Here is a 56,545-nt window from a genome sequence, read left to right as displayed (position 1 = left end):
AAGAATTTGCTTGGCGACCATAGCGTTGCGGACCCACCTGACTCCATGCCGAACTCAGAAGTGAAACGCAATAGCGCCGATGGTAGTGTGGGGCTTCCCCATGTGAGAGTAGGACATCGCCAGGCTTGATAAATGTTTTCAGATTTTATTTTCTTCAAGAAAATCATCTGAAAATAACACTGAAATATAGCATTTTTAATATAAGACTAAATTTCGGTAACAATTTGTGGAGAGATGGCTGAGTGGTCGAAAGCACCGGTCTTGAAAACCGGCAACCGTTAATAGCGGTTCTAGGGTTCAAATCCCTATCTCTCCGCCATTTTTCTTACGCATTAAGCCCTTGATTTTCAAGGGTTTTTTCGTATCTACAGTACTGCAAATCACTTTCATGACAATGAGGTGAGACAATGTACTTACAAAAAGCGCCTAATGGCGTATATCAAACCCGCATTTGCATCCCTAAACAACTACGTGAGTTTGGTTATCCTTTCGATATCAAAGTTAGTCTTTTAACTAAAGAGCGCTCAGAAGCAATAGAGCGCAATTTTAAAATGGCTTCCTGCATTAAGATTGCTATTAGCCAAATTGATTTAACCAATCCCGTATTATTCCCAAAATTTAAGGTTGTCCTTCACCAACAGATGGAGACGCTGCGTAAATCTTTCTGTTCGCCAACAGCCTATAAACTAACCCCTGAAACCGTTGCGTATTTTGAAGATGACATTGTTTCAGACATTCCAAGTAATATCGATCTAACTAACCTTGAAGAGACTGAACCGAGCGTAAAGAGCATCTCTGCCGAAGTAGTACCTTTTACTCAGTTGCTTGAGCGATTTCTAGAAAGTAAGAAGAAGCGTAATGTTCGACAGCTTACGATCCATCAACTTGAGCAACGCATAAGTCACTGCATCAATTTCCTTGAAAAGGAGGGCATAAATCGGAATACAGTCAGTAGCTCTGACCTAGATAGTTATATAGATCTGCTCTACTCTGAAGGACGTTCTACCAAAACGAACAAGGACTATTTCTCAGCAAGTAAGCAGTTCTTCAAATGGCTAAAATCAAAGAAATATATTCCTAATAACCCTGCTCAAGACTTAAATCCCCAGTTCAAAAGTAAAAAGCATGTCTCTGAACAACGTGAGCGTTGGACAACTGATGAACTGACATTACTAATTAAAAGTCCAGCGTTTACTCTGCAATCTCTGGACTTTCAGTGGATCACTAAACTACAGCTCTTTCATGGGTTACGCACTGGCGAAGCTTGTCAGCCATATATCCAAGATATTGTTGTAGATGATGAGATCCCATATTTTCGAGTCACCGACCAATCCAAAGATCAGCACTTGAAAAACGAGCATGCAGTTCGAAATGTCCCTCTTCACCCTGCGATTCGTGATGATTTCGTCATATTTTGCGAAAGCCGCCGTCATAAAGGCAATGCCCCTCTATTCGATTACTCACCGCTCGGACCAGATAAAGATTGGACTAAAACGTATCGAACGCAATTCGGGAAGCTACAAACCAAGTTGGGTATGCTTGCTGGCAAGCGTCCTACCGCTTATGGACTACGCCACACATTCATTGATGTTCTTAAAGAGCAGGATGTTCCAGAACATAGTGTAGCCGAGGTGGTTGGTCATAATAATCCGAACATGACCTTCGGACGATATGGGAAGAAACATAAATTAGAGAAATTGCTTGAAATCGTTAGCACGTTCCAAATGGATCTAGAGGGGTAATTATGCAAAAACTCAGTCAATCGCTACGAAAAGCTATTGTTCTAGCACTCGAAGAGGGAGCTTCATACCGCGATCAACTCGATCTATCTCGCTTTCTAGCAATGGGGGTTGCGATGGAGCAGATTCACCTTATTGATACAGCGATATCTCTGCTACAGATCCATCCTTATTTGAACCAACACGACTTTGAATCAAAGTACGGTGTACAAAAGGTTCAGCTTACGATTGGCAGCGTGAGTAGCTTTAAGAACCTTCTCAGTCTAGAGGAATATACTTATCGCGACTGGTTAAAAATCAATAAGCTGACTGAAAATGAACCTCTTTGCTTACCATATTTGGTGTATCAATATTTCTCAGACGAAATTCGTCGCGATTTTATGAACGGTGCTTATCTTGTGGATAATCTACAAATCCAACTCGGCTCCAAGCAGTTAAATAGCTTCAAGTTTAAGTGTGGAACTACTGTTGGTATCCCGACAGATGTATTTGACATCATGATCTTTATTTTGATTTCGCGTTTTGGTAGGTACACAGGCTTTAAAATGAACTTAACTGACTCGGTACTGCATCTTTTCTCGCATACAGATAGCGTTGATATAGAAGTCCGTACCTATGCAACCGAGTTTTCGTATCGTACACAACATTCTGTATGCCTTATAGATGATCTCAACGAATCCAGTCCAATGCGCAAAGTGCGAAAGATTATCAAACTGGAGGAGTTTTCCATTTTTCACAAATGTAACTCAAATCGTGAGTTACTAGACTTGTTAGATTTTAGCTGAGGGGAAAAATGATGACTAACCAAGACGGTTCGCCAAAACTTACTTTAGATATAATGCAGCAAACTCTTCAACAAAAGTGTGTCGCCTCGGTGCTGATGGGTGAAAATGGTCCGTTACTTATGCAGTATGGCGACCACGTTAAAGTCTATGAAAATGATACATCAGCGTTTAATGCAGCGAAGCTATTAAGGCTAGTATCTTCAGCACTGTAACCCTAATATTTATTCTTCTATGAACCCCACAAGACGTAGTGTAGTTATTTGCACTACGTCATTTTTCGTGACCTGTGTCACATTAATTAAATTTAATGGTAAACGTTGTAATCTCGCAAGGGAAGAAAATACGATAAGTTAGTTAGCACTTACACTTATAAATATCAATAAGTTACGCTATGAAAAATATTCCAGATATGTATATTTTTCTTTATTATACATAGGCTTACATTAAAGTTAATTATGCGTAACTATTGTGTAAAAAGAAACGTTGTGGTTTGATAATAAGCAAATAAACCAGACCATTATACATAATAAGGCTCCGCCAGAAGAGCCGCCCTTAATGGCCTATCACTCTATAGGTCTAGAAATGAACCCTACGAAGAAAAATGAAAAATCCCCTCGCCTGAAGTCTCGAATTAAAAAAACTCGGAAAGGCACTCGCAAGTCTGACATTTCATTAAACAAAGATGATTACCCGCTAAGCTCAGTCGCCCAAGCTGTTTGTCATGAGCTAAATACTAAAGCGCTTGTTGTTGCTGAATCAACACTGAACGGAATGAAGACTCACGGTCGACATATCATCCTAAACTTAGGTGATAAACCACTATCTGAACTTACAATCGAAGATATTGATGAACTCAAAATCACACTTCTCACACAAGGCAAAAAAGGCAAGGTCATTAACGGTTGTTACACTATCTTACGAGCCGTCTGCGCTAAAGCTTGTTCCTCCGAACAGCAGAAAAACGACCTAATGGAAAAAATCAAAAACCTGAAAGTTGTCAATGATGATCCATTCCCATTCACTGAAGATGAAGTACGTCAATTACTGTTGACTGATACCGACAATGAGATGGCAAAAGACATGGCTTCTTTTGCCATTCTAACGGCATTACGTATCAGCGAACTCATTTGTACTTGCTGGGAAAATATCGAGTTTTACACAGAGGACGGGATTGAAAAGTGTCGACTATACGTTGATTTAGCTAAACCATTAAACAAATACAAAGTAACTAAAACAGAAGAGTCTGAACGAACAATTGAGTTATCAGCAGAAGCCGCTCAATTACTCCGCAAACTCGAACGACTAACGGGTGATAAAGCTCCAATAACTATTGACGTTGTACAACGAGATAACATCACAGTTAAACGAGAAAAACGCAGGTTTGTTTTTTTTAATGAGCAAACTGGTCACCCGTGGTTAAACCCCAAGCAATTCGCAAAACAGTTTTTTACTGGGTTTCTCAAAGAAGCAGGCGTAGCACATCGAGGCCCAAATCAATTGCGACATACGGGAGCGTCGATACCTTTTAATCGTGGAGTCAGTGTAGCTTGGATAGCGGAATTACTCGGGCATCGAGACGTCAGCATTGTAGAAAAGCATTATGCGAAACGTAATAAGGTGAGTTTGAAGAAAGAGCAAGTCAAAGCAGATAGGACAATAGCAGAGCTATTTAAAACGGGTGATTCAAACAGCATTGTCGTACCCAATGGCATTGTTGAAACTAAGCAAGCAGCGCAGTCCATTGCCAGTGATGACAAAGCATTTATACAAAACTTACTCGAATTGGCACGTGCTGCAAAGAATGATGAACACAGAGAGCAAATCTACAAAATTATCGACGATACGCTGAAAGGTGGACAGTAATTATGAATACTACTTTGTCTTCCTCTCTTCCTGCCTTACTCAGTCAGGAAGAAAGTCTTGTATTGCTCCGTGAAAGATTCAGCTCTGAACTAGAAAAAAATGGGTACTCGACCGAAAAAGGTAAAACCATTGATGAGTATGCCTCAGCATTTAGCGATTCAAACACAGCACCCACTTCAGCAAAAGCGCTTCAAAAGCGTGTTGGTGGTGATTTTAGGCGAGTAGCGATCGCTTTCAAAATACTAAGGAAAGCGACAAAACCAACTACTATCGTTCGTAATAAAGCGCTGTGGTTTGTTGACTCTGAGCAGCGACTGATTTCTGCGCTTCAAGCCGAAATGTCCATCGTCTGGCAGGCGTTTGATAGTGAAGTGCAGCAGCTCGTTAGCGCCCATACCCAAGAATCTCTTAAGCAAATTGATGAATTAGAAAAAGAAAACAAAGAGCTTGTTGAGTTCATTGACGAATTGCAAAAGCAGATACGGCAAACTGATTCACAGAGTCAAAAGTGCAATGAGTTAGAAAATAAACTTGCTCAATCAGAGCAAGTTGCTTCTGACTATCGGTCTCGAATTGACCACCAACAGCAAAAGCTCGACACGTTACTGTTGGTAAACCACGAGCTTGTGGTTGAACGCACTCGCGCGAAAATGTTAGATGAGCATATCGCTTCATTAACTCGCGATAAAGAACGCCTACAAGAACACAACACAAAACTTATCGAAAGTCTCACGACCACTCATCCTGATTGGTATTTCGGCGATTTGAGTGAGGCAGATCCCAGCTTATCTGAAGAATTCCATGTCGACGACGGTGTGGAAAATTGATGTAAAAGCTAAAAGAGCAAGGTTACCCCAACCCCGTATGAAAAATTTCATCGGGTTGGGAGTCTAAGCTGCTGCTTAGGAACGCTTGGGCTGCGCCCAAACCCCTTAATTAACTACCCCAAACAATAATCAGACCTAAAAAATTAGGCACCAAAATATGACTAGAAAATACAAGAAAAAGCAGATAGCAGAGTACTATCTTAACGATCCAAAGCTTACCGAATTGTTCGAAAAATCACTTGATAACTGTGTTGAGCACAACATTAAAATCAGCAAAAACCGCTTGAAGAAAGAAACTGGTTTAAAGTCCGCTGAAGTAGATGCGCTTTACCATCATTATTGTGAAGCAAAGAGTACTCGTATAGAAATGAACTGTACGCTCTTAGATAAAAAGATCTGGAAATACAAAGCTGAGCAAGCAGGAAAAACGGTGTCTCAGATTGCTTCTGAATCACTACATAAAACTCAAATCATAATACCTTTTGCAGAGCAGACTAGAAAGGAGATGTTAGGCGTAATCCATGAACGTGTACGTTTCAATTCTCTGCTTAATCAGACCGTCAAGTGGTGTAACACTCATAAATCTGGAGTGGAAGCCATTCAAATCTTGCTAGAGCTTAACCAGCTAAACAAAGCATTTGAGCAGCACGATCTGCGAGTAATGAATATTCTAGCCAATCCACAGGTTGACCATAAATACCGAGTCGCAAAAGTAGATCCATTATCGGTGGAATTATGGCAGTAATATCATTTTTCCAAACCAGTGGAAAAGACCAGACTAACCCACAAGCTGCAACAAACTATCTCTATGGTCCTCTGTGCAGCCTCAGTGACGAGCAAAAAAGAATTTACAGCGATGCTTATCAAATGCGTAAATCTGCCAGAGAAACGAACGACACACAGACAGAGTGGGAATGCGACTACATTCTCCAGCAGCAAAAAGGAAAACGTAGAGAACCGCCACCAGAAGCAATTAATGGTAATCGCAAAGCGGTCGAATATGTGATTGCACATACGCCTCACCAACATAAATATGTTTCTGGTGTGATTGCTCACGCGTTGGAAGATACAGATAAGTTGCAAGCTAATCCAGAAATTGAAGCGGAATGGCGAGAGTTATTCGAAGACTTGTGCTTTGCTGGTTTCCCTGAAGATGAGCGATTAATCGACTGGGTGCGTCACACGCACCAAGGCAATATTGAAAACCACTTCTTGATACCGAGAATTCACCTTGCAACAGGATTGTCCTTCAACCCTGCGCCACCTGGGCATGAACAAGACTTCAATCTACTGCGGGATTACTTAAATCTTAAGCATGATTTAGTGAGTCCTCTCGATTCTCTTCATAAACGACTTACTCAAGACGGTAGCGGCCTTGACAAGCGGCACAAGCTAAAGAAAGCAATCAATGTCTGGATTAAAGACATGATTGCTAATAATCGAGTAAACAGCCGCAATGACATTATACAAGCACTAAGTAGTGATAAGTTTAAAGAAAAGATCGGGGTTACCCATATTAGTCAGTCAGATAATTTTATACGCTTGCATTTTCAGGACAAAAAGAACGTTCGCCTGAAGGGCTTTGTCTTCACTTCCCAATTCACTTCGAAAGAATCACTGACGCAATCCTGTGAAAGCATACAAAGCAAGGAAGAAAGACTACATGAACTAAAAAGTAAGCTGGATAAGGTCATTGCAAAACGAGCTGACTACAACAAAAGTCGCTACCGACTTGCACGTATTCAACCTGAAAAAAGCATAACGAAAGCGTATTACTTACCACCCAATTCAAGATGGACAGCAACGCCACCTTGTTACATATCGCAACCTCAGCCTATTTTTGCACACATGCCTGAGTTCAACCCATCCCTCAAAGGTTTTGAGATGGTTAAGCAAATTGAAGAAAGAAAAGCATTAGCTGAACGAAATGCAAAGTTAGCGCTAGAGCAGTATCACGAGCGACAAAAGAGGTTTATCCAAGAATGGATGAGTTTTCTACTCGAAGGGAAAATAGAATATGAGCCATATCGAGAAGCAATTAGCTTCACAAATTACGTCATTGACGAAGAATCAGCAGATTTCAAACGAGCATTTGCTCGCTATGATCGAGACACAGAACGAGTTTTACCTAAACACAATAAGACAAATTCAGGAACAGTATCAACACGAACGCAAAACAATCCTGAAGGACATTATTCAAAACAATCAGCTCATGATGCAGGAATACCAAGCATCTGTCGAAGCGTTACAGGGGCTATCGAAAGCCTCAAACGAAATATCCGCATCCACGAGACAGCAAATAGCGAGATTGGAACATCGATTGAACATGCTGGAAAGCTGGCAGAAAGACAGCGGGACAGCTATCTCGAACTTAGTCGAGCTTTTGAAGTTATAGCTTCTGAACCGAAATTGAGGGATGAACTGAAATCGCGCTCGATTAGAAATGAAACACGTAAAATACCACGCATGAAGAAAGACGGTTTGAGGCGGGTTCTTAAAAAACTAACGAAGCCACAACCGCATGAGCAAGAGAGGTTGGATCGTTAAGTTGAATTGAAATTATGACAACAGAATCTCTTCTAGTAGCCTAGTGCAGATACCATACCCAATAATGTGCTAGTAAGGAGGAGATGTCATCAGCGCCAATTGAAGATCATAGCTTGCTGTGTTTACCCCCTATCAGGGGTAAACTAATTTTTACCCCCTATCAGGGGTAAAACTATCATCTATCATAGTGATTTGCTCCCCGATACCCCCTTACTTGCCCATGGGTGAACTTCTATGGTTGTTTGTAAAATAAAGACGTGTATTGCGAATCGAGAAGTGTTTGCCCTTTTTAGAGTGGTGGTACGTAACATTTTGAGTCAAAACAATTTGAACAAATATCTCTAGTTCTTCAATATGCGCATAGTTGTTCAACGATCATCAACTTGATACCTTACGTTACTATCTTTTAAGTGTGGTCATTCTCGGAGGATAGATTGCAGTGTAAATGTGTGGGGGGGGCTGATGGGAATTCAGTGTGAAGTGGGTAATCGTAGTTACATATCTAGCACTTTAGTGTGTAATGGGTGCTATAGAGTACACCGTTATATAGTCTCTGGGTGTGAAAATAGCGCACCTACTCACAACGAAAAAACCAATACCATAATGTACGAATTAAACCAATATGACCACTTAGGTATCAATGACCTAGATGATGTGCGTGGTCTATTAAAGAAGCACGAATGTAGTATTGCACTGATTAAATCACTACCTAAGAATGCCAACGATAAAAACCAAGTATATTTTCATTCAGATGCGAGTCTACTTAACTCTATCTTTGATTTGAGGTTTAGTGATCGAGGTGAAAGTTCAAGTGAAACAAAGCGCTCCTCAGATCCTGGTAAGTTGATTCCACAGGCTGAATTCCACCATTTCTCATGGCTAGATACTGATGGGAACGCGGTAAAAGCTAAGCAGTGTAAAGCTATCGTATATGCTCAGTATCCAGAGGCTAGACTATCAGGATTCCAAACAGTGAATCGAGAAATGCCTCGTAGTATGTCAATTGAATATACTAAACGGACTGATCATTTACCTCGTTACTTAGTTTTAGGTGCGAATCGTTCAGGTCATGCTTTTGCCGTTTTAGTTGTGGATCCCAACGAACGATTTATTGAGCAATTTAATCAGCTTGAAAACTACTTCGGCTCAAAAGTCTGCAAGGCGTTCATTATCGATCTCGGTGATGATAGCGGTACGGAGAAGCTAAAAGAGTTACTGAAAGCCAATGTGGCAGGTAAAACCTTGCTTGGTTGTCGACTCAAGTTAGGTGAAACAGTCCCTTTCACTGGTACACAGGTACATGGGTATACTCTTGAGCATGCTCTGGGTATTGAGCCAAATGCTGACAAGGAAGGTGATATTTTTGGTATTGAGTTGAAATGTTTTACTCGCAAGAAGCTTACCTTATTCACTCCAGAGCCTGATGGAGGACTATATAAGGAGAGTTTTCCTGACTTCATGACGACTTATGGCTACAAGAAGAATGATGTGTATCGATTGACGGGGTTACATAGAGCATACAAAGAAAATGAAAAAACTCAGCTCACGTTAAAAATCCAATGCTTTCACCCCATTGTAACCAAAGGTGAAAACGGCAAAAAAACTACTCGTTTTGAGCATGGTCTATATGACCCAAAGAAACCCATTACCAAGCAAATGACGGGAATGGAAGTTGTATTAGAAGATAGACAAGGAAAAATCGCAGCTAGTTGGTCCATCGAGCGCCTCTTAAACTGCTGGGGTGCTAAACACAACGAAGTCGTCTACGTACCTGCAACAAAACTACCAAATGATGACCCCAACAGTTTGGCTGATGGGTATACATTTAAGATAGAGTTTCCAGATGAAGTTCTTTGGTGTCTTAATACTAATGCTGAGAGGCTTTTCCAAGCTATTCATAGCGGTACTGTGTATCTTGATCCTGCACCGAAATTTCATCCAACTGATGCCAAGCAAAGTAAGCGACGCTCACAGTGGCGTATCAATGACATATACAAGGCGTCCAGCGAACTCTATGAAGAGGTTCATTTTATTTCGCTCAATCCTTAAATAAAACGTCGCTCAGGTCTATAAAAGGGGATTAATGTGTGATACGTTTGCACACAATAGTCCCTTTTTTATTACCTATATGAATCAGTATACAACTTTAAAAGGCGATCAAGAGTTTGAGAGCTATATCGAGCACTGCCATCAAGAAACAAATAAGCTACTTAAACTATTGATTACAATATATGATCAAAAGAACTTAGCCATTAAGTTTCAAGAATTAGGTGGAGAGTTCTGCGAGATCAGCCGAGAGAAACTGAATCGTTGGAAAGCCGACCCTGTAGCCAATCCTATTTCACTTGGTGATAGTTCTCTAAACAAATTGAGAGCAACCCTACTCCCAAAAAAACCTGCTCATTGGGACAACCCAAACTTTACCTTTATTGACTTATTTGCTGGCATTGGAGGCTTACGCAAGGGATTCGAAAACGTTGGTGGAAAATGTGTTTTTACTAGTGAATGGGATGAAAAAGCCAGACGAACTTACTTAGCAAATCATTATGTAGATGAGTCAGAACTGCCATATTTCCTGAATAGTGAGCAAGATGATGGCATGAAAAATACTAACTTCATGGATATCACTCAAATCACTCTAAGTGGTGACCCTGAAGCGACAGAGCTGCAACAACAGGCTAGTATTCTGACACATATTCCTAAGCATGACGTACTTCTTGCTGGCTTTCCGTGTCAACCTTTTTCACTCGCGGGTGTTTCGAAAAAGAACTCATTAGGTAGAGCGCACGGTTTTGAGTGTGATACTCAAGGTACTCTGTTTTTTGATGTACAGAAAGTACTGGAAGCGCGACAGCCAAAATACTTTGTCCTAGAGAATGTTAAGAACCTCAAGAGTCACGATAAAGGCAACACGTTCGCGACAATCATACGTACGCTTGATCAGGTAGGTTATTGGATAGCCGACATCACCGATGTTGACTCTGATATTGAAGAAGCTATCAAGGTTGTACGCAAGCGCAAACCAGAACCAACCATCATAGATGGTATGAACTTTACCCCACAACATCGTGAGCGCATTGTTCTTGTAGGGGTACGTAAGGATCTCGTAGAAAAGAACCCAGAGTATAAAAAACTGTCTCTCAAAAACATTGAAGTTCCGCAAGAGCGCTTACGTGTTAGTGATATTTTGACCGATCTTTCTGAAGAAGAGACAAAGAAATACACGTTAACACCAAACTTGTGGAACTACCTGTATCACTATGCCCTGAAGCATCAAAGTAAAGGCAATGGGTTTGGGTTTGGACTAGTTGACCCTTCAAATCCTAATGCTGTAACAAGAACGCTTTCAGCAAGGTACTACAAAGATGGCTCTGAGATACTAATTAATCATCAAGAACTCTCTGAACAATATCTTGCTGATAACCGTGAGTATGGCTTTAGAAAGAACAAAGAGCGTCTTGAGTTCTCTACTAATTTTGCTGACCGATACGCCAAAGAAAACCCAGAGTGTACGGAAAAGCAGTACAAAGAGATGATTAAGGAAGGCGAAGCTAAATATGACCAAGAACACGGTCGTTATGCCCCTGAGTTTGATCCGATGTATAAAACCCCAAGGCGTTTAACACCAAGAGAATGTGCAAGACTAATGGGCTTTGAAGATGTAAATGATCCTAACAGTGAGTTCCGTATTGTTTGTGCAGACGCGCCTGCATACAAGCAGTTTGGTAACTCTGTGGTTGTTCCTGTTTTTGGTGCCGTGGCTAAATTACTAACTACCTATATGTAATACGCAACAACCTGTCAGCATTCACAATGAAAATATGCCTGACAGGTTGCCTTACAGAGATAGGTTGATTTTTTTGCATATTTTTAACCTAGTCTCTAAATAGGTTAATTGAGACAACCTGCATAGAAACATGGATAAGAGACTCGTATCAATTTCGTTCGTAGCTTGAGATTGCCCCATTCCTTACTGGCAACTAGGAAGAAATCCTTCTCAGTTGCTTTCAACTCATAAATTTTCCTTAATAGTTGCTTCACCTTGGCACCGCGACAAACTTCTGCCCCAAAACAACTTAGAGTAGATCAAGTGCGTACTTACCCTGTAGGCAGTTTGACTTACATTACCTCATGTTAATATGGTAGTCGAAGCCGCAGCAAATGGAATCATCGACGATGGCGAGAGCTAAAAAGAAAGAGAGATTGATGAAATGCTTTTATCAAGCACGTATTGATCATGTAATCGACTATGTTCAAGCACACTTGTCCGAGGCATTGGACGTGTCAAAGCTAGCGCAACTTGCTTTTTTTTCGGAGTATCACTTCAACCGACTATTTAAAGATCGGACGGGAGAAAGCCTATATCAGTTTATCCGCAGGTTAAGGTTAGAAAACGCAGCAAATCTACTGTGCAGTGATGCAAAACCTATAACTCAGGTTGCGTTGGAATGTGGTTTCTCCAATTCATCTTCGTTTGCAAAAGCCTTCAAACAGCACTTTGGTTATAACGCATCACAATGGAAAGCAGAACTCTCGACGCACTTCAGGAAGGCAAGCTTTCCAATAAGCAGGAATGGCCTTTGCTCCAACCAATCTGTCTTTCTTGAGCAATTAGAGCCAATTACCGTTGCGTATGTCAGAAACATTGGTAACTACATTGCCGATGCTGAACTATTCGGTCACCTCTACGAGAAGTTACTTGGCTGGGCTATACCTAGAGGTTTTTTATGCGATGAAACTTACAATATCTATCATGATAATCCGAACATTACAGCCTCTACACAGTTGAGGGTTATGGTGGCATTGGAGGTGCCAGATGTTACGCTTTCGGCTGGTGATATTGGTATCACTAGGCTTAATGGTGGTAAGTATGCTGTTCGGCGATTCTATTTAAAGGATGATGAATACTCTTCTGCGTGGGCATGGATGACTACAGAGTGGTTAAGTCAGTCTGGGTATGCATTTGATGTGGAGCGTGAATCGATTGAGCGTTGCCTTGGTGAGTATAACTACAATGGTTGCGTTTTTTATCGGGTAGATATCTGCATACCAATTAAAGCGTTAGGGTAGCGTCAACTACAATCGCGCACGAATGGACAAGTACTTCCGAAAACTCGTTGCAATAATAGCGTTACCAATCAAACTATTGAGGATAACGATATGAATTTGGAAGCAATTGGATACGTTCATGCAATGGAAGGTCATTTCCAGATCAAGCTAAATGAGTCATATAGAGATGGCTTGAAAGAGCTCAGCGGGTTCAGTCACCTACAGGTTATTTGCTGGGGACATCTAACCGATAATCAAGAGTATCGAGCGTTGACTACGCTAGATAAACCCTACAAAAATGCGCCCGAAACCATTGGTGTTTTTGCTACACGCTCACCCGCTCGACCAAACCCTATCTTACTCTCAGTGTCCCAGGTGAAGGAAATCAATGTTGAGGCAGGTGTTATCGAGTTCTATTGGCTAGACCTTGAAGAAGACACACCAGTACTCGACATTAAACCTTATCATCCCTGTACAGAAAGGGTTTTAGACTGCAAAGTGCCAGAATGGTGCAGTGATTGGCCAGAATCGTATGATGAGTCAGCTACATTCGATTGGAGTAAAGTCTTCAACTTCTAGTTTTGAAATTTTTGATTTCAATCAAATGAGCTAGCAGCAGCTAGCTCATTAATGCCCCATTTCAAGTTTGCGCAACAAAACGGTGGTAAATCTCGCCATAAAATAGCCCGACTTTTACTAATGGCAAACCGAGCAACATCGATGCGCGGAATCTCCCATTTTCGTTCAAAAGCGGGGATACCTAACCAGTAAATCTAGGTTGAATTTTTATGCGAACCTTCTGAAAGGTCTGGCTCGAACTGAACATAATGTACTAAAGGGGCCAGGCTATATCTCAATGCAATAAGCACTTTATTTGCATTGGCTTCTCATATTCTAAACTCCACACATTTGACAACCAGCTTGACATGCTGACAACCAATTTCTATATTGACAATCAGGTTGTCATGATGTGGATGCGTTCCTGTGGAGAAGCAACGATAATGGATAATACAAAAGCCTTATACGAAATAATAGAAAGCTCTCGTGTTTTTATGAATCAAATGAATACGTTAGTAGAGCAAATTCACAAAGAAAAAGGGGTCAACAGCTGCACCCGTGGTGTCATGTTGATCTTGAAATCAGAGGGTTTCCAGACAATTCCACAGTTAGCTCGAAAGACTCAACGTTCAAGACAATATCTGCAAAAAACGATCTCCAATATGCAATGCAAAGGCTTAATTTCCTTAACCTCTAATCCAGACCACAAGACCTCAAGTTTAGTAGAACTTACCGAACGTGGAACGCAGGTACTTACAGGAATACTTGACACTGAAGCAGCGCTAATAAATACAGTAGATATTCCTCTTGATAGCGAACAATTGAAATGTCTTTCTAGCTCTCTAAAGCAACTCACACTCGCATTTCAGAACAAATGAGATGTATAGGAATCTCTTTGTCACTTCTAGTCGTAGCTAGTTGTGCCGTTCTACATCCAAGTGGGGAGAATGAAATGGAACCAGGTTATCAATACGTAATAGGTGATAAGGACAAATTGCTAGTTTCATCCTCACCAGGATTGGCAGATGTAAACAGCAAGGAACCGTTAACTCGTCAACACTTAATGGCAACATTTTCTATGACTAAGACAGTCACTGCAATAGCAATTTTACAGCTATTGGAACGTGGCCAGTTAGAGCTGGAGGATAGTATAAACACTTTACTAGATACTCCATATCCAGATGAAATCACCATCAGACACCTGATAACTCACACTTCGGGAATAGCTAATCCGATACCTTTGAAGTGGGTATACCTTCCTGAAATGAAAGCGTCATTTGACGAAGATAATGAGTTGAACGCACTCATGTTGACAAACAACAAAATCAAGTCGCCACCAGGCTTTAAGTATCGATACTCAAACATAGGGTATTGGTTAGCAGGTAAAGTGATAGAAAAAGTTAGCGGAAAAAGTTATCAGACTTACATAGAAGAAAATGTGTTTACTCCTCTGAACTTAAAGAACGATCAAGTTAGTTTTACTATTAATGAATCAAAGTTAGCAAAAGGACACCTTAAGCGCTTCAGCCCTATGGGGATGATCGCACCATTAATGTTGGATAGAGATTTGTTCACCAACATAGACATGTCTTGGACAGAGATTAAAGCGGTACATGTTTATGGCCCGTCATATGGCGGTGTTTTTGCTACAGCCGAAGGAATGTTTAGTATTCTACAAGACATATTAAAAGAACAGTCCGTGTTATTAAGTGGTAGTTCTAAAGAACTTCTTTTCACTAAACAACTAGATAGCAACGGTCGAGATATAAAAATGACTTTAGGTTGGCACACATCTACTAGCCATGGAAGGCCCTATTTCTATAAAGAAGGTGGCGGTGCTGGTTACCATTCAGAGATGCGAATCTACCCAAACGAACGGCTTGCCAGCGTAATTATTGCAAATAGAACCTCATATGATGTTGCTGGTAAACTCAATCTGCTTGATAAGCGAATATTAGCGGAGATACGCCCCAATTATTGAATTAGTGTTTCAGAGAAACACATCGAGCAGCAAGTTACTAATAGTCCCTCTGACTTTTGCCGAGTTTAGTACCATTGCTTCGCTGGAAAAATTCATATTAAGCAACCCGTTTTTGGGGAAATGCTCCTGGGGTGGATGAGATGCAGCATACTTTCTATTAAATCCTGCATAAAGTGGAGCTGATACCACAGTTCAAAGTTGGAAGGTTATGTCCAAAAGCTTGCATATCAGGCACTGCGACAAGCGGTTCTTGATTGCGTTATGCGATACTAAAAGTTATTCGCTGGGTGGATTTTGGCTGTCGCTGCTAAATTGAAAATGTCCATTTATGTGTTTTACTCAGAAAATAGAATATTACCACATTGACTTTCTATAAGTTATCTGTAGTCTTGATCTTAAGTCAACTGACTTAGACACTTGTAATTGATTTGTATGACTAGTTGTCGAAAACTCTTTTATATACAAGGGTTTGCAAAAGATTTTTAGCAAGCGATAGGGTTCAAATCCCTATCTCTCCGCCACTATTAAAAAGCCCGCTGAATATCAGCGGGCTTTTTGCTTTTTTGATTCAGCAGTAAGAGAGGGTCCATATAGGTATCAAGGATCATTTCGAGTTTGAATTTTTTAAAATCGTTCTGTATTTTCTGAGAGTACTTAGGGTGTTTAGAGCGGGAGTTATCCGTGAAAAGCCCATATGGTCGAGTAGATCATAGATGGAGTCTGGGTGGCTTTGCTTGCCAAATTCTTGCACGATCTAAGCGCATCAGTCAGTCGCACACCTTGTGTATTATGAGCTTTGTCTTTGATTCGTTGGCCCCATTGTTTTCTTTGAACCGAAGTTAAAAACGGTGCCCTTCCGGTTCTTGGCTTTCCCTGCAGTCCTGCCAAGCCTTCTTCCTGAAAGGTTTGAACCCACTTATTGACACTGGTGCCGCTCACCTTTAGAAATTGAGCGATTTGAGTGCGAGAGCGTCTACCTTTGAAATGAGCAAGGGCCAGCAATCTCTCTTCATCTGAATGGATTTTTGCTGACTAGTAAGCTTTTTGATGTCGATATTTTGGGGTGGTTTGCTGTATATAAATTTGCACATTGAATAACTTTAATCGGATTATGTTTTACTTAGATTGCTCTTACTTAAAGTGATTGATATAAAAAAGCCGATGCCTTGGCATCGGCTTTCAGTTTAGTTCTGCTCAAACGAATTAAGCCTGCTCAGGTCTCAGTAAGCTTAGCGCTTTGCGAGAAACTTCTGCTGCCGCTTTCGGGTAATTTTGTTTCTCTAAACTATCAGCAAGGTAGGCGTAATCAGAAATACTGGTTCGGATAGACAAGGCTTTTTCTAGGTGCTCTTGTGCTTGTGACCATTTTTGTTCGCGCATATAAAATTGAGCGAGAGAGCTATGAGCTTCTGCATTATTACCATCTTTCCGAATGGCTTCTTGCAAAAGCAATATAGCAGGATGACTATCAAGCAAGTTCAGCTCTGCCAGTAATGCATACATTTCTGACGATGGGTGTTTCTTTAGGGTTTCTTTGATGATGGTGTACGCTTCTGAATCGGCTTTCCTTTGGATCAGCAGTTTAACAAAGCACTGAGTTAAGTTGGGTTTAGCTTTGGTTTTTCTCGGAAGTTTATTCCAGTGATTGATCAACCCTTCACTTCCTTGCTGTTGAGCGATATCTGACATTAATCCAGCTTGTGCTTTTTGGGTGAGCAGGTCTAATTCTTGATCGTCTAATTGTTTCGCTTTATGAAGTTTTGGCAGCAAAGTGAGCAGCGGCTGCCATTGATGGAGGTTAAGGTACGTCGTTTTTAGGAGATTAAGGACAATCGTATTGTTAGCATGCTGTTCTTCTAGCGTTGCCAAGGTTACGAGTGCTTTATCGTATTCTTCTTGCCTAACTTGCTGTTTTGCTCGGGTGAGTTCGACAGCGAGGCTTGAGTTTTCTTGCTGACTGGCTAAGTTTAAATAGTGATCACGCTTAGCGGTGTCACCCATACCAAGCGCTGCTTCAGAGGCAACAAGATAGCAGAGTAAAGGCATATCATGGTGGTTGGCCCAGCGAGTGACTTTTTTCTCTGCTTGTTTCCAGTCACCTTCAAGAAGTTTTATGATGCCTTGATTGGTATAACGACGAGAGCGTTTCAGTTTACGCACGCTGAACCAATTCCAAGTTGTTGAGCTTGCGTACATCGCTTTTTTCAATAGGTATTCTAGACCGAATAACCCAACTAAAGCTGCGATTATGAAGATAACTAAAGTTGTGACGCTCATCTCTATAGTTTTGTTCGCAATAGAGATGAGCACATAACCTTGCTGACCTGAGTATTGAGTACCAATAAATAGACCCGCCCCTAAAATCGCAAAGAGGAAAATGATACGAAACATTATTTTTCCTCCGTAATGACGGATGAAACTTCACGGCGCAGACGTTCAGTGATGATATCTGCCAGTTTGTTTTGAGTTTCAAATTTTACAGGGTATTCAACTTGTATGTTCTGCTTACTTAGTTGCAATACCGTATCGTTGAACTGTTTGACGGTGTTGTCATTTTGGTTAAAGAAAGTGGCTGACCATTTGTCTGTGGTGGTTAATGCTGTGGTATAGATCTCTTGCTGTTCGACGTATACCGCTTTGATTGCTGTCTCTAATTTGGCTTTTAGATTTTCTTTTAAATAAAAGTGCTGTTGTGGTGACAGCAAAGGCACGACGTTGCCATCACGAGTTCGGAAGGTAATAAAGTTTTCCGAGAACTCTTTGAGGGAAGTCAGCAGGTTATTTTGCCAATCATTGATGTTTTCTGAGACGTGAGCGACTGGTTCTTGTTGTGCTTCAGGCAAAATGGCGTTTGCTAGAGGTAGTGCATCGACTTGTTGTTGCAAGCTAGTCAAACGTAAAACCAACCCTTCTCGGTCAACAAGAGGTATAACTTTCAGTTTAGTGATGTCATTAGCCATCGCTTTACGCAAAGGAACCAAACTAGGGTCATTTAATGCTGCAATACGTTGGTCTGCACTTTCCATTAGTTGGGTTGCGCTGACAACATCATGCTCTAGAAATAGTTTACGTCCAGCCAGTTTGACCAGGTAGTCTGCTTCGGCAAGTAGCCAATCATTAGGACGACGACCTTTAATATCAGCGACAGCCAACTGTAAGCTCTCAATACTTTTTTGTTGTTGAGCCAAAGAAACTTCTGCTTTATGGGTCGCTTCTGCCGCTTGAGCTATAGTGTCTTGCTTTATTTGGTTGAGTTCAGTTTCTACATTGTGTTGAGTCTGGGTCAGTTGTGTTTTTAATGCTGCAATTTCTGCTTGATAAAAGGCGTCTTTCTGCTGCATTTGAAAGGCAATACCACCACTTAAAATAACCGATAGAACAATGGCAACAGCCGCCAGCTTCACTCCTCGCTTGCCCTGTTTCTCTTCATTTTGTGTCGGTTGAGTGCTGGTAAGAGGAGGCGGTGTTTCTACTTTGGATGAGTCAACATTAGTGGCCGCTTCTTTGTCTGGAGAAGAAGATGCTGATGAGGTTAGTTTATCTTCAGGTTCAATATGCGGGTTCTTATTTTTACTTGTCATGCTTAGAGTCCTGTTTATGTTGGCTAAGAGTAGCCACGAGTTCGGTATTGGATGCGCTTTTTACGTTAGTGACACAACTAAACCCCATGAGTAGTGCCGCTTGTCGAATGCGCTCACTGGGGACAAAAAGATGTAAATTAAATAACCATGGTAATGCAATTTTAGACATTTGAGTAACCAAAAACTCTAACTGTTCACCACTGGTTACGACTAATTGGTGAACATTTTGCTGTTGCCAAATTTGAGCGTGTTGGTTGGCCGAGAAAGCCAGCATAGTGCGCTGATACACTTCTTTATAGGTCACCTTCGCACCACGCTCAGTCAACGTATTGTGGAGCAGTTCTCTTCCACCATTACCACGTAAAATCATGATCTCAAGACCTGATATTGACTGTAATAGCGGCATTTCGAGGAGATGTTCACTATCACTCACCGCGGGGTAGTGTACTTTTTGTTGGCTTAACTTGCTCAAAACATGTGCAGTTTTTTGACCAACGGCAAGGTATCTTGCTTCATTTGGCCAAAAAGATCTGTGATCTTGCAAAAATTGGTGGCTAAATGTGACTGCATGTTGGCTGATCGCGATAATGATGTCGCAGTTGTGAATGTCTGGCAATAAAAGTGGGAGATCAACTCCCGCTTGAATTTGAATAAGCGGATGGTGTATGGCAGAAATGCCGACCTCCGCAAGCTGTTGGCATAGTTCAAGCCCTTGAATTTCAGGACGAGTGACCAGCACTGCCATGATTTATTCGTGCTCGCAGTAGAGTTTGGTGAGAATTTCTCGAGCTCCATCATTAAGGAGTTGCTCTGCCAGTGAAATACCTAGTTTTTCAGCATCAGAGCGATGGCCTCTAATTTCACCACGTACAATTTTGGAACCATCAGGTTCGCCAACTAAGGCTCTCAGCCATAGTTGGTCACCATCCAGCAGCGCATAGCTACCAATCGGAACTTGGCAACCACCCTCTAGGGTTAAGTTCATCGCTCGCTCACATAAGACGCGATCTGCCGTGTCTTTGTGGTTTAATGGCTCTAGCAGTGTTTTCAAGCGTTGATCATCGATACGACATTCGATACCAACGGCACCTTGACCAACAGCAGGTAATGATTGTTCTGGTTCGATGAAGCTACGAATACGTTGTTCCAGCTTTAATCGTTTCAAACCGGCGACAGCAAGAATAATAGCGTCGTATTCTCCAGCATCTAATTTACCTAAGCGAGTGCCTACATTGCCACGCAATTCTTTGATTACAAGGTCTGGGCGAGCTTCTTTTATCTGACATTGGCGACGTAGGCTACATGTCCCCACGATGGATCCTTGTGGCAATTCATCAATATTGTTGTAGCAATTAGAAACAAAAGCATCACGAGGGTCTTCACGCTCGCATATCGTGATTAGTCCTAATCCTTCAGGGAAATCGACTGGGACATCTTTCATTGAATGAACGGCAAGGTCGGCACGACCTTCAAGCATCGCGACTTCGAGTTCTTTAACAAAAAGCCCTTTACCGCCAACTTTAGCTAAAGGCGTATCCAAAATGATGTCGCCTTTGGTTACCATGGTCACCAATTCCACCTCTAAGCCGGGATGAGCTGCTTGTAGCGCATCTTTAACATAATAAGCTTGCCATAAGGCGAGCGGACTTTTACGTGTGGCAATTCGAATAGGTGTACTGTGATTCATGATAATCCCGCATGAAAGAAATGAAGGGCTTAATCCTACCATCCCATACTAGAAAGGTTTACTACTAGATCGCATCAGTGAAAAATTGCTAATGAAGTAGCATAGATTGGGTAAAATAGTGTGATTTAGCTCTCCTTTATATAATGGGCTATTATTACAAAGTCTAGATAGCAACGACACTGTAGCGAGTCACTGAAAGTAGAGTGGTCAATAGAGGTAGCTTTGGTGTGATATGCGCCGAGATTACTTTACCAAAACAAAAGGAAGTGTTAAATTGATCACGTTTTTTCGGCGCTTTAGAATAAAAGATAATCAAGGCGCTTATTAATGTTTCAACCAAGGAATCAACCTTGCAGGCTTACACAAAGACGTTAATCAAACGATTAGATAATCTTAACCAGCAACGAACTGATCGTGCGCTGGCTCTTATGGATTTGCAAAGTCAGCGTGTATTCCATTTTATCCCCGCTTTATTTCACTTTAATCACCCGGTTATTCCTGGCTATTACGATGCTAACGTCCCTTATGGTATACATAACTTCGAACTCAATGATGTTCAGTGCCAACTGATTGAAGATACCGAGTTAACGTTAGGTCAATCATTAAAAACCTCACAGACCCCGGCCATTCTTGGTTTATATACGATGGGAAGTACCTCTTCGATCGGTCAAAGTACATCCAGTGATTTAGATATTTGGGTTTGTGTCTCATCAGAGATGAGTTGCGGTGAACGTGAAAGCTTAAGTAATAAATGCTTATTGATTACCGATTGGGCGAAAAGCCAAGGGGTTGAAGCTAACTTTTTCTTGATGGATGAAAAGCGTTTTCGCAGTAATCACTCCGAGCAAATGACGGGTGAAAACTGTGGCTCTTCGCAGCATCTTTTATTGTTGGATGAGTTTTACCGCTCGGCTGTACGTCTTGCTGGTAAGCGTTTACTGTGGCAAATTGTGCCGCCTGAAATGGAAGAGTGCTACGACGAATACGTCAATCAGTTGTGTAGTAAAGCTTACATTAACTGCGAAGAATGGATTGATTTTGGTAAGCTCAATCGCATTCCGGCCGAAGAGTATTTCGGCGCTAATCTTTGGCAACTGTATAAAAGTATCGACTCGCCCTACAAGTCGGTACTGAAAGCTATTTTGCTTGAGGCGTATTCGTGGGAGTACCCACATACTCAATTACTCAGTATTGATACCAAACGCCGTTTTTTCGCTCACGAGCCTGATCTTTATAGCATGGATGCCTACTATTTGATGCTCGAAAAAGTGACGCGTTACCTCGAACGCATTGGTGATTCCGCTCGTCTTGATTTAGTCCGTCGCTGTTTTTATCTCAAAACACATGAAAAATTATCGCGTGAGCCGGGTATCGGTTCTATGGCATGGCGTCGTGAAGCGCTAAGTCATATGATTAAACAATGGAACTGGTCTGAGTCGGTGGTACAAGAGTTAGATAACCGACGTAACTGGAAAGTCGCACAAGTTAAAGTAGTGCACCATGCTTTGCTTGATGCCTTAATGCTGAGTTATCGAAACTTGATTCAGTTTGCACGCCGCAATGACATTACTTCTGCTATCAGTCCACAAGATATCTCTATTTTAGCGCGTAAATTGTATGCGGTATTTGAAGTGTTGCCGGGTAAGGTTACGCTGCTGAACCCACAAATTTCTCCGGATCTCCATGAACCAGACCTCTCCTTCATTGAAGTTCGTGAAGGCCGAACTAACAAAGCTGGTTGGTATCTCTACAAACAGCCATTAGTTGCTCATCGTCTTATTGGTCAGCCTTTTTTAGAGCATAATGAATATTTGAGTAAGTTGGTTTCTTGGGCATTTTTTAATGGTTTGATCACCGAGTCGACACGTTTGCATTCTGTGGTGCGTGATGCTCATTTGGATATAGACAAGTTCTACCAAATGGTCAGCGATTTACGTAATACTTTTTCGTTACGCAAACGTCGTCCAACGATGCAAGCGTTGGCTAGCCCTTGTGAAATAAGCCAATTGGCAATGTTTATTAACTTTGAAAATGATCCGACCGCAGAATTGAATGGTAAGTCGTTAAAAGTTGATTTGAAAAATATTGATATTTTCAGCTTTGGCTCAGAACAAAAAAGTTTAGTAGGCAGTGTGGATTTAGTGTATCGCAATTCATGGCATGAAGTGCGTACGCTGCATTTTACGGGCAAAACCGCAATGCTTGATGCATTGAAAACGGTGCTTGGCAAAATGCACCAAGATGCCCTACCACCGGAATCTGTGGATGTTTTTTGCTATAGCAAAAACTTACGTGGTGTGATGCGTAACATGGTGTATCAATTGCTCGCAGAGTGCATTGAGTTACGCTTAAAACCGGTTGAGCAAGAAAAACGTCGTCGTTTTAAAGCATTACGCATTGGTGACCAAATGTATGGTTTATTTTTCGAACGTCGCGGTGTATCAGTACAAAAATTAGAAAACTCGGTCGATTTTTATCGCAGTATTTCAACCAACAAGCTAAAAGGTTCACCACTGTTGATGCTTGATCGCGATCAAGATTATCAGCTTCCAGAAGTGGTTGATGGTATTGCCAGCGAAGGTTTGGTGCAGTTCTTCTTTGAAGATACTGACAAAGGCTTCAACATTTATGTGCTAGATGAGTCTAATCAAATTGAAGTGTATCACCAGTTTAGTGGTGAAAAAGATGAGATGATTGCCAGCGTAAATAGTTTTTATACTTCAGTGCTAGATGATAACAAGCTATCGGCTAAGTTCATTAACTTCAATTTGCCTCAGTATTATCAAATAGTACATCCTGAAGAAGGCGAAAGTTATGTTGTCCCTTATCGCAATGATTCTGCTCTTTACTCTCGTCCTTCTAAAGCGGTGAATGCTTAACAGTTATTGAACCAAGTTACCGTTGAAATAGTGCAACTTGGTTCTTTCTTATTTAGATTTCAACGCCTATTTAACGATAGCACCATCAATTAGATAGAACTTTATCACTGCCACTCGATACTTTCACCAGCGTGTTTTTCACACTCTTGTTTGACCATTGCGACCAATTCCAAGTCAGTTTTTGAGCAGATCCATTGCCCATCTTGCAATTTGAAATGAAAGCCACCTGATTTAGATGCAAGCCAGATTTCATGCATCGGCTCTTGGCGGTTAATGATGATTTGGCTACGGTCATCAAATTCTAGAGTCATGACATTGCCAGACGTTTCGTAATCAATGTCTGCGCCGGCATCATCTATAGCTTGTTCAATGATTTCGAGCTGCTCATCGACTTGTTGATGAAATTCAGTATCGTTCATCCTATCTATCCTATTGCTTTTCCTGATTGTGGTGCGATTATAGGGGGCATTGAATCAATAATCACGATATGTAAAATGAAAAAATTAATCACTGCACTGTTTATGTTGTCAGTCTTTACATTGGCAGGTTGTGGTCAAACCGGCCCATTGTATATGCCAGATGAACCGACGCAGAATGAATAACTTCAGCCATAGTGGTTGATTTAGATTAAGGAAAACAAATTTTGGATTACTTCAATTATCAGGACGATGGTCAACTATGGGCTGAAAATGTCTCACTCTCTTACTTGGCTGAGCAATTTGGTACACCGTTGTATGTCTATTCACGTGCAACGTTAGAGCGTCATTGGCATGCCTTTGATGAGTCAGTTGGTGAGTACCCACATTTGGTGTGTTATGCCGTAAAAGCAAATTCCAATTTAGGTGTGCTGAATACTTTGGCGCGTTTAGGCTCTGGCTTCGATATTGTATCAGGTGGTGAACTGGAACGTGTTGTTGCTGCCGGTGGTGACCCATCTAAAGTGGTCTTTTCGGGGGTCGGTAAAACCGAAGCGGAAATGAAACGTGCGCTAGAGCTGAAGATTAAATGTTTTAACGTTGAATCTGAGCCAGAGCTGGAACGCCTCAATAAAGTGGCAGGAAAGCTTGGTGTGAAAGCGCCGATTTCTCTGCGTATTAACCCTGATGTTGATGCACAAACTCACCCTTATATCTCCACTGGTTTACGTGAGAATAAATTTGGTATTGCGTTTGACCGCGCGCCAGATGTTTACCGCTTGGCGCAGAGTTTAGAAAACCTCAGCATACATGGTATTGATTGCCATATTGGTTCTCAATTGACAGCGATTGCGCCATTCATTGATGCAATTGACCGCCTGCTTGCATTGATTGATGACCTTAAGCACCAAGGTATCAACATCAAACATTTAGATGTTGGTGGTGGTTTAGGGGTTGTATATCGCGATGAATTACCTCCTCAACCCTCTGACTACGCAAAAGCTTTGCTTGCTCGTTTAGAAAATTATCAAGATTTAGAACTGATTTTTGAGCCTGGTCGAGCGATTGCTGCTAATGCGGGTGTGCTGCTGACTCGAGTTGAATTTCTCAAACATACCGAACACAAAAACTTTGCTATTATTGATGCTGCAATGAATGATTTAATGCGCCCTGCACTATACCAAGCTTGGCAAGATATTGTTCCTGTTGCACCGCATCCGGGGGAGGCTTTCACCTATGATCTCGTTGGGCCTATCTGCGAAACGAGTGACTTTTTAGGTAAAGACCGATCTTTAGTTCTTGTTGAAGGTGATTTGTTGGCAGTTCGCTCTACAGGGGCTTATGGTTTTGTGATGTCTTCAAACTACAATACACGTACTCGCGTGGCGGAAGTGATGGTCGATGGTTCACAGCATCACCTAATTCGCCAGCGTGAAGAACTATCGAGCCTATGGGCATTAGAGAGTATTTTGCCGGAGTAAATTAAAGCACTATGCATTTCCATTTTTCTAAAATGCACGGTTTGGGTAATGATTTCATGGTTGTTGATTGCATTACACAAAACGTCTTCTTTTCCCCTGATTTGATCCGTCGTTTGGCGGATCGTAATACAGGTGTGGGGTTTGATCAGCTTTTAGTGGTTGAAGCTCCCTATGACCCAGAAAGTGATTTCCACTATCGCATTTTTAATGCCGATGGCAGTGAAGTTGAACAGTGTGGTAATGGGGCTCGCTGCTTTGCACGTTTTGTTCGTATGAAAGGGCTGACCAATAAATACAACATTGGTGTGACGACCAAAAAAGGTAAGATGATTCTAAATATTGAAGAGGATGACCAGATCACCGTCAATATGGGGATCCCTGAGTTTGAGCCGAATAAAATTCCATTCCGCGCTAAGCAAGTAGAAAAAACCTATATTATACGAGTAGAAGATAAAACTCTTTTCTGCGGCGCAGTGAGCATGGGCAACCCTCACGTAGTGACCGTGGTCGACGATGTTGCTACTGCTGATGTAGAAACGCTAGGCCCACTACTTGAATCTCATGAGCGTTTTCCAGAGCGCGTAAATGCTGGCTTTATGCAAATTGTTAACCGTAATGAAGTTAAGCTGCGAGTTTATGAGCGCGGTGTGGGTGAAACGCAAGCCTGTGGTAGTGGTGCGTGTAGTGCCGTGGCGGTTGGTATTGTCCAAGGGCTATTAGCTGAAGAGGTCAAGGTGTACCTACCGGGTGGTTCATTGCATATTAAGTGGCAAGGTCCAGGCAGGCCGCTATATATGACGGGGCCTGCAACCCATGTATTTGATGGTCAAATGTCTTGTTAAGTTAAGGAATTGTTTTGTCGCAAGTTGAAGCGGATGTACTTACAGCTGAAATTGTAGCTGAGTATTTACGAGATCACCCCGATTTTTTCCTTCATCGTTCAGAGCTAGTTGATCGACTATCTTTACCGCATCATCAACAAGGTGCTGTCTCTTTGGTGCACGTGCAGCTTAATCGCCAGCGTCAACGTATCGAAGAATTAGAAGAAGAGATTACAGCTTTTATGTCTCTAGCGGCCAATAATGACCGAACTTTTCATGAATTTATGGATCTTCAAGAGCAGATCCTAAAATGCAGTGATATGACTCAAGTGGTAAAAGCGATTGAAAATAAAGCGCAAGCATTAGGCTTGCTGGCTTATGTGCGTTTACTGGCCTCTCCTAAAGCGGATTACCAAATCACACAGGAACAATGGCAGCGTTTTTCAACCAACCATTTCAACGGTAAGGCGGCGTATTTGGGTCGGATAAGAAAGGTTGATCGCCAAGCGTTATTTGGTGATGAAACGCTAGCACCAGAAATGGGTTCTTATGTGGTTCTACCGTTAATCAAAACGTCACCGCAAGGTATTTTGGCTTTCGCCAGTGAAGATGGAGGCCATTTCCAACCGAGTATGGATACGCTTTTTTTGCGTCACTTGGCGTTAGTTTTATCTCACCTAATTGATATTCTACCTTGGCAACTTATTAAGCATGAGCGAATCAGTCACACCTCTGTCTAACGGCTTGCAGCAGCCCTTGAATCGCTTCTATGAATATCTACGAAGCGAGAAGGGGCTGAGCTTGCACACGCAACGTAATTACAAGCAGCAACTTGAAACGATGGCGCAACACCTAATGCAAATGGGGCTAAAAAATTGGCAGCAGGTTGATGCAGCTTGGGTGCGCCAATTAGCTAGTAAAGGTATGCGAGAAGGCATGAAGGCCAGTAGTTTGGCGACACGTTTATCTTCATTACGCAGCTTTTTTGATTTTTTGATTTTACGTGGAGAGATCACCGCTAACCCGGCTAAAGGTGTATCGGCCCCGCGCAAAAAGCGTCCATTACCGAAAAACTTAGATGTCGATGAAGTTGCACAACTTTTGGAAGTGAATGCTGATGATCCGCTGTCAGTGCGTGATCGCGCCATGATGGAGCTGATGTATGGGGCTGGCTTGCGTTTAGCCGAACTGGTGAGTATTAATGTCAAAGACATTAACCTTAGCCAAGGTGAAATTCGAGTGGTTGGTAAAGGTGACAAAGAGCGTAAAGCACCGTTCGCTGGCAAAGCAAAAGAGTGGGTCGCGAAGTGGCTAAAGTTACGAGCTCAGTTGGCTAATAGCGATGAAAAAGCACTGTTTGTTTCTAAGCTAGGTGTCAGAATTTCTCACCGCAATGTACAAAAGCGTATGGCGGAGTGGGGACAGAAACAGGCGGTATCTAGTCATATCAGCCCACATAAGTTACGTCACTCGTTTGCGACTCATATGTTGGAATCAAGCAATAATCTTCGTGCGGTGCAAGAGCTGCTTGGCCATGAAAATATCTCGACCACACAAATATACACGCATTTGGATTTTCAACATCTTGCTCAAGCGTATGACCAAGCGCACCCCAGAGCAAGAAAAAAGAAACAAGACGAGTAACTCATGCATTTTTATCGCAGTATTGGGCCAATTAAAGCAATGAGCTTTGATTTAGATGACACGCTCTATGATAACCGTCCAGTGATACGCCACGTCGAGCAGCAAATGGTGTTATGGCTACATAGTCATCATCCACTGTCGGCCACACGTTCTTTAGCATGGTGGCAGCAACTCAAATTGCGCTTAGCTCAACAGCAACCTTTGCTGCGTCATGATGTTACTCAATGGCGTTTTAAGCAGATTGAACAAGGTTTGATTGAGCTTGGTTATAGTACGGAACAAGCGCTTGAGGCCGCAAATACTGCGATTGAAGAAGTATTACGCTTGCGAAACCTTGTGACGGTGCCACAAGAGACTCACCGCGTGATGACGGAGTTAGCTAAGCGCATGCCGCTAGTCGCGATTACCAATGGTAATGTGGATCCGCACCGTATCGGTTTGGGTGACTATTTCGAAGTGATTTTAAAAGCTGGGCCGGATGGTTTTGCCAAGCCTCATCCTGAATTGTTTGATAAAGCGCGTATTCATTTGGCATTACCAGCAAACTCAATTTTGCACGTCGGTGATCATTTAGTGACTGATGTGCAAGGCGCGAAATGTAATGGTTTTCAAGCCTGTTGGTACAATGACCAAGGCAATACCTTGCTTGCCAACCGCAAGGCAAAAATCTTACCGGATATTGAAATCAACCAATTGAGTTCGTTACTGCTGCTTTAATGCATGGCCGCTTTTGTCGGCCTGATAAACCTTCATGTAGTAAGCAAAAAAATCTCTTAGTGTGTCAGCATTCGTTGTTTCATTGATATGGTTAAGCAGTTCAAGCCCCACTTCCAAAGTACATAAATTCCCTTCACTTTGGTTACGCCTTAATGTGTAGAGTGACTGGTGATGAGGCGTGAGGTGTACGTGTGGTAACGCCGACAACCAAGGGCTTTTATTGATCATCTTCTTCGCTTCTTGCCAGGTGCTATCAAGAATAATAAACAATGTGTTTTCAATGCTTGCCGAAGACTGACATTGTTGTTCGTCGAGTGGTTTGCTGTATGGTGATGGGAAGATGATCACAGGCGTGAGTCGTTCGCTTTCAATGAGTATTTGTAATGACTCTGCAGGCGATACTCGACTCCACACATGCACAGAAGCCTGCGTCAAGCTGCACAAGAGTAGCTTGCCAGTATTGGTTGCTCTGCGTTGTTCATTTTCATGCATCAATAATGCAACGCGTAGCCTACTATCGAGTTTCGGGTAAGCTTGGCAAATACATTGATGCATGAAACCGCAGCGCGAACAGGGTAATTGGGAATTCATTGATTACTGCGCTAGATCTTCAGTAAACAGCGTTAATCCACCATTACTGATGGGGTAAATAATGTCGCCCACCTTTTCTTTTTCTGCATGGATCTGATTGCCATTACGAGTAAAAATGCGTTCCGCAAGCAGGTATTGTCGCTGATGACGAGTCATAACAACGTGCACTTGTTTATCATTAAGCTGCTGCCAGAATCCTTTTTCAACCATAGATGGGTCACCATTGTTGTAGTCGTAGCTGGTGGTTGCCGAATGGTCAGCATTGAGCTGTAAGTTTACGCTAAAGTTATTGTTTTGCGTTGACGCGGCTTGGTAAACACCAACCCATTGCAGAGTTGGGTCGCTATTACCTAACGTCGCACAGCCTTTATAGGTTTTGCCGTCCAGAGTTAAGCTAGAGTGCCATCCATAAAAACTATCACTCATCCCATCGTTGCAAGCTTGTTGCTTAAGTTGCAGTGAGCCATTTTCAAACTGATAGTCACGTTGTTGTGCTGACAGTTGACGTTGAGTGATCGGCAACTGCTGTTTTTCACCACTAATGGTTTGAAAAATAACGGTATTACTATCAAAGCTAGCAGACCATGATGGCTCATTACCGAAAGCTCGCGTTGGTTTGAATGGTTGGTTGCAACGTTTAGGGTTTTCAGCACTGAGTAGATTAATGCTCTCCACTTCTAAGCGTGCATTGTAGTCAGCATCTAATCCGATTTGTTTTGGGGCCGCTAAATAACCTACGACTTCACCGTACATTGGCTGATAGGGTGAACGAGATAATAGTAAGGCTTGTTTAGCTTGCTCTGGGGTTAAAGCCAACCAATACTGTTGGTTGCTGCCGCAAGGTGTAAACGTTCGGGCTTCATGACCGACCACGATTTCACCACGCATCACAAAAGTTTGTGGTGTTATAGTGCTTGGCTTGTCGAGTGTCGCGCTGGTTGTTGTTTCAACAGAAGCTTGTTGCATTGAGCAAGCCTGCAGTGCCAGTACTGACAATAATAGGATAGGGGTGTTAAACGCCTTCATTGAATACCGTCCTTAAGACAAACAGATAGGACAATATTATGGCACAGTGGGTGCTTAGAACTGAACTTAAGCCCACGTTAATTAACAGTCAGCGAACAAAACCTTGGTTTTGGTTGGTATTCGCTACTGCGTTGTGGGCTCCAAGCGGCGCACTCTAGAGAGCATGCAAACGTTGATGACTAGAATAAATGTTCACGCAGATAATGAGCGACAGCATCTTCAGCGTTACTACCAATAACGGTATTGTTTGGCAGTGCTTTCATCACTTTTGGATGCGATGTATTCATCACTAGCCCTTTGCCTGCCATGGATAGCATTTCGACATCATTCATGCCGTCGCCAAAAGCGATGCAGTTGTCGAGGGTACAACCAAGCGATTCAGCTACCACTTTAAGCGCATCACCTTTGGATACTTCGGCCGCCATGACTTCCAAGCACCAAGGGGTTGAGAAAGCAACGTTGAGCTTATCACCAAATTTTTCGTTCAGACGGTCTTCAAATTGAGTGAGTAGCTCATGATCTTTGCTTGGGTGTGTAAAGAAAACTTTCGCAATGCCATCGGTAGGGGCATGGTCTATATCAAATACTTGATAGTTAAAACCACTCTCTTTATGGAAATTACGCAGGGTTTCGTCTTCTTTATTCAATAGCCAAGATTCATTTCGATAGATATGGACATAGACTTTTGGGTCTTGTTTAACAACGTCAATTATCGCTTGAACGAGATCTTGTGGAACATTCTTGCTGTACATTAAGTTGTCGTTTTGGTCATGCACGCGAGCACCATTTGAGGTGATCATATAAGCGGGGATGCCCGCTAACTGACGAATACCTGCTACATCTACGTGGTGACGACCGGTTGCAAAGATAAAGGTAAAGCCTTTTTGGTGCAGCTCTTTCAGTGTTTGCTTTGTAAAGTCGCTCAACTGATGATTTGGGGCAAGCAGAGTCCCGTCGAGATCGGAAGCTACAATGTGAATAGCGTTATCTTTGCGTTCGGTGGTCATAAAACCCTCATTATCATGGTTATTTTGGTTTGTTCGCTCTGGTAATGAACAAACCTTTAGGTTGCCTAGTCTACGCCATATTAAAGAGGAAAAAGAGGGTAAAACTGCAAATTGAAATTTCCCCATTTCCCCCACCATTTAGGCTTTGCTTTCTATCTGCTGAAACAGTTCAAATATTGCATCAAGAGCCTGGTTTCTGTAGTCATCTTTCTCAAAAAGTAGCTCATGTTTAGCTTCATTAATGGTAACTAATTGGCTATCTGGGTTGGTTTTTGCCAATTTAGTCGCAAAGCGAATTTGATCGGCATTACTGACAATTGTGTCTTGCCCAGCTTGTAGAATTAAAGTCGGTAGTTTTACTTGTCGAGTGAGTAACTGGCATTGTTTGGCAGCCATCAATCCTTGCCATACCCAGCGCGTCGTTGGGCCACCGATTTTCAGCTCTGGTTTGTGTTCATACAGCTCTCTAAACCAACGGTAGCGTACTTCACTTTGCGTTAAAGGGTTCATTTCAAAAGGCTTCGGAGTATAAGCATGATAGCCCGGAGCGTAGGTTGGTTTCGAGTAGATTGCTGTTAACACTTGGCTCAGTTGCATCGCCACTGAGCGTAACTGCCAAGGCATATTAACGCCAAACATCGGGGCGCTGAGTGCCATGGCGTCGAAATTATGCTCGGGATGTGTTTGCACATATCGTGTTGCAACAGCTCCCCCCATGGAATGAGCTACAATAAAACGATGCAAATAACGGCTAAGATCAAAATATTGGATCAGATGGTGCAAGTCTTGGACATAGTCATCGAATTCCTCGACATAGCCCATTTGTGGGTTGTCGATTAGGCGTTGAGAAAGCCCTTGACCACGATGGTCAAAGGAATAAATGTCGTACCCTTGTTGGAAAAGGTCATAAAACAGCTCTTGATACTTCCAACATGACTCAATTCTACCGTTCACCACCACAATCGCTTTCGAATGCTCGGATGAGGTGAACTTGCAGCAATAAATTTTTGTTTTATCAAAAGAGTTGATGAAATATTCTTCTTTGGAGTGCCAGAAGTCGGCGATCGTGGTATTGATCACTTGCTCAAAAGATGACTCTTGAGTATAAGATGGAGTGTTTGGACTCGTCTGATTCATAGATATTCTTTATTGGACAGATTCGAGGGATAATTTATTTACGCTAGATTAGTCTAGTCGAGAGGAATTGCAATGGATACTCATGTTTGGCTCGCTTATGTGCTGACCGCGATTGTGTTTAGTTTGGCGCCCGGCTCGGGCACAGTCAATTCCATCAGCAATGGGCTTAGTTATGGTACTCGCAAATCTCTGGCGGCGATTGTTGGTTTGCAGATAGGGCTAGCGTTCCATATTATTTTGGTTGGCGCGGGAATCGGTGCGTTAGTAGCACAATCAGCGTTGGCATTTAGCATCATCAAGTGGGTTGGTGTGGCTTATTTGGTTTGGCTTGGTATCCAAAAATGGCGAGATCATTCCAGTTTAGTGACCAGTGCTGCCGAACAAGCACTGTCGAGTGGCTCCTTATTGCGTTGTGCGGTATTGATTAACTTGACCAATCCCAAATCGATTGTCTTTTTAGTGGCACTTTTTCCTCAATTTATTGACCCAAGCAAAGATCAACTGACTCAGCTACTTACATTGGGTGTTACCACTGTGGTGATTGATTCTATTGTGATGTTTGGTTACACCTCATTAGCGGCTCAGATGGGGCGTTTTATTCGTTCTGACCGCGTTATGAGTAAAATCAATAAAGTGTTCGGATCAATGTTTGTTGGGTGCGGTGCGTTACTTGCTGCGGCGAAGTCTTAACATGTTGCTACTTACTCAAGTCGTTAGTTAGATGTATTACACCTACGTAGCTCGACAGCCGATTCTCAACGCGAAGCAACACACGCTTGGTTATGAACTCCTCTTTCGAGACGGAGAAAATAATGCTTTCCCTGCTCATATTGAGTCAAATCGTGCCACTTATCGTCTGATTGTTGAAAACTTCCTTTCTGTTGGGATGAACCCTGCAATTGGCAAATCTCGTTGTTTCATTAATTTCCCCTATAAGAGTTTAATTCGTCGCTTGCCACTGACCTTACCAAGAGATCAAATCGTGGTTGAGGTGTTGGAAACTTGTACTCCAAGTGATGAGTTATTGGATGCGATCAAAGATCTTTATACGCGTGGTTATATTGTGGCGTTGGATGATTTTGTGTATTCGCCAGAGTGGGAGCGATTCCTGCCTTATATACACATCGTCAAACTCGATATTATGGCTCTGGGCTTAGAAGAAGCGTGCGAATTTGTTCGTAAGCGGATAGCTGAAGGAAGTAAGCGACGCTTTTTGGCTGAGCGAGTAGAAACGGAGCATGAATTTAATGTTACGCGCTCCGCCGGTTTTGCTTTTTTCCAAGGCTATTTTTTCAGTAGGCCACAGATCATTAAGCAGCGCTACGTTAGTCCCGAGCAAATTATCGCGTTAGAGCTGTTTCGTGAAGTGTGTAAACTTGACGTCGATTTTGAGCGAATTGAGTGCATTATATCGCAAGATATCGCATTATCATACAAACTGCTCAGATTTGTTAATACCATGTCAGATCGCCTTTCGATGCCGATTTCCTCTTTTCGTCAGGCTCTGATTTACCTTGGTCAAGACCGGTTGAAAATGTTTATTTCACTGGCCGTGGCTTCGTTCGTTTCATCCAAGAAGCCGAAAGAGTTATATAACTTATCGCTGCAGCGGGCTAAGTTTTGTCAGTTGATGGCAAGCCATCACTCATTATGCGAATGCCGTGAACAGGCTTTTTTGATTGGTCTTTTTTCAGTATTGGATGCTCTGTTGGATATCTCTATTGAAGAACTTGTCGAACAATTACAGCTTTCTGACGCGGTGAAAATAGCTCTGCAAAGGCGTGAAGGCCCCATTGGTGAGCTGTTAGCGCTAGAAGAGTGCTTTGAACAAGCCGATTGGCAAGGTGTGGAAGCGCATTGTGATGCGCTTGGTTTGGAGCTAGGCGTTGTCAGTGACGAATTGTCTGCCGCGTTGCGTTGGAGCCAAGATGTGAATCGCTTAATTTAACGTGAATTTTTTATGACATGAAGAGCACGCGCCTTGACGCGTGTTTTTTTATTTCTTATATATATGGATATACGCATATATGAGATTGAAACATGTTGCCTCATCAGTTTTTTAAAATGTTGTCCGATGAAACCCGCCTGCGGTGCTTGTTGCTTATTGCCCGTGAAGGACGTTTATGTGTGTGCGAGTTAACGGGCGCCCTGCAACAAAGCCAACCGAAGATATCACGCCACTTAGCCCTACTTCGTCAATCTGGGGTGCTGGTGGATGAGCGCCGTGGACAGTGGGTCTATTACCAAGTATCTAATCAATTACCTGGTTGGTTGCGTAAAGTAATTGAAGGACTTAAAAATTCAAATTGTCTGCAGCAGCAATATGCTGCTGACAGTCAACGTTTACAGACAGAAACTCAGCGCCCATGTGCCTGAACAAGAGATATGATTATGACGATTAAAGTAGGAATTAATGGATTCGGCCGTATTGGTCGTTTGGCAATGCGCGCCGCATTTGATTGGTCAGAAATAGAATTTGTACAGATCAACGATGTCGCTGGTGATGCTAAGACCTTGGCTCATTTGCTCGAATTTGACTCTGTGCAAGGGCGTTGGCAGCATGCGGTTAATGCAGAAGAAGAGATGATTATCATCAATGGTCAACGTATTAAAACGACTCAAGAGCGTGAAATTGCCAGTGTTGATTGGTCGGGATGTGATGTCGTTATTGAGGCGACGGGCGTGCACCGTAGCCGCTCTTTTTTGAATCAGTATCTTGAGCAGGGAGTAAAGCGAGTGGTCGTTTCTGCGCCTGTTAAAGAAGAGGGTATTGCCAATATTGTTGCCGGGGTCAATGACCATATTTTTGATCCACAGCTGCATCGTATTGTCACGGCGGCTTCTTGCACAACGAATTGTATTGCCCCGATTGTTAAAGTGATTCATGAGCAACTAGGCATTGAGCAATCTTCATTTACGACTATTCATAACCTAACCAACACACAAACTATTTTGGATGCGCCGCATAAAGATTTACGCCGCGCTCGTGCTTGTGGTACCAGTTTAATTCCGACTACCACAGGCAGCGCGACTGCCATTGTCGAAATATTTCCAGAACTGGAAGGAAAAATTAATGGTCACGCGGTACGTGTGCCGCTGGCGAATGCCTCGTTGACCGATATTATCTTTGATGTCAAAAGAGACACCACAGCGGAAGAAGTCAATGCACTGCTGAAAGTAGCAGCACAAGGTGAACTGCAAGGTATTCTTGGTTATGAAGAACGTCCATTAGTGTCGATTGACTATAAAGGAGATCAACGCTCAACCATTGTCGATGCACTGTCAACGATGGTGATCGGTAAACGCATGGTGAAGATCTACGCGTGGTATGACAATGAAATGGGCTATGCAACGCGCACCGCAGAGTTAGTCCGTAATGTTGGCTTGGTATAGGGAGCTAAAAATGACACATCCAACTTGGGAATTAGCGGTTGATGAAGCGGCATTAATCCTTACACCATGTCCGGGCACGAAGAGCGTAAGCTTGGAAACATCACTGCGTCAGCTAAAAGCGCAAGGGGTAGCCGCGCTTGTGACGGCAATCAATACTAGTGAAATGCAAGAGAAAGGCGTATTAGCGTTAGGTGAAATGACCCAATCGCTTGCTATGCAGTGGTTCCATCTACCTATTGAAGATGATTGTGCCCCTGATGCTGACTTTGCCTCTCAATGGGCAAACATTGAACCACAATTGCAGTCACTGTTGGACAACAAGCAAAAAATTGCGCTGCACTGCATGGGAGGCTCTGGTCGAACAGGGTTGCTAGCTGCTCATCTTTTGTTAGATCGTGGTTGGGATATCAATACGATTATTGAACGTGTTCAAGCGCTGCGTCCGGGGGCTTTTACCAAGCCAGTTCAATGTGACTATATCCAGGCTGTTGCTCAATCTGCCTAATATGATGAGCTTTGGGACTATGATGTTCTCAAAGCTCATTAACCTCTCCTTTCAATGCTTACAGTGGCTATCTTATGTTTTCAACATTGGAAAAAAGTATCCGACAATACATTTTAGTGACGTTTAATTATTGGAACTTCACACTAACAGATGGTGCTTTACGCATGCTGGTGGTGCTGTATTTTCACGACTTGGGTTACGGCACACTCGCCATCGCTTCTCTGTTTCTGTTTTATGAGTTTTTTGGTGTTGTAACTAACTTGATCGGTGGTTGGCTAGGAGCACGTTTAGGCTTGAATAAAACCATGAACGTCGGTTTGCTGATGCAGATTGTTGCGTTGAGTATGCTGGCGGTTCCCAATGAGTGGTTAACCATTGTGTGGGTAATGGCGGCGCAAGCACTCTCAGGCATTGCGAAAGATCTCAACAAAATGAGTGCCAAAAGTGCCATCAAAATGTTGGTTCCTGATGATCAGCAAGGCGCATTATATAAATGGGTCGCCATCCTAACTGGCTCTAAAAATGCGTTGAAAGGGGTTGGTTTCTTCCTTGGTGGAGTACTGCTGTCTTTGTTTGGCTTCCAATATTCAGTGATTGTAATGGCGAGTATGCTTGGTTTGGTGTTGATTGGTAGTTTAATTGGACTCGATACCGATCTTGGCAAAGCGAAAAACAAACCAAAATTTAGCCAGCTTTTTTCTAAATCAGACTCAGTAAATATTTTATCTGCGGCGCGCTTATTCTTGTTTGGTGCTCGTGATGTTTGGTTTGTGGTTGCTTTGCCTGTTTATCTTGGCACTGTGTTTGGTTGGGACCATTTTTGGGTAGGTGGCTTTCTTGCTGCGTGGGTAATTGGTTACGGTATGGTACAAAGTATTGCACCTCGCATAACAGGAAAAGCGCAAGGAAAAGTACCGGATGGCAGCGCGGCTGTCGGGTGGGTTGGTTTACTTGCCGTAATCACAGCTTTGATTGCTTATTGTGTACAAATAGGTTGGCAGCCGCAGTGGGTGATTGTCATCGGGCTGATGTTGTTTGGTGCTGTTTTTGCGGTTAACTCTTCACTCCACTCTTATTTGATTGTCAGTTATGCCAAAGGTGATGGCGTGTCACTGGATGTTGGATTCTATTACATGGCCAATGCCATGGGGCGCTTAATTGGCACTATTCTTTCAGGCTACGTGTTTCAAGTGGCTGGGTTGGCGGCGTGTTTATGGGTATCATTTGCTTTTCTTGCCATCACGACCTTAATTTCTTTCAAATTACCTAAAGCTTCATTACAAACGGTTTAATACTTTTTAACTTAAATTTGACGCAGTGCTTCGCTGTGTCTTTGTTTTTATTGCTATAGTCAGACAAGTTTCTTTTCAAATGAGTAGCTTATGAGACAGCGCGTCCTCTTTTTTGACCTTCTCCGTTGTGTGGCAGCGGTTGCTGTTATTGGCATTCATGTTCTGGCTCCTTATCGTCAGCAATTTGGTGAGATTCCTTTTGAGCAGTGGCTGACCGCGATCACTGTTAATAGCGTTAGCCGTTGGGCTGTTCCGGTATTCATTCTTATTTCCGGGGCATTAATGCTCAGTGATAGACGCCCTTTTGATGCGAAATATTATGTAAAGCGACGTTTAGGCAAAGTGTTACTGCCATTTTTAATTTGGTCGTTGTTTTACGCTTATTTGTCCGGCTGGAGTGCTGACGGGTTTAATGCTCAAGTGGTGAAAGATGTATTGATCCATAGCCCTGAGCATGCGACTTACTACCATCTTGGCTTTTTCTACTACTTTATTCCGCTCTATTTTGTGATTCCATTTCTGCAAGTCTTAGTGAGACGAGTAGATGATAAAGCCTTGTATGCGTTGGTCGGTGTATGGTTACTTACGACCACCTTATTCCTGTTCGGGATTGATGGCCCCTGGAGTCATGAACTGTGGTTATTTTCTGGTTACTTACCTTTAGGTTATATCCTTTATCAAAAAGTGCCGTTAAATCGTCTATCGGTCGCAACGGCCACGTTACTTGGAGGCATTGCTCTATTTACGACGGTATGGATGGTGACGAGCCATAGTATTGCGGCTGGTGAGTATACGATAGGACGCTGGCTTTCTTATAAGACGCTAAATGTGGTGTTAGCCGCCAGCATGGTCTTTATGCTGTGCCGTTATTTTGGTGAGGGGTTATCTGCCCGTACAAACCAAGTGGTGAGTTTTATTAGTCAATACAGCTTGGGCATTTATATTTTACATCCGATTTTCTTATGGCCCGTGAAGGCATATGGATGGGATCAAGGGTATCCAGCTTGGGTTATTCCGTTGTGGATTATCGTCAGTGGTGCGGGATCACTCGCTGTCAGCTGGCTTGTTTCCCGTTCGGCTAAAACGCGTTGGCTACTCCCTTAGCGTTTGAGAGCAAAGTGTAGAAATTTATGACCGCAATAGGTCAGCGTCCCTTGGTCACCTGGGTTTAATGCATGGTAATAATGTACGCCAACTTGGAATTCTCGTTTAGGGCCTATTTTGCCTTTCTGGACATAAATCCAGAACTCTTGGTCTCCTTCACCGGGGCGAGGATGGGGAGTAACAATGGATTGTTTGTCGATTATGGTGATATTGGCTGTACGCTCGGGAGCATTTTCACCTTGCATGTGCCGACGATAAAAATGGTTAAATGCCCAAGCTGCTGCAATGGCCAGTAAAGCTACTGTGATAATCAAGAAAAATGGCATGATGCACTCCTTAGGGATGAAGTCACTATTTTAACGAGCAACATATATTAAAGAGTTATAAGTCTCAGCAAAGCGTGATCTAGAATTGTTTAGAGAATTTTTTTTCGGCTGATATCACACTTTATTGGTAGGTTAGCCAACTAAAATAAGTCATAACCCTTCGAAAAAGTATGATACAGATAGTTAAGCTCCACTATGATTGGCAAAGGAGGGCGGTCATGTCTGATATTGAACAAGTTGTACTGCGAACGCGTAAATTAGAAACCTTATTAAGAGAGCAGTACCACGCCAACGGTAAAGGCCTTCACCAGTTGATCACTAGTTGTGAAGAGCGCTTGCCACACGATGTGATTAGTAAGCTGCGTTATATTGCGACAATTCGTAATAAGGTGGTACATGAAGAGGGGTACCAATTAGATAATCGTAAAGAGTTTCTTAATGTTTGTGGAGAGTGTGAGAAGGAGTTGACCCCACGGAGTGGCCGTTTTATTTGGCGTGTTGCGATTTCATTGATGACTCTGATTACACTTGCTGCATTGGCGTTTTACTACATACATTGGGAAGTTTTATCTAAACATTTACAATGAGATAGTTAAAAATTTGATAAAAAAATGGGGATGCATGTGCATCCCCATTTTTTGTATTCAGTACTTAGTACATCATCGGCAGTGTCATTAGTCCAACGATAACTGCGATCATTACAAGTCCCTGTTTTTGAGATGAAGAAATCATAACACTGCTCCTTTAAATTAGTGAATTTATCTTATGTCTTTTACAATAGCACTACTTTAGTGGCTTGATCAACCTCAATTTGATGAAGTATCTAAAAATACAACTAAACATAGCCTTTATTAGCCAATATTGACTATGTTTAGTTGTGTTTTTAGGGTGGTTGTATAGTGTTCTTGTTGGGTTTGTTTTGATCTATTATTTTTTATATTATTGTTTTTTATTGGATTTTTAAGTTTGAATTATTGTTATTAGTATGGTTTTTTCTGATTTTAATGCTTAGTGGATCTCACCATGTCAAAGTTTGGTTAATTCTCATTTTCTGAGAAAAAATGAATGGATTTTTAGTGGTGGATTTGTCGCTGTCTGGTTAAGTCGGTATTTATTGATGTTAATCTCATGATTATCGCTTTAACTTTGCTTCTGGTTAGGTTGTTCGATTTTATGATGGTTTTTTTATTAACTATATGTTTTTATTTTGTTTTTATTTAAAATTTAAATTTTATTGCTAGTGATATATGCGTTTTGTGGTTGGTATTTCTTTTTAAATGCAATAAAAAACAGTGTTTTCTATGGTGGGGTGGTGCTGGGCTGTAAAAGTGTATGTTGTTGGATAAGTATTAGTCGGTGGCTTATTATTTATCTGTTTTAAACAACGCGAAGTGAATCCGTGGATTCGCTATCAAGATCCAACTTTTGTAGTCATATGCTGGACTTCAACGACCACATCCCTACACTGGCGGCAGATTCATAAAGGGGTAATGACATGTGGAGCTGGCTCTCCGTTGCTTTGTCAGGATTCATCAGTATTTCTGCACTTGAAAGTAACAACATAAAACAAGCAGTAATGTTTAAAACATTCAGTATGTTGCTGTTGGTTACTATCTTATTGAGCCAAACAAATCAGTTATCTTCTCCGATGTTATGGATTAGCCTCGGTTTATGCGTATCCGCCTTCGCTGATAGTTTGCACGTACTACAGCGCTACCCAAGAGTGTGTTTTACTAGCTTTCTTTTAGCGCAGCTGATGTACAGCAAGGCATTTTGGTTGCAACTCTCAGGGGCGATGGTGTGGTGGTTACCCGCATTACTGATTGCAGCCGGTATCGTCGCCTTTTTCCTGCTACTTCCCCAAATTGATACATTAATTTTTCCCGTTGCTATCATGGGGTTGATGTTAATCCAATTGGCGTGGGCTTCCGGTGAGCTATGGTTACAAGCTCATACCATGGGGGCTTTGTGCGGATTTGTGGGTAGCTTAGTGCTAATACTGTCAGCCCTTTTGTTAGCTATTCATGATTACCGTCGTCCTCTTCCATTTGGCCGCTATTTAATTTCGGGCAGCTATCTGTTGGCTCAAGCTTTGATCACCGCATCTGTGGTTTTATAAACACTGGCTGTGACTAGCATCGAAATCTGTAAATTAGGCTGATATACTGCGCCAACTTTGAACTAATGAGAGTTGTGCGAGATGGAAATTCTATCGGCTGCAACCATGCTATTTTTAATCATGGACCCACTTGGCAATTTGCCGATCATGCTATCGATATTGAAGCATCTTGATCCAAAGCGCCGTCGAGTGGTCCTAATTCGTGAGCTTTTCTTTGCGCTGATTATTTTGATGCTGTTTCTCTTTGCTGGGAAAAGCATTATGGGCTTTTTGCACGTGCAACCCGAAACCTTGAGCATCTCTGGTGGTATTATTTTATTTATCATCTCAATTAAGATGATTTTCCCAAGCGCAGGCAGCATCACCGGTTTGGCTGCGGGTGAGGAGCCGTTTATCGTCCCGATGGCAATACCAATGATTGCTGGGCCTTCTGTTATTGCCGCGCTGCTTTTACTCTCGACTCAGCATCCCGATAAATTATTAGAGCTCTCTGGCGCGGTACTGCTAGCGTGGGGCGGAACCTTCCTCATTCTTATGTTCTATAACTTCTTCCATAAGGTATTAGGTGAGCGAGGGCTGAAAGCGGTAGAGCGGTTAATGGGGCTGCTGTTGGTAATGATTTCGACCCAAATGTTCCTCAATGGCGTGAAAAGCTATATGGGTATGTAGGAAAAAGAATACCGTTAAATTTACCAATGAAAAAAGCCGTACAACTGGCAAGCAGTGTGCGGCTTTTTCCTTTTTATAGCGAGGGGTTACATCATGTGTTTACGGCGAATATCGAGCAGTGAGAAGACTCCAAACACAAGAATTGACCATTTCTCCCAACGGCTCATGTTTATCTTATCACCGAATGCGCCAATAAAAATCAGCATTTGCAGGCCATGCATGATGAATAAAAATGCTGTCATAATATAAAGCGCAATGGCCGCTTTCCCTGGGAATGGCATAAAAATATTAAGTAATAAAATAAACCAAACAAAAGCAATGGCCGCTTTTGCTAACACGAGTAACACTTTCATTCGGAAGTCCTTTCAAAGAGTCGATAGCTCACTTGGCCTGCCGTTTTTTCACGGTGTAGGCGCCAATTGTTTGGGATGCCATCAAGAGGAAGTTCTTTTTCAGTTTCAATATAGATCATTGCATCGTCTGCAAGCCAGCCGTTTTGCTCCAAAAGTGTTACGGTTTCATTCAGTAAACCTTGGCGAAATGGAGGGTCGATAAAGATGATATGTTGAGGTGTGCCAACTTGTTGCAGAAATGTCAGCGCATCGCTATTCACCACTTGCACGTTTGAGGCGTTGAGCGCAGCGATATTTTGCTGAATTTGTTTAAAAGCGGTCGGATTGAGCTCAATCAGTGTCACTGATTCCGCTTGTCTGGATGCAGCTTCAAACCCGAGTCCACCGGAGCCGGCAAATAAATCGAGACATTTTGCACCAGGAACTTCTTGTGCCAACCAATTAAATAGCGTCTCTTTGACGCGATCAGTCGTTGGGCGAAGTCCTTGGGCGTCATGAACTGGCAGTTTACGACCTCTCCATAAACCACTAATAATGCGAACAAAGCCGGTGGATGGCTTATTTTGTGATGAGTTTTGCTGGCGACGTCTTACCATAGATTTTTTGACCGCTAATAAAGTGATACTATGTCCAGTCTACCCACCAAGATGGGTGTTGGCATAGCCATTGAATTTTAATAATGACAAAGTTTACCAAGCTAATTGGAAAGTTTTCACTGCTTTGTCATTTTTCTTTTTCTTAAGAGAGATAATTCTTTAAGAAAAAGGTCGTAGTTAGTTTAGTAAATCTAGGATATCCCCAGATGACGGAAAAAAAGAAACGCGGATTACTCTCTTGGCTAGGTTTTGGTGAAGAAGAATCAAGCAAACCAACCACAGCAAGAGAGCAAACTGAAGATCAATCTGTAGTTGAAGAAACAGTGGTTGAACATGCAGAAACAGCAGAAATTGAAGAAACAGTCGTTGTTGAGATAATGCATGAGTCTGACACTGTTTTAGCAGAAGCAGAAGCAGAAGCAGAAGCAGAAGTTCGAGTTCAAGAGCAAGAAAAGCCAAGCGAAAGCTTTTTCGCTCGTTTAAAGCGTAGTTTGACTCGTACTAAAGCCAATATAGGCGCCGGTTTTTTTGGCCTCTTTAAAGGCAAAAAAATTGATGACGATCTTTTTGAAGAGTTAGAAGAGCAGTTATTGATCGCCGATGTGGGTATGGACACCACGCTTAAAATTATTAATAACCTAACAGAGAAAGCATCTCGTCAAGCATTAAAAGACGGTGAAGCACTGTATGGTTTACTCAAAGATGAAATGGCAGATATTCTGGCTAAAGTCGAGCAACCGTTGGTGGTTGATAGCAGTAAAACGCCCTATGTCATTTTGATGGTCGGGGTAAATGGTGTCGGTAAAACGACGACCATCGGTAAGCTTGCCAAGCAATTTCAAGCACAAGGTAAGAAAGTCATGCTGGCTGCGGGAGACACTTTCCGCGCCGCTGCGGTAGAGCAGTTGCAAGTGTGGGGTGAGCGCAATAATGTGCCCGTCATCGCGCAGCATACTGGCGCAGATAGTGCGTCTGTTATTTATGATGCGATAGAGGCTGCCAAAGCGCGTGGTGTTGATGTTGTTATCGCTGATACCGCGGGTCGTTTGCAAAACAAGAGCAACCTAATGGAAGAATTGCGTAAAATTGTGCGGGTAATGAAGAAAATTGATGATTCCGCTCCGCACGAAATTATGCTGATCTTAGATGCCGCGACTGGGCAGAATGCCATTAGCCAAGCCAAATTATTTAGTGAGGTGGCTCCGGTGACAGGCATTACTTTGACTAAACTTGATGGCACCGCAAAGGGTGGCGTTATTTTTGCCTTAGCGAACCAGTTTGAAATTCCTATTCGCTTCATTGGTGTTGGAGAAGGGATCGATGATCTGCGTCCATTCGAAACGCAGCAATTTATTGAGGCGCTATTTAGCCGCGAAGAATAAGATCGTTAAGGTGCTCCTTGAGCACCTCATTAACCAATAAGGCACTGGTAGGGGAATAGCGAGTGATTAGATTTCAACAAGTGAGCAAAGCGTATCGCGGTGGCCGTCAGGCACTACAAAAAGTTGATTTTCACTTACGTCGTGGAGAGATGGCGTTTTTAGGTGGTCATTCGGGCGCAGGAAAAAGTACTTTGTTGAAGCTAATTTGTGCTATCGAACGCCCAACCGATGGGCGGATAAGCTTTAACGGCCACGATATCACGCGTATACCAAACCAAGATATTCCATTTTTACGCCGTAATATTGGGATCGTGTTTCAAGATCATCGTTTACTGATGGACAGAACCGTCTTTGATAATGTGGCGTTGCCAATGCGAATTGAATCGATCTCTGAAAGTGAGATTAAACGCCGCGTATCGGCTGCCTTGGATAAAACCGATTTACTTGATAAAGCACGTTGCTTGCCGAGTCAGCTTTCTGGCGGCGAGCAGCAACGCGTTGGTATCGCAAGAGCAGTCGTTAACCGCCCAACATTATTACTCGCTGACGAGCCGACCGGAAACTTAGATCCCGAACTTTCTAATCGAGTTCTTAAACTGTTTGAAGAATTTAACCGTGCAGGTGTCTCTATTATTTTGGCAACACACGATATTAGCTTAGTGAATACACGTCCTCAATACCGTCATTTAGAGCTTAATCAAGGATTTTTAAGCGAGGTAGAAGACTATGGCAATTAAGCCAAACAATAAGAAAAATGCGAAAGTACGTGAGCCAAAACGCGTGAAAACCGATAGTTTTTTCACGGTTCATTTTAAGCAAGCTAAAGCCTCATTTTCATCATTATGGCTACGACCACTCGGTAATATCCTTACTCTGGCTGTAATTTCAATGGCTTTGGCAATGCCAGCATGTATGTACCTATTAAGCAAAAATATTACCTCTGTTGCGAGCAATGTAACCAGTCCTTCACAAATAAGTGTTTACCTACAAGAAAACACACCAGAAGCTCGGATCATGGTGTTGAAGGATGAGCTAGAAAGCTTAACGGACATCGCCAGTGTGGAGTATATCTCTTCACAGCAAGGGCTGGCTGATCTTAGCCAATATGCCGGTTTTGAACAGGCAATAAGCTTATTAGATGATTACGCTTTACCTGGTGTATTGATCGTTACCCCAGACGTTGAGGTGCAAGGTCAAATCAAAGCCTTGGCACAAAAAATACAGACTGAGCAAGACGTAAGCGATGTGCGTTTAGATGAAGACTGGCTTGCAAGGTTAGACGCAATCCGTGCTTTAGCGACCGTGATTGTTGCCAGCTTATCTGTTTTGATGTTGGGGTCAGTGTTTTTGATTGTTGGTAATACATTGCGTTTTAATGTGCAGGCCAATAAAGATGAAATTCAAACCATGAAGCTGATTGGGGCTACTGATGGATACATATTACGTCCCTATCTGTATTCGGGGATGTGGTTTGGTTTATTAGGGGCGTGTGCTGCCTGGCTGTTAACCGCTTGCATTACGGTACTGCTAAACGGCGCGGTGGAAGATCTTGCGCTGCTTTATGACAGTCGTTTTCGTTTGCTTGGACTGAGTTGGGATGAATCTTTATTACTACTTATGCTTGGTACCTTCTTAGGTTGCATTGCTGCAAAAGTTTCTGCTAAGCGCCATTTAAAAGAAATTGAACCAGTTTAGTCGAAGGGGGTCAAAAAATGGTTAATAACTATGACTTGGCCATACATAGCGGGCTTGTATAGACGATTTGTTTATGCATAATAGCTTCCCCCTGCTTGATTCTTGTTCATTTTGGGTTCAAGATTGGCGGGTTAAAACATCCATTACTCCAGATCAGATATTGATGAGGAATTGAATGACAAACCAAACGTATACAATGGCTCTCGTTTCACAAGATAGCTTAGACAGCTACATTCGTTCAGTGAACAGCTACCCAATGCTGACGCAGGAAGAGGAGCAGTCACTCGCAGAGCGATTACATTACAAAGGTGAAATTGAAGCCGCGAAAGGGTTGATCTTATCGCACCTTCGATTCGTCGTTCACGTTGCTCGTGGTTATTCTGGTTACGGTCTGCCAATGGCTGATCTTGTACAAGAAGGTAATATCGGTTTGATGAAAGCGGTGAAGCGTTTCAACCCTGAAGTCGGGGTTAGATTGGTTTCATTTGCTGTGCATTGGATCAAAGCCGAAATCCACGAATACGTGCTACGTAATTGGCGTATTGTGAAAATTGCCACAACGAAAGCGCAGCGTAAATTGTTCTTTAACCTACGCAAGTCTAAAAAACGCTTAGGTTGGTTCAATAATAGTGAAGTAGAAACTGTTGCTCGTGAGCTAGGGGTTGCCCCGGCTGAAGTACGTGAAATGGAATCTCGCTTAGCCGCACAAGATCCGACATTTGAAATGTCGGCTGACGATGATGACTCAGGTGCTTCTTACAGTGCACCAATGCTTTATCTTGAAGATAAGCACTCAGATCTAGCTGAAAATGTTGAAGCGGCGAATTGGGAACACCACACCAATAATCGATTAAGTTTAGCATTAGCAAGCTTAGACGAGCGGAGTCAACATATTGTACGTTCGCGTTGGTTAGATGATCAAAAAGCGACACTGCAAGAGTTGGCAGAAGAGTATGGAGTTTCAGCTGAGCGTATTCGTCAGCTTGAAAAGAACGCAATGAAGAAGTTGAAAGAGGCTGTTGGCGAATTCTAACTTCTTAACGCGCTAAGAGTTATTTGAAGGCCGAGATCTTTATGATCTCGGTTTTTTTATGTCCGATCGAAAATAAGTGACACAATTTATCGTTATGAGTTGTGGATAACTCTGTGACAAAATTATTTGCGAGCTGTCATCAAGTCGTTTAAATCAAGGCTTGAACAGCGTTTTATGTTTGGGGATATGTATTACGTTACACACAGAAAAGTAAGGATCATCACTACATGTTGTGGATCAATTTTCACTTTGCTACTTTATCAACGTAATCCACAAGATTATCCACAAATGGCGATAAAGTGTTCAGTCGTGGATAACCTTATAAAGGCTGTGTACTTGATCAATATTGTATAGGTTACAATGAGTGTCTAAAAACAATGCGGATAGAAAGAGAAAGTGATGGATAAATTTCAACATATTGATGCTCATGGAGCACAAGCTTTAATTGAACAAAATAATGCGAAATTGGTGGATATTCGTGATACGCAGTCGTTTACAATGGCACATGCCCAAAGTGCTTTCCACTTAACCAATGACACTATGGTGGCTTTCATGAACGATACTGAATTTGAGCAGCCAGTTTTAGTGATGTGTTACCACGGTATTAGCAGCCAAGGAGCTGCGCAGTATCTGGTTAACCAAGGTTTTGAACAGGTGTATAGTGTTGATGGTGGATTTGAAGCTTGGCATCGCGCCAACTTACCAATAGTAACCAACTAGGACAATACAAATATATGTTAAGGCTGATCACTCTCAACAACCCCAGAATGGCGCAAGCTTTTATTGATTACATGGCATCTCGACGTATCGAGATCCAAATGATGCCAGAGGGGAGTGGTCAGTTTGTATTATGGCTGCTAGACGACCAATACCAAGTTGAAACGGAAGCTGAGCTGACACAATTTTTGCAAAATCCGAATAACAAAAAATACCAAGCTGCCTCTTGGGATGTCGCCGAAACCCGCAATAACCATTTTCAATACCGTTCCCCGAGCATGTTAGCTATGGTTAAAGCAAAAGCAGGCCCTTTAACTTTGGGTGTAATGAGTGTCTGCCTTGTGATTTTTACTCTTCAGCAGTTCGGGTTGGCTAATGAGGTTTTTTCCGCATTGCATTTTCCTGCCGTTACTGGCCAGCAATGGCAAATTTGGCGTTGGTTTAGTCACGCGTTGCTTCATTTCTCAGTGCTGCACATTGTTTTTAACCTGTTATGGTGGTGGCAATTAGGTGGGGATATTGAAAAAAAATTGGGCTCTTTCAAACTAGGCCAGTTATTTTTACTATCAGCCGCCTTATCCGGTGCAGCTCAGTACTGGGTTGAAGGCGCTAATTTTGGTGGTTTATCGGGTGTGGTTTATGCGTTGGTTGGATATTTATGGATGATCGATTGGAGAGTCCCTAATGTTGGTTTACAAATGCCTAAGCCGCTCATCGGTTTTATGTTGGTGTGGTTAGTTCTTGGTTTTGTACAACCTTTCATGGCGATAGCCAATAGTGCTCACCTAGCAGGGTTAATTGCTGGTGTTGCTTTGGGGCTTAATGACGCCTCTCGCTATCGCGCTCGTTAGTTGCTTTCAGCAGTGAGCAAAGTGGAAAAAAATAAAGCGGCTGTTGCCGCTTTATTGGTAAATGTATTTAGTAAACAGTAAATCAGCAATAACGGTTCGTCCCGTTTCTGGTAGCAATACTGCATTTAATTGTTCTACCAGTGACTTTCTTAAGTCTTCACGTCCAGCAAGAGACTTGATGGTTTCTTCTGTCTGCTTACCAAGTAACTCGATTACGGCATCACGTATAAGAGGTTGATGCAGTTCAACGATGGGTAAATCTTTACTATTGGCCACCATGACATCGATACGAACTTGAATATAACCAAGTTTTTTCCCTTTGGTAAAAAAGTTCGTTGTCAGATCCGGTTCCAAGGTAAAGTAAGCGAGTTTAGGTACGCCTTCTTCTTCGGCCTTACTGGGTAGGGCACAAAGTAGGCTCATGGCGATAATTATTTGGGCTACATAACGTTTAAGCATATTTCTATCTTTTCTTTCTTCTGTTCACGATACTCGAATCGCTTTAGTCTTGTTACAATAGAGCATCTAATTGTAATCAAAATGCCTATCTCGTTGTTAGGAATATGCTGTGTCAGCTTCTTCCACCCAGTCATTTTTTTATGGATGGGTTTCTGATTTCTAACCTAATCAGTATTTCTGAGAGAGCGCGTTTTCTGTGGTTATTTTAACTCCAAAATGGATCTTTATTGTATGTTGATAAAGCCACTAATTGAATACTAGTATGAATCAATCAATTTCGCTCTATCTGTCTGCTTTACGTGAAGTAATTTGGCAGCAACCTGACGATTTTTGCTTCCCAGATCAGGTTTCTCAGTCTTGGCTTTTGGAGCAAGGCTCATTATCTCGTGTTTTAGAAAAGCATTGCCAGCAATTGGGTGTCGAGCTACTGCACAATAAAATAGTAAAAGCAGAACGTTTGCAACATGATGAAATTACTTTGTTATCGAAAGAAGAATGCTTGTTACGCAAGGTGGTATTGTGTGGTGATAGCGAACCATGGGTAGTGGGTCGAACCTTGATCCCACAATCTTCCATGCTTGGTCAGCAATATGATTTAACTCGTCAAGGTAAAATTCCTCTTGGGCTGACGGTTTTTAGCGCTGAGAACGTTAATCGTGATGCATTACAAGTCGGGTGGGCTAAAACGGCTAAGGGGGAATTTCTCGCGCGCCGTTCTCGATTATGGATGAACCACAAACCCATGTTAGTGGCGGAACTGTTTTTACCGTCTTGTCCTATTTACTCTAAGGAGAGAGTCTAATGACCTTAGTTAAGGCCCGTGCTTATTGGCAGTTAATGCGAATGGACCGTCCAATTGGTTCATTATTGCTGCTCTGGCCGACGTTGTGGGCATTGATTATTGCTGCGCAAGGAGTGCCGGATCTTCATGTGTTAGTGGTTTTTGTGCTGGGAGTTTTGTTGATGCGCTCGGCTGGATGCGTGATCAACGACTTTGCCGATCGTAAAGTGGATGGTCATGTCAAACGAACCAAACAGCGGCCACTACCCGCAGGTATCGTCAGTACTAAAGAGGCGATTATCCTATTTTTGGTACTAGGCGTGACCTCGTTTTTGCTAGTACTGACCATGAATCCGCTGACGATTCAGCTTTCATTTGCTGGAATAGTATTAGCGTTTGTGTACCCTTTTATGAAGCGTTATACCCATCTTCCTCAGTTAGTTTTAGCCTTGGCATTTAGCTGGTCGATTCCCATGGCATGGGCAGCACAAGCTAATGAATTGCCGATGGTGATGTGGTTTGTTTTTATGATTAACGCGGTATGGACAGTGGCATACGACACACAATACGCCATGGTTGACCGCGACGATGATATCAAAATTGGCATTAAATCAACGGCCATTTTGTTTGGTCGTTTTGATAAGATGATCATCGGTATTTTACAATTGCTAGTGTTAGTGATGATGATTGCATTGGGGGGATACTATCACCTAGGGGCAAGTTTCTACTGGTGTGTGCTTGCCGCGGCAGCGTTGTTTGTTTATCAGCAACGTTTAATCCGTCATCGTGATCGTGATTTATGCTTTGATGCATTTTTGAATAATAACCATGTTGGTATGGTATTAACCTTGGGGCTTCTAATCGCCTTTTGGTAGAGGTGTGACTTCCACGGGGTAGGTAAAACAAAGGCATCATCATGATGCCTTTGTGGTTTCTTGCCTTTAGTCGACTTGGCAGACGCTTTCTTGAATGGTTAAGCGAATTTCAGGATAGAGCATCGAATAGAGTAAGCGTGCAAGCTGTGTGGTCGGTTCTCGATTACAGTTGCCATCAAGCTCTAAATAACCTTGTTCTTTTAGCGTGACAAACATTGCAGAGAAAACCCCTTTATCGAAGAACTCTGGTGCGTTGATGCCGTGTAAGCGACCAAGACGCTGAGCAATTTCTTGGCTTTTCTGCTCTAAATCTGATTTGCCTAAGTCTGGGTTTGCGACCAACAGGTTCAACGAAATCGCGTAGCGTTGCAGTGTTTCTGAAATGGTACGGCCTAGCAGCATCAAAACTTGAGTTTTTGCTTGGTTGATGGTGACCATACTGTCATCGTTTACACTGACTAATTGTTGGCGTTGGAGCTCATCAATATAATCGCTGACCACATCGGTTAGTTGATCTTGTGCGTAACTTAAGAACAGCTCTTGTTTTAAGAATGGGTAAACCAGGGCCACATTGGCTTTGATTTGATCCAATGACAAACTTTGTTGGCGAATCAGCATTTGTGCAATCATTGATGGGATCGCAAACAGATGAATGATGTTATTACGATAGTAGGTCATCAAAATCGACTGATTACGATCAAGCGAAATGATTTCACCCATAGTGTCCGTTTCAATCACAAACTTATCGAGCGACTCAGCATGTTTGACCAACTCTTCTGCGCTCGCTTTAGGTACGGTACAGGTTTCTGAATAGCGCACATTATTGAGTAGTGATAAATAGCAGTCGATCTGCTTGATTAAGTTATCACGTGAGAGAGCACTTTGCCGTGAAGCGAGCAGAGCGGTCGCACAGAGCGTTAGTGCATTCGCAGCGGCCGCATCATTAATGTGTGTCATCATTTTAGTCGCAAGTTGGTTGACTACTGGGTTCATCCATTGTGGTTTCGTCGAGCCCATTGGGTCAATATCTTGCGTCCATTCTGGCGCTTGCTCGTTCAAGTATTGGTTGAGTTGAATTGGCTCGCCAAAGTTGACATAACCTTGTCCGAAATTGCGCAGCTTGCGAATGGTACGTAGAACAAGCCCTGCGTTCTCTTTTTCTTTACGTTTACCTCGTAACTCTTTGGCATACGTACTGACTTCCATAACATGTTCATAGCCAATGTATACTGGCACCAGTGTGACTGGTCGGTTAAGGCCTCGCAACATTGCTTGAATTGTCATAGCAAGCATGCCGGTTTTCGCCGGTAATAAGCGCCCAGTACGCGAGCGACCACCTTCGCTGAAATACTCTACCGAGTAGCCTTTAGCAAATAACTCTGCCAAATATTCGCGGAAAATAGTTGAGTAGAGTTTATTGCCTTTAAAGCTACGGCGAATAAAGAATGCCCCGCCACGGCGGAAAATAGGGCCTGCAGGAAAGAAATTGAGGTTAATACCGGCTGCAATATGCGGAGGCACCATGCCTTCATGGTATAGAACATAAGAAAGCAGTAGGTAATCCATATGACTACGGTGACAAGGAACGTATACGATTTCGTGTCCATCTTGTGCAAGGCGGCGAACGGTAGCAGCATTGTTAATATTTAAGCCTTGATAAATGCGGTTCCACAACCAGCCTAAGATCCGATCGCCTTTTTTTACCAGTGAGTAAGAAAAATCAGCCGCAATCTCATCCATAATGTCATGCGCTTCTTTACGCGCTTTTTCGATAGAGATATTTTGTGCTTTGGCTTGATCTTCAATCGCTTTTTCAATCGCTTGTGATTTTATCAAGCGGTTAAATAATGCTTGGCGATTCGGTAAGTTTGGACCAGAAGCGGCCAGTTTTTGACGAGAAAAGTGAATGCGAGCCACTCGCGCCAATTTGTGCGCAATGGAGGCATCGGTACCGTGGGCATCTGCCATATAACGTATAGAAACTACTGGGCTGAAACGCACCATACAGTCGCGCCCGGCTAAGATGACGGCTTGCGCTTTTTGTAACCCATTCATGGCTTGTAGGTAAGGTTTTTCTTGACCTTCCTTACCTGGCTTGCGTCCCCAAAGTACTGTCGCAGGGATCACTTGCACATCTAATTCTGTATCAAATTGATGCATTTCAAGCAGTTCAGAAAAGAGCGTAATCGAGTCACTTGGGATGTGTTGATCATTCTGTACTAATGTTGGACGTGCAGAAATAAAGACATAACGTTGAAAGCTTTTACCTTTTAACTCAAGTGGTTGTAAAGGATCAGGCAGTCCGAGCTGTTTCGCGTGAGTTTGAAGTGTAAGTAAATCAACACTAGAGCGAAAAGGTAAGGCGTACACAATGGGCTTATTAACATCGATGCCGTGATCTTCAATTGGATTTGAAGGAATCGCCGTGCCTTTGACCAAAACTGATAATGGTAGTTTTAGTAATGAACGTGAGAATGATTGTCCAGAAGACATAAAGGTTCATAGCCTCAAGAATATTTCAATAAACCTAAACGCATTTCAATTTCCCAAGTAAAAACAATAAGAAACAAGAAAAATTGATATACGCCTAAGCAGCTAACTATTTTTGAACGGCAAGAATACCAGAAACTGGTCAAACCTTTTAATTTTTATTGATTAGTAAAACATCATTTCGCTCGATGTGGGATGAGCAGAACGGAAAAACACGGAGTCAACAACTTGCCCAATTTCTACAAATAGCTAAAAAATAAACACTTACTCTTCCATTTATCATATTACTGGATATACTCACAGTTAACTGTATAAACAGACAGGTGACTCATGAAGCCGTTAACGCCACGCCAACAACAAGTATTCGATCTTATCCGTAGCAAAATTGATGAGACAGGAATGCCACCAACCCGTGCAGAAATTGCACGAGAGCTTGGTTTTCGTTCTGCCAATGCAGCAGAAGAACATCTAAAAGCATTGGCCCGTAAGCAAGCCATTGAAATTATTCCCGGTGCATCACGCGGTATCCGCATTCTGCTCGAAGCGGCTAATGAAGAAACCGGTTTACCTTTAATTGGTCGAGTCGCTGCTGGTGAGCCGATTTTGGCTGAAGAGCACGTTGAAGCTCATTATCAAGTCGACCCTAGTATGTTTCGACCGCAAGCTGACTTTTTGTTGCGTGTTCATGGCGAAAGCATGAAAGACATCGGCATTATGGATGGTGACTTGCTCGCAGTACATAAAACGCAAGATGTGCGTAATGGTCAGGTGGTAGTCGCGCGCGTAGAAGATGATGTCACGGTGAAACGACTTGAGCGTAAAGGTTCAACGGTTTTACTGCATGCTGAAAACCAAGAGTTTTCACCGATTGAAGTTGATTTAAATGTGCAACAATTAACGATTGAAGGCATTGCAGTTGGAATCATTCGTAACACCGACTGGATGTAACCTAAACTTAATCGGATGTATTGAGATTAATTCTCAATAAATTGATTTTGCAATTGATATTCATTATCATCTTCTTTGCTGATACTCAAGGAAGATGATGATGCCACCTAAACCTTCTGCTTTAAAACGTTACCAGATACCCACCAATTTAGTTCAGCCATTATGGTTTCGTAGCCGTGAAAGCTTGGTTGATAATGGTTTGGTTTATGATCCCATTGCTGCAACGGCTTGTCAGTGCTGCCAGTTAGCACCTGAGTGCTTATCAGGTAATATTGACCAAAAACAGTTACTGCACGCTACGTTAACCCAATTATGTGACCAGCAGGTTCGAGCGTTTATTGAGCGTCACCCCGATGGGGTCATCATTAATGTTGGGGCGGGGTTAGATACGCGTTTTTATCGGGTCGACAATGGACGTTGTCAGTGGATTGAGCTGGATATAACCGAAAATTTATTGTGGCGACAAAAACTGTTTCATCATAGTGAACGTTACCAACATGTGTGCGGTAGTGTTGATGATTTGCAATGGTTAGATACGTTAACCATTACGGATTCTGCACCAGTACTGATTGTATGCGAACATGCGTTATTAGATTGTAATGCACATCAGCTAACACGTTTCATTCGTGCATTAGGTTTGTATTTTTCTCATGCGAGTGCTTGTTTGATGTTAGCTGGCGATAAAACAGCCTCAGCTCTGGGACAAAGTATGGGGTCAGGCGACTATCAGCACGGTTTTCGTATACCGAGTGAGGCAATATTTAATTGTTTACCCTGGGCTGAATCAGTCAAAACGTATTCTCCATTAGACTGTCATTGTGGCCGTTGGAAATGGTGGCAACGTTGGTTGAGCAAAGTGATTGTCTCAAAACAACGTTTGACTCCTATTTTGGTTCATATTTGTTGGTAAATTGAGTGATATGGTTCTCCTGCCGGAGTAAGATCTAGCCGTCACTTTACGGCTCAGTTACACTTTGTTCTCTACTGAGAGAGGTCAACGTGTCGCAATCTATTCTCCAGACTTTGTCTAATCGTACTGTGCACCAGCAGGTATTATTACTTGCCATTCCGATGGTGCTTTCCAACATTACCATTCCACTTTTAGGTTTAGTGGATGCCGCTGTTATTGGCCACCTTGAACACGCTTGGTATTTAGGTGGTGTGGCGCTTGGCAGTACCATGATCAGCGTGACATTTTGGTTGCTGGGTTTCCTACGTATGTCGACCACCGGTTTAACAGCTCAAGCGTATGGTGCACAAAGTCCAAAGCAACTTGTGTTAGTTTTCATTCAAGGCTTACTGATGGCATTGGTCTTTGCTTTGCTATTTTTGTTATTACACCGCGTGTTGGGTGAGGCCATTTTTTCGTTCAGTAGCGCCAGTGATGAAGTTAAGCATTACGGGTTACAATATTTTTTGATCCGTGCGTGGAGCGCACCTGCGGCCTTAGCCAATTTTGTGTTGTTAGGTTGGTTGCTCGGTACGCAAAATGCTAAAGCCCCGATGTGGATGGTGATCATTACCAACCTAACTAATATCGTACTTGATATTGTCTTTGTCATCGGCTTCGATTGGAAAGTTGAAGGGGCGGCTTTGGCATCTGTAATTGCCGATTATGCCGGTATGAGCTTTGGACTATTTTGTGTCTGGCGCTACTGGGTTGCTCAAAAACTGCCTTCACCTTTTACATTATTGTCGACCGCAACTCATGGTATTGCGCGTTTTGTAAAATTGAATCGAGATATCTTCCTGCGTTCACTTTGCCTGCAAGCAGTGTTTAGTTTTATGACCTTTCAAGGTGCTGCTTTTGGTGACCAAACCGTCGCGGCAAACGCAGTGTTAATGAGCTTTTTGATGATGATTTCTTACGGTATGGATGGTTTTGCCTACGCGATGGAAGCCATGGTTGGCAAAGCTATTGGCGCGAAGAGCGAGCAACAACTCAAAGGGGCTATCATCGGGAGCTTCTTTTGGAGTGCGATCATTTGCTTGCTATTAACTATCGCTTTTGCTGTTGCGGGATCGCAATTGATCACTTTGATCACTGATATTAACAGTGTGCAGTTAGAAGCTCAGCGTTATTTACCATGGCTAGTGGCGATGCCATTAACGGCGATGTGGTGTTTCTTGTTAGACGGTATTTTTATTGGTGCAACCAAAGGTAAAGAGATGCGTAATAGCATGTTTGTTGCCATGTGTTGTTTCTTTGGAGTGTTCTATACATTCTCATTTTTAGATAACCATGCACTATGGCTTGCGATGCTTAGCTTCATGGCAATGCGAGGTATTGGACTTGGTATTGTATTGCTTTCTCAATGGCGACGTGGCGAATTTTTACACTAGCCGCAGCAAGATCATCTCATCAATCACTTAAGCTCTTTTAGTTGCGTATATCAATGTGCATTGCTGCACATTGATACTTACTACGTTTCATCCATGCTAATTAACCTGAGATCGGTTTAAGCCATCGCCATCAATCCTGATTTTTCAGTGGTTGTTATGTTCAACGATGGCTTTTCTGGTTTTAGGCAGTACGCAATTAACCCACCAAGTAAGTTCAGCATGAATCCATGCAGACTCCTGTGTCTAGAATGCTCTATCTGAGAAATATTCTTTAGTTG

General features: G+C 42.5%; 56 protein-coding genes, 1 tRNA gene, 1 rRNA gene and 1 pseudogene. 43 read left to right on the top strand and 16 right to left on the bottom strand.

Annotated elements, in window-relative coordinates; genetic code table 11:
• Positions 1 to 9 precede the first annotated feature (9 nt).
• The 15 genes from rrf to AACW06_RS12135 all read left to right on the top strand — a co-directional run bounded on the left by rrf (position 10) and on the right by AACW06_RS12135 (position 15,349).
• A 5S ribosomal RNA gene (rrf, locus tag AACW06_RS12205) occupies positions 10 to 125 on the top strand.
• A gap of 103 nt (positions 126 to 228) precedes the next feature.
• Positions 229 to 319 (top strand) — tRNA-Ser (locus tag AACW06_RS12200).
• Between the two features lie 88 nt (positions 320 to 407).
• A complete protein-coding gene (locus AACW06_RS12195; protein WP_025794442.1) occupies positions 408 to 1,742 on the top strand; it encodes a tyrosine-type recombinase/integrase in 1,335 nt (444 codons plus the stop codon).
• A 2-nt stretch (positions 1,743 to 1,744) separates the two neighbouring features.
• Positions 1,745 to 2,524 carry a hypothetical protein gene (locus tag AACW06_RS12190; protein WP_025794444.1) on the top strand — a complete coding sequence of 260 codons (780 nt, stop codon included), beginning with the start codon at positions 1,745 to 1,747 and terminating at the stop codon, positions 2,522 to 2,524.
• 8 nt (positions 2,525 to 2,532) lie between these two features.
• A complete protein-coding gene (locus AACW06_RS12185) occupies positions 2,533 to 2,736 on the top strand; it encodes a hypothetical protein (RefSeq protein ID WP_139046174.1) in 204 nt (67 codons plus the stop codon).
• Between the two features lie 343 nt (positions 2,737 to 3,079).
• The gene (locus AACW06_RS12180) at positions 3,080 to 4,387 is read left to right on the top strand and encodes a tyrosine-type recombinase/integrase (RefSeq protein ID WP_031858493.1); all 1,308 of its coding nucleotides are present in this window, start codon (positions 3,080 to 3,082) and stop codon (positions 4,385 to 4,387) included.
• Positions 4,388 to 4,389: 2 nt separating this feature from the next.
• A complete protein-coding gene (locus tag AACW06_RS12175) occupies positions 4,390 to 5,214 on the top strand; it encodes a hypothetical protein (RefSeq protein ID WP_025794450.1) in 825 nt (274 codons plus the stop codon).
• Positions 5,215 to 5,371: 157 nt separating this feature from the next.
• Positions 5,372 to 5,959, top strand: coding sequence for a hypothetical protein (locus AACW06_RS12170; RefSeq protein WP_025794453.1), 588 nt, complete (start codon positions 5,372 to 5,374; stop codon positions 5,957 to 5,959).
• Complete coding sequence (locus tag AACW06_RS12165; protein WP_192075261.1) at positions 5,950 to 7,761, top strand: relaxase/mobilization nuclease domain-containing protein; 1,812 nt, start codon at positions 5,950 to 5,952, stop codon at positions 7,759 to 7,761. The genes AACW06_RS12170 and AACW06_RS12165 overlap by 10 nt, the downstream gene beginning before the upstream one ends.
• Before the next feature lie 462 nt (positions 7,762 to 8,223).
• On the top strand, positions 8,224 to 9,810 hold the full coding sequence (locus AACW06_RS12160) for an MvaI/BcnI family restriction endonuclease (protein WP_082301754.1): 1,587 nt from the start codon (positions 8,224 to 8,226) through the stop codon (positions 9,808 to 9,810).
• Positions 9,811 to 9,889: 79 nt separating this feature from the next.
• Positions 9,890 to 11,548, top strand: coding sequence for a DNA (cytosine-5-)-methyltransferase (dcm, locus tag AACW06_RS12155; protein ID WP_025794460.1), 1,659 nt, complete (start codon positions 9,890 to 9,892; stop codon positions 11,546 to 11,548).
• A gap of 419 nt (positions 11,549 to 11,967) precedes the next feature.
• Positions 11,968 to 12,831 (top strand): AraC family transcriptional regulator, encoded by an 864-nt coding sequence (locus AACW06_RS12150; protein ID WP_192075260.1) that lies wholly within the window; start codon positions 11,968 to 11,970, stop codon positions 12,829 to 12,831.
• 90 nt (positions 12,832 to 12,921) lie between these two features.
• On the top strand, positions 12,922 to 13,389 hold the full coding sequence (locus AACW06_RS12145; RefSeq protein WP_192075259.1) for an SAM-dependent methyltransferase: 468 nt from the start codon (positions 12,922 to 12,924) through the stop codon (positions 13,387 to 13,389).
• Between the two features lie 422 nt (positions 13,390 to 13,811).
• Positions 13,812 to 14,246 carry a MarR family winged helix-turn-helix transcriptional regulator gene (locus AACW06_RS12140; protein ID WP_192075258.1) on the top strand — a complete coding sequence of 145 codons (435 nt, stop codon included), beginning with the start codon at positions 13,812 to 13,814 and terminating at the stop codon, positions 14,244 to 14,246.
• Between the two features lie 74 nt (positions 14,247 to 14,320).
• A complete protein-coding gene (locus AACW06_RS12135; RefSeq protein WP_238336697.1) occupies positions 14,321 to 15,349 on the top strand; it encodes a serine hydrolase domain-containing protein in 1,029 nt (342 codons plus the stop codon).
• Between the two features lie 675 nt (positions 15,350 to 16,024).
• Here the strand turns inward: AACW06_RS12135 and AACW06_RS21010 are convergent.
• The 5 genes from AACW06_RS21010 to hemC all read right to left on the bottom strand — a co-directional run bounded on the left by AACW06_RS21010 (position 16,025) and on the right by hemC (position 20,617).
• Positions 16,025 to 16,372 carry a helix-turn-helix domain-containing protein gene (locus tag AACW06_RS21010; RefSeq protein WP_443263373.1) on the bottom strand — a complete coding sequence of 116 codons (348 nt, stop codon included), beginning with the start codon at positions 16,370 to 16,372 and terminating at the stop codon, positions 16,025 to 16,027.
• A gap of 180 nt (positions 16,373 to 16,552) precedes the next feature.
• Positions 16,553 to 17,740: a heme biosynthesis protein HemY gene (locus tag AACW06_RS12130; RefSeq protein WP_192075255.1), complete on the bottom strand. Its 1,188-nt coding sequence runs from the start codon at positions 17,738 to 17,740 to the stop codon at positions 16,553 to 16,555.
• Positions 17,740 to 18,930 (bottom strand): uroporphyrinogen-III C-methyltransferase, encoded by a 1,191-nt coding sequence (locus AACW06_RS12125; protein WP_192075254.1) that lies wholly within the window; start codon positions 18,928 to 18,930, stop codon positions 17,740 to 17,742. The genes AACW06_RS12130 and AACW06_RS12125 overlap by 1 nt, the downstream gene beginning before the upstream one ends.
• A complete protein-coding gene (locus AACW06_RS12120; RefSeq protein WP_192075253.1) occupies positions 18,920 to 19,675 on the bottom strand; it encodes a uroporphyrinogen-III synthase in 756 nt (251 codons plus the stop codon). Before AACW06_RS12120 ends, AACW06_RS12125 begins: the two co-directional genes overlap by 11 nt.
• Before the next feature lie 3 nt (positions 19,676 to 19,678).
• Positions 19,679 to 20,617 (bottom strand): hydroxymethylbilane synthase, encoded by a 939-nt coding sequence (gene hemC, locus AACW06_RS12115; RefSeq protein WP_192075252.1) that lies wholly within the window; start codon positions 20,615 to 20,617, stop codon positions 19,679 to 19,681.
• 350 nt (positions 20,618 to 20,967) lie between these two features.
• Here hemC and AACW06_RS12110 point away from each other — a divergent pair, with 350 nt between their 5' ends.
• Entirely contained in the window at positions 20,968 to 23,496 is a 2,529-nt protein-coding gene (locus tag AACW06_RS12110; protein WP_192075251.1) for a class I adenylate cyclase, read from the top strand.
• A 104-nt stretch (positions 23,497 to 23,600) separates the two neighbouring features.
• Here the strand turns inward: AACW06_RS12110 and cyaY are convergent, their stop codons facing one another.
• Positions 23,601 to 23,915 carry an iron donor protein CyaY gene (gene cyaY / locus AACW06_RS12105; RefSeq protein ID WP_192075250.1) on the bottom strand — a complete coding sequence of 105 codons (315 nt, stop codon included), beginning with the start codon at positions 23,913 to 23,915 and terminating at the stop codon, positions 23,601 to 23,603.
• Positions 23,916 to 23,990: 75 nt separating this feature from the next.
• On the opposite strand from cyaY, the gene lptM reads away from it, so the two are divergent.
• Genes lptM through yigB form a run of 6 tightly spaced genes read left to right on the top strand, consistent with a single transcriptional unit; the run spans position 23,991 to position 28,575 of the window.
• Positions 23,991 to 24,098, top strand: coding sequence for an LPS translocon maturation chaperone LptM (lptM, locus tag AACW06_RS21005; RefSeq protein ID WP_443263365.1), 108 nt, complete (start codon positions 23,991 to 23,993; stop codon positions 24,096 to 24,098).
• Positions 24,099 to 24,139: 41 nt separating this feature from the next.
• Positions 24,140 to 25,393 carry a diaminopimelate decarboxylase gene (lysA, locus tag AACW06_RS12095; RefSeq protein WP_192075248.1) on the top strand — a complete coding sequence of 418 codons (1,254 nt, stop codon included), beginning with the start codon at positions 24,140 to 24,142 and terminating at the stop codon, positions 25,391 to 25,393.
• Positions 25,394 to 25,404: 11 nt separating this feature from the next.
• Positions 25,405 to 26,235 carry a diaminopimelate epimerase gene (gene dapF / locus AACW06_RS12090; protein ID WP_192075247.1) on the top strand — a complete coding sequence of 277 codons (831 nt, stop codon included), beginning with the start codon at positions 25,405 to 25,407 and terminating at the stop codon, positions 26,233 to 26,235.
• A 14-nt stretch (positions 26,236 to 26,249) separates the two neighbouring features.
• Entirely contained in the window at positions 26,250 to 26,954 is a 705-nt protein-coding gene (locus AACW06_RS12085) for a DUF484 family protein (protein WP_192075246.1), read from the top strand.
• A complete protein-coding gene (gene xerC / locus AACW06_RS12080; RefSeq protein WP_192075245.1) occupies positions 26,926 to 27,858 on the top strand; it encodes a tyrosine recombinase XerC in 933 nt (310 codons plus the stop codon). Before AACW06_RS12085 ends, xerC begins: the two co-directional genes overlap by 29 nt.
• 3 nt (positions 27,859 to 27,861) lie before the next feature.
• Positions 27,862 to 28,575 (top strand): 5-amino-6-(5-phospho-D-ribitylamino)uracil phosphatase YigB, encoded by a 714-nt coding sequence (gene yigB / locus AACW06_RS12075; protein ID WP_192075244.1) that lies wholly within the window; start codon positions 27,862 to 27,864, stop codon positions 28,573 to 28,575.
• Here the strand turns inward: yigB and AACW06_RS12070 are convergent.
• From AACW06_RS12070 to AACW06_RS12055, 4 genes are all read right to left on the bottom strand, one after another.
• On the bottom strand, positions 28,561 to 29,166 hold the full coding sequence (locus tag AACW06_RS12070; RefSeq protein WP_192075243.1) for a tRNA-uridine aminocarboxypropyltransferase: 606 nt from the start codon (positions 29,164 to 29,166) through the stop codon (positions 28,561 to 28,563). The two genes, yigB and AACW06_RS12070, sit on opposite strands and share 15 nt — an antisense overlap.
• A 3-nt stretch (positions 29,167 to 29,169) precedes the next feature.
• Positions 29,170 to 30,192 carry a COG3650 family protein gene (locus tag AACW06_RS12065; RefSeq protein ID WP_192075242.1) on the bottom strand — a complete coding sequence of 341 codons (1,023 nt, stop codon included), beginning with the start codon at positions 30,190 to 30,192 and terminating at the stop codon, positions 29,170 to 29,172.
• A 179-nt stretch (positions 30,193 to 30,371) separates the two neighbouring features.
• The gene (locus tag AACW06_RS12060; RefSeq protein WP_192075241.1) at positions 30,372 to 31,199 is read right to left on the bottom strand and encodes a Cof-type HAD-IIB family hydrolase; all 828 of its coding nucleotides are present in this window, start codon (positions 31,197 to 31,199) and stop codon (positions 30,372 to 30,374) included.
• A gap of 138 nt (positions 31,200 to 31,337) precedes the next feature.
• On the bottom strand, positions 31,338 to 32,336 hold the full coding sequence (locus AACW06_RS12055) for an alpha/beta fold hydrolase (protein ID WP_192075240.1): 999 nt from the start codon (positions 32,334 to 32,336) through the stop codon (positions 31,338 to 31,340).
• A gap of 72 nt (positions 32,337 to 32,408) precedes the next feature.
• Between AACW06_RS12055 and rhtB the strand changes: the two genes are divergently transcribed.
• From rhtB to AACW06_RS12020, 7 genes are all read left to right on the top strand, one after another.
• A complete protein-coding gene (gene rhtB, locus AACW06_RS12050; RefSeq protein WP_192075239.1) occupies positions 32,409 to 33,026 on the top strand; it encodes a homoserine/homoserine lactone efflux protein in 618 nt (205 codons plus the stop codon).
• 31 nt (positions 33,027 to 33,057) lie between these two features.
• Positions 33,058 to 34,284: an EAL and HDOD domain-containing protein gene (locus AACW06_RS12045; protein WP_176312197.1), complete on the top strand. Its 1,227-nt coding sequence runs from the start codon at positions 33,058 to 33,060 to the stop codon at positions 34,282 to 34,284.
• A gap of 92 nt (positions 34,285 to 34,376) precedes the next feature.
• Positions 34,377 to 34,712: a metalloregulator ArsR/SmtB family transcription factor gene (locus tag AACW06_RS12040; RefSeq protein WP_192075238.1), complete on the top strand. Its 336-nt coding sequence runs from the start codon at positions 34,377 to 34,379 to the stop codon at positions 34,710 to 34,712.
• A gap of 15 nt (positions 34,713 to 34,727) precedes the next feature.
• Positions 34,728 to 35,729 (top strand): ArsJ-associated glyceraldehyde-3-phosphate dehydrogenase, encoded by a 1,002-nt coding sequence (locus tag AACW06_RS12035; protein ID WP_192075237.1) that lies wholly within the window; start codon positions 34,728 to 34,730, stop codon positions 35,727 to 35,729.
• 10 nt (positions 35,730 to 35,739) lie between these two features.
• Complete coding sequence (locus AACW06_RS12030) at positions 35,740 to 36,234, top strand: cyclin-dependent kinase inhibitor 3 family protein (RefSeq protein ID WP_192075236.1); 495 nt, start codon at positions 35,740 to 35,742, stop codon at positions 36,232 to 36,234.
• A 74-nt stretch (positions 36,235 to 36,308) separates the two neighbouring features.
• Positions 36,309 to 37,526 carry an organoarsenical effux MFS transporter ArsJ gene (gene arsJ / locus AACW06_RS12025; protein ID WP_192075235.1) on the top strand — a complete coding sequence of 406 codons (1,218 nt, stop codon included), beginning with the start codon at positions 36,309 to 36,311 and terminating at the stop codon, positions 37,524 to 37,526.
• A gap of 90 nt (positions 37,527 to 37,616) precedes the next feature.
• Positions 37,617 to 38,630, top strand: coding sequence for an acyltransferase (locus AACW06_RS12020; protein WP_192075234.1), 1,014 nt, complete (start codon positions 37,617 to 37,619; stop codon positions 38,628 to 38,630).
• On the opposite strand, the gene AACW06_RS12015 is transcribed toward AACW06_RS12020, so the two are convergent.
• Entirely contained in the window at positions 38,627 to 38,956 is a 330-nt protein-coding gene (locus AACW06_RS12015; protein ID WP_192075233.1) for a DUF2500 domain-containing protein, read from the bottom strand. The genes AACW06_RS12020 and AACW06_RS12015 overlap by 4 nt on opposite strands.
• 218 nt (positions 38,957 to 39,174) lie before the next feature.
• Between AACW06_RS12015 and AACW06_RS12010 the strand changes: the two genes are divergently transcribed.
• The 3 genes from AACW06_RS12010 (at position 39,175) to AACW06_RS12000 (ending at position 41,744) form a co-directional block, all read left to right on the top strand.
• On the top strand, positions 39,175 to 39,543 hold the full coding sequence (locus AACW06_RS12010) for a DUF4145 domain-containing protein (RefSeq protein WP_192075232.1): 369 nt from the start codon (positions 39,175 to 39,177) through the stop codon (positions 39,541 to 39,543).
• Positions 39,544 to 40,451: 908 nt separating this feature from the next.
• A complete protein-coding gene (locus AACW06_RS12005) occupies positions 40,452 to 41,075 on the top strand; it encodes a lysoplasmalogenase (RefSeq protein ID WP_192075231.1) in 624 nt (207 codons plus the stop codon).
• A gap of 81 nt (positions 41,076 to 41,156) precedes the next feature.
• The gene (locus AACW06_RS12000; protein WP_053311426.1) at positions 41,157 to 41,744 is read left to right on the top strand and encodes a YhgN family NAAT transporter; all 588 of its coding nucleotides are present in this window, start codon (positions 41,157 to 41,159) and stop codon (positions 41,742 to 41,744) included.
• Positions 41,745 to 41,830: 86 nt separating this feature from the next.
• On the opposite strand, the gene AACW06_RS11995 is transcribed toward AACW06_RS12000, so the two are convergent.
• Both AACW06_RS11995 and rsmD read right to left on the bottom strand, forming a co-directional pair.
• On the bottom strand, positions 41,831 to 42,097 hold the full coding sequence (locus AACW06_RS11995) for a DUF1145 domain-containing protein (protein ID WP_168523750.1): 267 nt from the start codon (positions 42,095 to 42,097) through the stop codon (positions 41,831 to 41,833).
• Positions 42,094 to 42,693, bottom strand: a complete 600-nt coding sequence (gene rsmD, locus AACW06_RS11990; protein WP_053311428.1) for a 16S rRNA (guanine(966)-N(2))-methyltransferase RsmD — start codon at positions 42,691 to 42,693, stop codon at positions 42,094 to 42,096. The genes AACW06_RS11995 and rsmD overlap by 4 nt, the downstream gene beginning before the upstream one ends.
• Before the next feature lie 206 nt (positions 42,694 to 42,899).
• Here rsmD and ftsY point away from each other — a divergent pair, with 206 nt between their 5' ends.
• From ftsY to glpG, 6 genes are all read left to right on the top strand, one after another.
• Complete coding sequence (ftsY, locus tag AACW06_RS11985; RefSeq protein WP_192075230.1) at positions 42,900 to 44,075, top strand: signal recognition particle-docking protein FtsY; 1,176 nt, start codon at positions 42,900 to 42,902, stop codon at positions 44,073 to 44,075.
• A gap of 62 nt (positions 44,076 to 44,137) precedes the next feature.
• A complete protein-coding gene (gene ftsE / locus AACW06_RS11980; RefSeq protein ID WP_053311430.1) occupies positions 44,138 to 44,812 on the top strand; it encodes a cell division ATP-binding protein FtsE in 675 nt (224 codons plus the stop codon).
• A complete protein-coding gene (gene ftsX, locus AACW06_RS11975) occupies positions 44,802 to 45,770 on the top strand; it encodes a permease-like cell division protein FtsX (RefSeq protein WP_192075229.1) in 969 nt (322 codons plus the stop codon). Before ftsE ends, ftsX begins: the two co-directional genes overlap by 11 nt.
• Before the next feature lie 175 nt (positions 45,771 to 45,945).
• Entirely contained in the window at positions 45,946 to 46,803 is an 858-nt protein-coding gene (rpoH, locus tag AACW06_RS11970) for an RNA polymerase sigma factor RpoH (protein ID WP_053311432.1), read from the top strand.
• 399 nt (positions 46,804 to 47,202) lie between these two features.
• A complete protein-coding gene (glpE, locus tag AACW06_RS11965; RefSeq protein WP_192075228.1) occupies positions 47,203 to 47,523 on the top strand; it encodes a thiosulfate sulfurtransferase GlpE in 321 nt (106 codons plus the stop codon).
• 14 nt (positions 47,524 to 47,537) lie between these two features.
• Positions 47,538 to 48,371, top strand: a complete 834-nt coding sequence (glpG, locus tag AACW06_RS11960; protein WP_192075227.1) for a rhomboid family intramembrane serine protease GlpG — start codon at positions 47,538 to 47,540, stop codon at positions 48,369 to 48,371.
• 51 nt (positions 48,372 to 48,422) lie between these two features.
• Here the strand turns inward: glpG and AACW06_RS11955 are convergent, their stop codons facing one another.
• A complete protein-coding gene (locus AACW06_RS11955; protein ID WP_192075226.1) occupies positions 48,423 to 48,830 on the bottom strand; it encodes a flagellar basal body-associated protein FliL in 408 nt (135 codons plus the stop codon).
• Positions 48,831 to 49,080: 250 nt separating this feature from the next.
• On the opposite strand from AACW06_RS11955, the gene AACW06_RS11950 reads away from it, so the two are divergent.
• Both AACW06_RS11950 and ubiA read left to right on the top strand, forming a co-directional pair.
• Positions 49,081 to 49,632 carry a chorismate lyase gene (locus AACW06_RS11950; RefSeq protein WP_192075225.1) on the top strand — a complete coding sequence of 184 codons (552 nt, stop codon included), beginning with the start codon at positions 49,081 to 49,083 and terminating at the stop codon, positions 49,630 to 49,632.
• Entirely contained in the window at positions 49,632 to 50,486 is an 855-nt protein-coding gene (ubiA, locus tag AACW06_RS11945; RefSeq protein WP_172533187.1) for a 4-hydroxybenzoate octaprenyltransferase, read from the top strand. Before AACW06_RS11950 ends, ubiA begins: the two co-directional genes overlap by 1 nt.
• A 66-nt stretch (positions 50,487 to 50,552) precedes the next feature.
• Here ubiA and plsB read toward each other — a convergent pair whose 3' ends face one another.
• Positions 50,553 to 52,979, bottom strand: a complete 2,427-nt coding sequence (gene plsB, locus AACW06_RS11940; RefSeq protein ID WP_192075224.1) for a glycerol-3-phosphate 1-O-acyltransferase PlsB — start codon at positions 52,977 to 52,979, stop codon at positions 50,553 to 50,555.
• 327 nt (positions 52,980 to 53,306) lie between these two features.
• On the opposite strand from plsB, the gene lexA reads away from it, so the two are divergent.
• The 3 genes from lexA to dinF all read left to right on the top strand — a co-directional run bounded on the left by lexA (position 53,307) and on the right by dinF (position 56,267).
• Positions 53,307 to 53,924: a transcriptional repressor LexA gene (gene lexA, locus AACW06_RS11935; protein WP_192075223.1), complete on the top strand. Its 618-nt coding sequence runs from the start codon at positions 53,307 to 53,309 to the stop codon at positions 53,922 to 53,924.
• A 94-nt stretch (positions 53,925 to 54,018) separates the two neighbouring features.
• Positions 54,019 to 54,834, top strand: a complete 816-nt coding sequence (locus AACW06_RS11930; RefSeq protein ID WP_192075222.1) for a class I SAM-dependent methyltransferase — start codon at positions 54,019 to 54,021, stop codon at positions 54,832 to 54,834.
• 89 nt (positions 54,835 to 54,923) lie between these two features.
• Positions 54,924 to 56,267 carry an MATE family efflux transporter DinF gene (gene dinF / locus AACW06_RS11925; protein WP_192075221.1) on the top strand — a complete coding sequence of 448 codons (1,344 nt, stop codon included), beginning with the start codon at positions 54,924 to 54,926 and terminating at the stop codon, positions 56,265 to 56,267.
• 116 nt (positions 56,268 to 56,383) lie between these two features.
• Here dinF and AACW06_RS11920 read toward each other — a convergent pair.
• Positions 56,384 to 56,545, bottom strand: a pseudogene (locus tag AACW06_RS11920) (IS982 family transposase); the annotation flags it as partial.

The organism is Vibrio sp. S12_S33 (assembly GCF_963889785.1).
Classification (GTDB): domain Bacteria; phylum Pseudomonadota; class Gammaproteobacteria; order Enterobacterales; family Vibrionaceae; genus Vibrio; species Vibrio aestuarianus.
The sequence above is the reverse complement of the archived record's forward strand: the minus strand, read 5'-3'. Positions and strand labels throughout refer to the sequence as shown.

What these genes read in the sequence shown, in the direction of transcription:
- AACW06_RS12165 (WP_192075261.1), top strand. Translation starts at nt 5,950, where the DNA reads ATGGCAGTAATATCATTTTTCCAAACCAGTGGAAAAGACCAGACTAAC.
- ubiA (WP_172533187.1), top strand. Translation starts at nt 49,632, where the DNA reads ATGACCTTAGTTAAGGCCCGTGCTTATTGGCAGTTAATGCGAATGGAC.
- AACW06_RS12175 (WP_025794450.1), top strand. Translation starts at nt 4,390, where the DNA reads ATGAATACTACTTTGTCTTCCTCTCTTCCTGCCTTACTCAGTCAGGAA.
- AACW06_RS12140 (WP_192075258.1), top strand. Translation starts at nt 13,812, where the DNA reads ATGGATAATACAAAAGCCTTATACGAAATAATAGAAAGCTCTCGTGTT.
- AACW06_RS12065 (WP_192075242.1), bottom strand. Translation starts at nt 30,192, where the DNA reads ATGAAGGCGTTTAACACCCCTATCCTATTATTGTCAGTACTGGCACTG.
- xerC (WP_192075245.1), top strand. Translation starts at nt 26,926, where the DNA reads ATGAGCGAATCAGTCACACCTCTGTCTAACGGCTTGCAGCAGCCCTTG.
- rpoH (WP_053311432.1), top strand. Translation starts at nt 45,946, where the DNA reads ATGACAAACCAAACGTATACAATGGCTCTCGTTTCACAAGATAGCTTA.
- glpE (WP_192075228.1), top strand. Translation starts at nt 47,203, where the DNA reads ATGGATAAATTTCAACATATTGATGCTCATGGAGCACAAGCTTTAATT.
- AACW06_RS12010 (WP_192075232.1), top strand. Translation starts at nt 39,175, where the DNA reads ATGTCTGATATTGAACAAGTTGTACTGCGAACGCGTAAATTAGAAACC.
- AACW06_RS11930 (WP_192075222.1), top strand. Translation starts at nt 54,019, where the DNA reads ATGATGATGCCACCTAAACCTTCTGCTTTAAAACGTTACCAGATACCC.
- rsmD (WP_053311428.1), bottom strand. Translation starts at nt 42,693, where the DNA reads ATGGTAAGACGTCGCCAGCAAAACTCATCACAAAATAAGCCATCCACC.
- AACW06_RS12005 (WP_192075231.1), top strand. Translation starts at nt 40,452, where the DNA reads ATGTGGAGCTGGCTCTCCGTTGCTTTGTCAGGATTCATCAGTATTTCT.
- AACW06_RS12040 (WP_192075238.1), top strand. Translation starts at nt 34,377, where the DNA reads ATGTTGCCTCATCAGTTTTTTAAAATGTTGTCCGATGAAACCCGCCTG.
- dapF (WP_192075247.1), top strand. Translation starts at nt 25,405, where the DNA reads ATGCATTTCCATTTTTCTAAAATGCACGGTTTGGGTAATGATTTCATG.
- arsJ (WP_192075235.1), top strand. Translation starts at nt 36,309, where the DNA reads ATGTTTTCAACATTGGAAAAAAGTATCCGACAATACATTTTAGTGACG.
- AACW06_RS12020 (WP_192075234.1), top strand. Translation starts at nt 37,617, where the DNA reads ATGAGACAGCGCGTCCTCTTTTTTGACCTTCTCCGTTGTGTGGCAGCG.
- AACW06_RS12145 (WP_192075259.1), top strand. Translation starts at nt 12,922, where the DNA reads ATGAATTTGGAAGCAATTGGATACGTTCATGCAATGGAAGGTCATTTC.
- AACW06_RS12160 (WP_082301754.1), top strand. Translation starts at nt 8,224, where the DNA reads ATGGGAATTCAGTGTGAAGTGGGTAATCGTAGTTACATATCTAGCACT.
- AACW06_RS12170 (WP_025794453.1), top strand. Translation starts at nt 5,372, where the DNA reads ATGACTAGAAAATACAAGAAAAAGCAGATAGCAGAGTACTATCTTAAC.
- AACW06_RS12055 (WP_192075240.1), bottom strand. Translation starts at nt 32,336, where the DNA reads ATGAATCAGACGAGTCCAAACACTCCATCTTATACTCAAGAGTCATCT.
- AACW06_RS12190 (WP_025794444.1), top strand. Translation starts at nt 1,745, where the DNA reads ATGCAAAAACTCAGTCAATCGCTACGAAAAGCTATTGTTCTAGCACTC.
- rhtB (WP_192075239.1), top strand. Translation starts at nt 32,409, where the DNA reads ATGGATACTCATGTTTGGCTCGCTTATGTGCTGACCGCGATTGTGTTT.
- AACW06_RS12195 (WP_025794442.1), top strand. Translation starts at nt 408, where the DNA reads ATGTACTTACAAAAAGCGCCTAATGGCGTATATCAAACCCGCATTTGC.
- AACW06_RS12060 (WP_192075241.1), bottom strand. Translation starts at nt 31,199, where the DNA reads ATGACCACCGAACGCAAAGATAACGCTATTCACATTGTAGCTTCCGAT.
- yigB (WP_192075244.1), top strand. Translation starts at nt 27,862, where the DNA reads ATGCATTTTTATCGCAGTATTGGGCCAATTAAAGCAATGAGCTTTGAT.
- AACW06_RS11955 (WP_192075226.1), bottom strand. Translation starts at nt 48,830, where the DNA reads ATGCTTAAACGTTATGTAGCCCAAATAATTATCGCCATGAGCCTACTT.
- AACW06_RS12045 (WP_176312197.1), top strand. Translation starts at nt 33,058, where the DNA reads ATGTATTACACCTACGTAGCTCGACAGCCGATTCTCAACGCGAAGCAA.
- ftsX (WP_192075229.1), top strand. Translation starts at nt 44,802, where the DNA reads ATGGCAATTAAGCCAAACAATAAGAAAAATGCGAAAGTACGTGAGCCA.
- ftsY (WP_192075230.1), top strand. Translation starts at nt 42,900, where the DNA reads ATGACGGAAAAAAAGAAACGCGGATTACTCTCTTGGCTAGGTTTTGGT.
- plsB (WP_192075224.1), bottom strand. Translation starts at nt 52,979, where the DNA reads ATGTCTTCTGGACAATCATTCTCACGTTCATTACTAAAACTACCATTA.
- AACW06_RS12125 (WP_192075254.1), bottom strand. Translation starts at nt 18,930, where the DNA reads ATGACAAGTAAAAATAAGAACCCGCATATTGAACCTGAAGATAAACTA.
- AACW06_RS12000 (WP_053311426.1), top strand. Translation starts at nt 41,157, where the DNA reads ATGGAAATTCTATCGGCTGCAACCATGCTATTTTTAATCATGGACCCA.
- AACW06_RS12035 (WP_192075237.1), top strand. Translation starts at nt 34,728, where the DNA reads ATGACGATTAAAGTAGGAATTAATGGATTCGGCCGTATTGGTCGTTTG.
- AACW06_RS12135 (WP_238336697.1), top strand. Translation starts at nt 14,321, where the DNA reads ATGGAACCAGGTTATCAATACGTAATAGGTGATAAGGACAAATTGCTA.
- AACW06_RS11995 (WP_168523750.1), bottom strand. Translation starts at nt 42,097, where the DNA reads ATGAAAGTGTTACTCGTGTTAGCAAAAGCGGCCATTGCTTTTGTTTGG.
- cyaY (WP_192075250.1), bottom strand. Translation starts at nt 23,915, where the DNA reads ATGAACGATACTGAATTTCATCAACAAGTCGATGAGCAGCTCGAAATC.
- glpG (WP_192075227.1), top strand. Translation starts at nt 47,538, where the DNA reads ATGTTAAGGCTGATCACTCTCAACAACCCCAGAATGGCGCAAGCTTTT.
- AACW06_RS12070 (WP_192075243.1), bottom strand. Translation starts at nt 29,166, where the DNA reads ATGAATTCCCAATTACCCTGTTCGCGCTGCGGTTTCATGCATCAATGT.
- hemC (WP_192075252.1), bottom strand. Translation starts at nt 20,617, where the DNA reads ATGAATCACAGTACACCTATTCGAATTGCCACACGTAAAAGTCCGCTC.
- AACW06_RS12030 (WP_192075236.1), top strand. Translation starts at nt 35,740, where the DNA reads ATGACACATCCAACTTGGGAATTAGCGGTTGATGAAGCGGCATTAATC.
- AACW06_RS12130 (WP_192075255.1), bottom strand. Translation starts at nt 17,740, where the DNA reads ATGTTTCGTATCATTTTCCTCTTTGCGATTTTAGGGGCGGGTCTATTT.
- AACW06_RS12120 (WP_192075253.1), bottom strand. Translation starts at nt 19,675, where the DNA reads ATGGCAGTGCTGGTCACTCGTCCTGAAATTCAAGGGCTTGAACTATGC.
- lptM (WP_443263365.1), top strand. Translation starts at nt 23,991, where the DNA reads ATGAAAAAATTAATCACTGCACTGTTTATGTTGTCAGTCTTTACATTG.
- AACW06_RS12180 (WP_031858493.1), top strand. Translation starts at nt 3,080, where the DNA reads ATGGCCTATCACTCTATAGGTCTAGAAATGAACCCTACGAAGAAAAAT.
- AACW06_RS12150 (WP_192075260.1), top strand. Translation starts at nt 11,968, where the DNA reads ATGAAATGCTTTTATCAAGCACGTATTGATCATGTAATCGACTATGTT.
- lexA (WP_192075223.1), top strand. Translation starts at nt 53,307, where the DNA reads ATGAAGCCGTTAACGCCACGCCAACAACAAGTATTCGATCTTATCCGT.
- AACW06_RS12015 (WP_192075233.1), bottom strand. Translation starts at nt 38,956, where the DNA reads ATGCCATTTTTCTTGATTATCACAGTAGCTTTACTGGCCATTGCAGCA.
- dcm (WP_025794460.1), top strand. Translation starts at nt 9,890, where the DNA reads ATGAATCAGTATACAACTTTAAAAGGCGATCAAGAGTTTGAGAGCTAT.
- AACW06_RS12185 (WP_139046174.1), top strand. Translation starts at nt 2,533, where the DNA reads ATGATGACTAACCAAGACGGTTCGCCAAAACTTACTTTAGATATAATG.